This window comes from Neomegalonema sp. (genome assembly GCF_028688855.1).
In the GTDB taxonomy this organism is placed as follows: domain Bacteria; phylum Pseudomonadota; class Alphaproteobacteria; order Rhodobacterales; family Rhodobacteraceae; genus Neomegalonema.
Map to the genome: position 1 here is coordinate 1 of NZ_JAQTXI010000023.1, position 49,738 is coordinate 49,738.

Consider the following 49,738-nt stretch of genomic DNA (forward strand, 5'->3'; position numbering starts at 1 on the left):
GAGGCCTGGAGCGCTTTCCAGCGAGGCCGGTCAGGCTTCGCGTCGTGAAAGCGCGACCCAGCGAAAACTCAGAGCGCCTCATCCCCGAAATTCCGATACAGAAGGCGCTTCGCCATGACCGCTCCCAAGGTTCTCATCAGCGATTCCATGAGCAGCCAGGCCGTCGAGATCTTCCGCAACCGCGGCATCGACGTGACCGTCTCGCCCAAGCTCTCCCCGGACGAGCTCAAGGCCGAGATCGGCAAATACGACGGCCTCGCCATCCGCTCCTCGACCAAGGCCACCGCCGAACTGCTCGCCAACGCGACCAATCTGAAGGTGATCGGCCGCGCGGGCATCGGCGTCGACAACGTGGACGTCCCCGCCGCCACGGCGCGCGGCGTGGTGGTGATGAACACCCCCTTCGGCAACGCCATCACCACCGCCGAACACGCCATCGCGATGATCTTCGCCGTGGCGCGTCAGCTTCCGCTCGCCAACGCCTCGACCCAGGCGGGCAAGTGGGAGAAGACCCGCTTCATGGGAACCGAGATCACCGGCAAGACGCTGGGTCTGATCGGCGCGGGGAACATCGGCTCCATCGTGGCGAGCCGCGCGCTCGGCCTCAAGATGAAGGTCGTGGCCTACGACCCCTTCCTCTCGGAGGAGCGCGCCGAGCGCCTCGGCGTGACCAAGGCCGATCTCGACACCGTGCTGACTCAGGCCGACTTCCTGACGCTCCACGTGCCGATGAACGACCAGACCCGCAACATCGTCTCGGCGGAGGCGCTCGCGAAGATGAAGAAGGGCGCCTACGTCATCAACTGCGCCCGCGGCGGCCTGGTGGATGAAGCCGCCCTGCGCGAGGCCCTGCTGTCGGGCCATATCGCGGGCGCCGGCTTCGACGTCTTCTCGGTGGAGCCCGCCAGGGAGAACCCGCTCTTCGGCCTCGACAACGTGGTGGTGACGCCCCATCTCGGCGCCTCGACGACGGAGGCTCAGGAGAAGGTGGCCCTTCAGGTCGCCGAGCAGATGTCCGACTATCTGCTGGACGGCGCCATCACCAACGCGGTGAACGCCCCCTCGCTGACCGCCGAAGAGGCGCGCGTTCTGGCGCCCTATCTCGATCTGGCGCGTCGTCTGGGCTCCATGGCCGGACAGCTCACCGACGAGGAGGTCAAGGCCATCCGCGTGACCTACGAAGGCCACGCCGCCGAGGCGCCCGCCGCGCCGCTGACCCAGACCGTGGTCCAGGCGGTGCTCGGCGCCAAGATCGACTCGATCAACATGGTCAACGCCATGGAGGTCGCGAAGCAATATGGCGTGACCGTCGCCTCCACGAAATCCGAGGGCGACGGCGACTTCCAGACCCTGATCACCGTCGAGATCCAGACGCCCGAGCGCACGCGCAGCCTCAAGGGCACGCTGGCGGGGCGTCAGGCGCGCCTCGTCGAGGTGAAGGACATCGCGCTCGAATCCACCCTGCGCGGGAACATGCTCTACGTCACCAACAAGGATCAGCCGGGCCTCGTGGGGGCTCTGGGCAATCTGCTGGCGGACGCGAAGATCAACATCGCGAACTTCCACCTCGGACGCATCTCCGAGGGCGGCGACGCCGTGGTGCTGGTCGAGGTGGACGCGCCGATCTCGCCGGAGGTCATGGAGAAGATCCGCGGCCTCAAGCAGGTCACCCGCGCCACCGCCCTGCGGTTCGACGCGTGACCGGGGACATGAGCAGAATGCGGGTCCTGACGCTCGTCGGGGCGCCGCTCGCGCCGGAGGCCGCCCTTGAGGCGGCCTCTTTCCTGCGGGCGCAAGGCGCGGAGCTCGAAGCCCAGCGCGAATTGTCCGAGGGCGAGGCGGAGGACATCCTCTTTCAGGGCGGCCCCGAGGACGACCGCGCTCTGGCCGAGGCGATCCGCGCGCTCCTGCCGGGCGTGGACGTCGCGATCCAGCCCGTGGAGGGCCGCCGCAAGCGTCTCCTCGCCGCCGACATGGACAGCACCATGGTCACCGGCGAGACCATCGACGAACTCGCCGAAGCGGCGGGAGTCGGGCCTCAGGTGGCGGCGATCACCCAGGCCGCCATGCGCGGAGAACTCGATTTCGAACAGGCGCTGGATTCCCGTCTGGCGCAGATCAGGGGCCTGCCCGAAGCGATCCTCCAGCAGGTTTCGGATCGGCTGGTCCTGAGTCCGGGCGCGCGGGAGCTGGTCGCGACCATGCGTTGGGGCGGCGCCTTCACGATGCTGGTCTCGGGGGGCTTCCACGGCCCCGCCGATGATTGCGGGCGTCGGCTGGGCTTCGAGCTCGTGCGGGCGAATCGCCTGATCCGCGAAGAGGACAAGCTCACGGGCGCGGCCGAGCGCCCCCTCGTGACGGGCGACGTCAAGCTGGCGCTGCTCAGGGAGCGGGCGGAGGCTCTGGGGATCGGGCCGGAGGCCGCCATGGCCATCGGCGACGGCTCCAACGACATCCCCATGCTTCAGGCGGCCGGGCTTGGAATCGCCTACCACGCCAAACCGAAGACCCGCGCGGCGGCCCGCTTCGCCATCGACCACACCGATCTGCGCACGGCCCTGTTCTATCAGGGCTACGACGCCGAGGACCTGGCCGAGGCGCTCGGCGGCGCTGCCTGATGAAGAAGACGGCGATGGGCTGATCAGCCGATCGCCTTCCGCACCTCCGGCGCGACTCTGGTCCCGAAGATCTCGATGGCCTTCATGAGCTCGGCGTGGGTCAGCACGCCGATGGCCATCTGGAGCAGGAAGCGGTCGAAGCCGAAGATCTCGTGATGCTTGAGGATCTTGTCGGTCAGCTCCGCCGGGCCGCCGACGAATTGCGCGCCGGTCGGGCCGGATTCGGCGTCGAATTTCGCGCGCGAGGTCGGGGGCCAGCCGCGTTCGCGCCCGATGCGGTTCATCACCTCCGCCTGAGCCGGATAGAAGACGTCCGCCGCCTTCTGCGAGGTCTCCGCGACGAAGCCGTGGACGTTGATCGAGCGCTTGAGCTTGAAGGGGTCATGCCCCGCCTGAGCCGCCGCCCGCCGGTGCAGGTCGAAGAGCGGCGCGAATCGGGCGGGCTCTCCGCCGATGATCGCCAGAGCCATGGGCAGACCCAGCACTCCCGCGCGAATCACCGATTGCGGCGTGCCGCCCACCGCGATCCAGAGCGGCAGGCGCTCCTGCTGCGGGCGCGGATAGATCCCGAGCCCCTGGATCGCGGTGGTGTGGGCGCCGCCCGGCCAGTCCGCGCGCTCCGCTTCGTTCAGCCGCATGAGCAGCGCGAGCTTCTCTTCAAACAGCGCGTCGTAATCGTTCAGGTCGTAGCCGAAGAGCGGGAAGGACTCGATGAAGGAGCCCCGCCCCACCATGATCTCGGCGCGGCCGCCGCTGAGCCCGTCCAGGGTGGCGAACTGCTGATACGCCCGCACGGGGTCTTCCGAACTCAGCACGGTCACGGCGCTGGTCAGGCGGATGGTCTTCGTGAGCGTCGCCGCGCCCGCCAGAGCCGTCGCCGGAGCGGAGGAGGCGTAATCGGGGCGGTGATGCTCGCCGAGGCCGAAGACGTCGAGCCCCACCTCGTCGGCGAGCCGGATCTCCTCCATGAGGTTCCTCAGCCGCTGCGGATGGCCGACGATCTCGCCCGTGACGGGATTGGTCCCGACGTCGGCGAAGGTGTAGAGGCCAAGCTCCATCGGGGGGATCTCCTTGCAGATTGCGGCGCAGATTGGCGAGCTGGGGGGAAAAGACCATGATCCGGCGCCAAAGGACAGCTTCAAGGCGGCCCTTTCCGGAAACATCCTGTTGCTCTCCGGAGTCCGGATGAAGCCTCCAAAGGAAGCAAGCCGCCCCATGCGCAAGATCCTCTTCGCCGCCGCCCTTGCGGCTTCGGGCGCCTCGCCCGCCCTCGCCGAAACGCCCGCGCCTCAGGAGGCCGCTCCCGCCATGGCCGAAACGCCCGCCCCCGCCCCGAGCTCCACGCTTTCGGTCAAGCCGCCGCATCTGATCGCGCTCTCGGGCTTCGAGAAGGGCGCGAAGTCGGACCACATGATGGCCTGGCTCGGGCGCGGCCCGGAGACCGCCCGCTTCGTCGCCGCCGACGTCGAGGCCGAGATCTACCGCCAGACGCCGAAGGCTCAGGTGCTCTCCATCGAATGCGAGGCGGAGCCGAAGACCGAACTCGGCCTGCTGCTCGAAGGCGAGCCCGGCGCCGAGGAGGACGGGCGCGGCCTGGTCACCAGCATGGTCGCGAGCTTCCCCCTGATCGTCACGCTGCGCGACGAGGCGGGCGCGACCTGGCGTCTGCGAACCTCGCTCGCCTATGACGCGCAGAACCTGCGCAAGCCCTCCGAACGCAAGGTGAGCGCCAGCTTCACGGTTCTGGGGCATCGCAAGCTGTGAGGCCGCCCTCCGCGACTTGACGGGGCGAGGCTTTTTCTGTAGAGCCTCCCCGTTCAAGACGCGCCGCCCGCGAGGGCGGCCTCTTCAATTCAGCTCTTCACGTTCGCGCCCCAGGGGGGCGCCCCCCGCCGGACCGACCGCGACGGGCGGAAATTCTCGGAGGATCTCGCAATGTCCCGTCGCTGCGACTTGACCGGCCGCCGTCCCCAGGTGGGCCACAAGGTCAGCCATTCCAACATCAAGACCAAGCGCCGCTTCCTGCCCAATCTGGGCGTGGTCACGCTCTCCAGCGACACGCTGGGCCGCAGCTTCCGTCTGCGCATCACCCGCAACGCGATGCGCAGCGTGGACCACCGCGGCGGGCTCGACGCCTACCTCGCCAAGTCCCGCGACGAGGAGCTGTCGCCCGAAGCCCTGCGCATCAAGTACGAGATCGCCAAGGCCCAGGCCCTCGCGGCGGAAGCCGTCGCGGCCTGATCCGCGCCCTTCCGGCCTTCAGGATTCCAGACGCCGCTCCTCCGGGGGCGGCGTCTTGCGTTCCGCCTTCGCCCAAAAGACGCGCCCGGACGCGCGCCCTGCGGAAAACCGGCGAAAATGACGCAAAATTCACGCCTCTTCTCTTCCGCGCCTCTTGCGGCGAGCGCCGGACGCGGTCCATATCCATCAGCCGGAGGAGGCGCGAGCCTCCTTCCGGAGGCGTTCGCCCCGAGCGTGGACAGCCGCGCCGGACGAAGCGTCCGAGACGAGCAGACATGAAAATGGAGCCATCGGAGCACCCATGATCAGACAGTTTCTTATGGCGGGCTCGGTCCTCGCCCTCCTGAGCGGCCCGGGCTTCGCTCAGGACGCGGCCGCCCCGGCTGCGGCGCAGGCGGAGGCTCAGGCCGCCGTCGACGAGGCGCTGAAGACCTTCAACGGCGACAGCGTCGTCGCCACCGCCGACGGTCATGAGATCAGGCTCGGAGATCTGGCTCTGGCCTTCTCCGGTCTGAATCCGCAGCTTTCCGCCCTGGCCCCCGACGAGGTCTACGCGGGCCTCAAGGACCAGATCGTCACCGAGACGCTGCTGGCCGCCGCCGCCGACAAGGCGAAGCTCGCCGACGAGCCCGAGACGAAGCGCCGCCTCGAAGCCGTGCGCCGCGCGACCCTCGCCGAGACCTTCATCGCCCGCGAGATCGACAACCGCCTGACCGACGAGGCCGTCAAGGCCGAGTACGACAAGGAGATCGGCGCCGCCCCGGTTCAGGAGGAGGTGCGCGCCAGCCACATCCTCGTCGAGACCGAGGAGGAGGCCAAGGCCGTCGTCGAGCGCCTCGCCAAGGAGGACTTCGCCGAAGTCGCCAAGGCCGAATCCACCGACAAGGGCTCGGGCGCCGAGGGCGGAGATCTGGGCTGGTTCACCGCCGAGGTCATGGTCCCGGAATTCTCCGAGGCCGCCTTCAAGATGAAGAAGGGCGAGACCTCCGCGCCGGTGAAGTCTCAGTTCGGCTGGCACGTCATCCGCCTCGAGGATCGCCGCGAAGTCGAGAAGCCGAGCCTCGAGCAGGTCGGCGGACTGATCCGTCAGCGCCTCGCCCAGCGCTTCGCGGGCGAGATCATCGAGGAGCTGCGCGGCGCCGCCAAGGTCGAGGATGCGGCGATGCAGCCGCCCGCGGCCATCCTGCGCGCGCCGGAGCTCTTCCAGAAGTAAGCCGCGCGCGGCCCCGCTTCGTGAATCCCGAAAGCCCCGGCGAAAGCCGGGGCTTTTCCTTGCGCGTGGCGCCTCATCCTTGCGCGGGGCGTTTCCGGGCGCGGAGCGCTTGCGGGCGCTTTGACGCAAGCCCGGTTTCCCCTCAGACTGCGCCGCGATTCGCGCGCCCGCCCGGCTCCGGTGAGCCGGCCCGATCCGCGGCCGCCGAGGCAGGAAAACACCCCATGGGCGACATCGCCAAGCTCAAAGCGAAACTCAAGAAGCGCAAGGCCAGGCTGCTCAAGCTCAAGGCCAGGCTCGCGGCGCTGAAGGCTCATGAGGCCGAGCAGGCCCTGAAGGCCGACGAGGCCCTGAAGGCCGACGAGGCCCTGCAGGCCGATGGGGCCGGAGAGAATCCGCCCCAGGCCGACGCCAAGGCCGAAGCCGCCCCCGCGAAGAAGAAGGCTCCGGCTCCCGTCTCGCCCTTCGCGCCGGAAGGCGGCTTCCCCGCCCTGCCCCCCGTTCCGGGGATCACTCTGGCGGGCGCGGCGGCGGGCGTGAAATACAAGGGCCGCCTCGACGTGATGCTCGCGAAGATCGCGCCGGGCGGCGCGGCGGCGGGCGTCTACACGCGCTCGGCGACGCGCTCGGCGCCGGTGCTCTGGTGCGAGGCGATCACCAGAAGCCTCAACGAGGGCGGCGCGCTCAAGGGGCCCATCGGGATTCTCGTGAACTCCGGCAACTCCAACGCCTTCACCGGCTCGGTGGGCGCGGCGGCGGTCGAGGCCACCGCCACGGCGGCGGCGGAGGCTCTGGGCGGCGCGGGCGCGGTCTTCGTCGCCTCGACGGGCGTGATCGGCCAGCACATCGACTACCAGAAGATCCTCGACGTCCTGCCGGATCTGGCGGCGCGTCAGGCCCCCGAGGCCTGGGAGGACGGCGCCCGCGCCATCATGACCACCGACACCTTCCCCAAGGCCGCCAGCGCTCGGGTGGAGATCGAGGGCGTTCCCGTGACTCTGGTGGGCTTCGCCAAGGGCTCGGGCATGATCGCGCCGGACATGGCCACCATGCTCGGCTTCGTCTTCACCGACGCCGACATCGGACAGGCGGCGCTGCAACAGGCGCTCTCGGCGGCCACGGAGGCGAGCTTCAACTCCATCACCGTCGACAGCGACACCTCCACCTCCGACACCATCGTTCTGGCCTCCTCGCGCAAGGCGAAGCACGAGCGGATCGAGAGCGCCAAAGACCCGCGCGCGGCGGCTTTCGTCGGGGCGCTGAACGCGATCCTGCTGGAGCTGGCGCAGCTCGTGGTCAAGGACGGCGAAGGCGCGACGAAATTCGTGGAGCTCCACGTCACGGGCGCGAAGAGCGCCAGAGCCGCCAAGAAGATCGGCCTGGCCATCGCCAATTCGCCCCTCGTCAAGACCGCCCTCGCGGGGCAGGATCCCAACTGGGGGCGCATCGTCATGGCGGTGGGCAAATCCGGCGAGGCCGCCGACCGCGACAGGCTCGCGATCTGGTTCGGAGATGATCTGGTGGCTGAAAACGGCCTCGTCTCCCCCGACTACAAGGAGGAGACCGGCGCGGCCTATTTCAAGCGCAGCGAGCTGGTCGTCCGGGTGGACGTCGGGGTGGGCAAGGGCGAGGCCCGCGTCTGGACCTGCGATCTGACCAAACGCTACATCGAGATCAACGCCGATTACCGGAGCTGATTCTTCGTCCGGCGTTCCCTCCGGTCTGGCTGAAGGCGCAAGGCTCTCCTATCTGAAAGGAGAGCCTTTCGTTTTCACAGGGATCAGGGAGCCTCCCATGCACATCGACCATCTCGTCATCGGCGCCGCCACCCTGGAGCAGGGTCGGGACTGGCTGGAGGAGCGCCTCGGCGTTCCGGCCTCTCCGGGCGGCCGTCACGAGCTCATGGGCACGCATAACCTGCTCTGGAGCCTCGGGCCCCAGACCTATCTGGAGCTTCTGGCCGTCGATCCGGCGGCGGCGGCGCCTTCGCGTCCGCGCTGGTTCGGCCTGGACGACCCGCATCTTCAGGCGCGTCTGAAGGTCTCGCCCCGACTGCTCGGCTGGGGCCTGGCCACCGAGGACGTCGCGCGCGACGCCGCCCTGTCGCCTCTGGGGCTCGGGCCGGTGGAGCCCATGTCGCGCGGAGACCGCCGCTGGCGGCTGACCATCCCGGAGGGCGTCCATACGGGGCATCGGGCGCTTCTGCCCTTCCTGATCCAGTGGGAGGGCCCTTCGCCCGCGCGATCTCTGCCCGCCTCCGGCCTGAGCCTCTCGCGTCTGGTGCTCGAAACGCCGGAGACCGCCGCCATCGAGGCCGAGCTGAAGGCTCTGGGCGCGCTGGGCCTCGTGGATCTGCGCGAGACCGCCCTGGGCGAGAGCAAGCTCATGGCGGAGCTCAACACGCCCGAAGGCGCCTACAGCCTCGTAAGCTGACGCGCCTGATCCTCCTGCGGAAGGCGTAAGCTTATCCGCAGGAGGCCCCTTGCGCCGCCGCCCGCCGCGCGGGAGAACGGAGGCGAAGCTCAGGGAGGCGCTCACATGCTCTATGAACTCGGCGGCCATGCGCCGCGTCTGCCGAAGGACGGCTCGGCCTGGGTCGCGCCGGGAGCGCGGCTCATCGGGAAAGTCGTTCTGGAGGAAGGCGCGAACGTCTGGTTCGGGGCCGTGCTGCGCGGCGACAACGAAGAAATCCGCGTGGGGAGCGGCTCCAACATCCAGGAGAATTCGATCCTCCACACCGATCCCGGCTTTCCGCTGACCATCGGCGCCGATTGCACCGTGGGTCATGGCGCCATCCTGCACGGCTGCGCGCTGGAGGAAGGCGTGCTGATCGGCATGGCCGCCACGGTGCTCAACGGCGCGCGGATCGGGGCGGAGAGCCTCGTGGGCGCGGGGGCGCTCGTCACCGAGGGCAAGAGCTTTCCGCCGGGCTCGCTGATCGTGGGGTCTCCGGCGAAGGTGGTCCGGGCGCTCTCGCCCGAGGAGCGCAGGAAGCTGCGGGATTCGGCGGCGCGCTACGTCGCCAACGCCGCCCGCTTCCGCGACGGCCTCAAGCCGGTCGGCGATCCGGAGCTTCCGGCGTGAGGCTCGATCTCCTGCTCCTGCCGGGCTACGGCAACAGCAGTCCCGGCCATTGGCAAAGCCATTGGGCGGGGCTTTACGAAAACTCCAGCCGGGTGCTCCAGGAGGATTGGGAGACGCCCGAGCTCGAAGCCTGGCTGGAGCGTCTGGAAGGGGCTCTGGCCAACGGGCGTCATCCGGCGCTTCTGGTCGCCCATAGCCGGGGCTGCGCTCTGGCGGCGCATTGGGCGGCGCGGCGGCGGGCTTCGGGCGAGGGCTTCGGCCGGGTGCGGGGCCTGCTGCTGGTGGCGCCGCCCGATCTCGACGCCCCCGACTTCCCCGGCGCGATCAAGGGGGATTTCTCGCCCTTGCCGCGCGTGGCTCTGGGTCTGCGGACGATCCTCGTGGCGAGCCGCAACGATCCTTATTGCGGCTTCGCGCGGGCCGAGGAGATGGCGCGGCTCTGGGCGGCCGAATTCGTGGACGTCGGCGAAAGGGGCCATGTCAACGCCCTGAGCGGGCTGGGCGAATGGCTGGAGGGCCGCGCGCTGCTGGAGAAGCTGATGGTGCGGGCGCAGGCGCCTGCGCAAGAGGAGGGCGCGACGTGACGATCACCCGGCAAGACGAACTCGACGGGCTGAAGGAGATCGGCCGGATCGTCGCTCAGGTCCTGCAGGCCATGGCCCGGGCGATGGAGCCCGGCATGACCACCCGCGAACTGGACGACGTCGGCCGCGCCCTGCTGGAGCGCGAAGGGGCGCTCTCGGCGCCGCAATCGACCTACGGCTTTCCGGGCGCGACCTGCATCAGCGTGAACGAAGAGATCGCCCATGGAATCCCCGGAGACCGGCGGCTCCAGGCGGGGGATCTGGTCAACATCGACGTCTCGGCCTCGAAGAACGGCTATTTCGCCGACACCGGCGCGAGCTGGCCCGTGCTCGCCCTGCCGCCCGCTCTGGAGCGCCTGCGCCGCGACGGAAAACGCGCCATGGAGATCGGAATCGCGCAGGTCGGGAGCGGCAAGCCGCTGGCGGGAATCGGCAGGGCCGTCGGGCGCTTCGCCGAGGAACGCGGCTACACGCTGATCCGCAATCTCGCCAGCCATGGCGTCGGGCGGGCGCTGCATGAGGAGCCGGGCGAGATCCCCACATGGCCCACGCGCGGAGACAGGCGCCGGATTCAGAAGGGCCTCGTCCTGACCGTGGAGCCCTTTCTGTCGCTGGGCGGGCTCTGGGCGAGCGAGGACGCCGACGGATGGACGCTCCGGAGCGAGCCCCGCGCGCCCGTCGTGCAATACGAGCACACCGTCGTCGCGACGGAGCGCGGCCCGATCATCGTGACTTCGCCCTTCCAGGCCTGAAGGCCGCGCTCTGGCGCCGCGCCGCGAAATCCTTTATCAAGGGCGCTTCACGCAAGCAGAGCAAGATTCATGGACGCCCCGCCGGACCTCAAGGCGATTCCCGAACTGGTGACCTTCGGCTGCCGCCTCAACAGCGTCGAATCCGAGACGATCCGCGCTCAGGCCGAGGCCGCGGGCGTGACGGACGCCATCATCGTCAACACCTGCGCCGTCACGGCCGAGGCCGTGCGTCAGGGCAAGCAGGCGATCCGCAAGCTGCGCCGCGAGAATCCCGGCAAGCGCATCGTCGTGACCGGCTGCGCCGCCCAGATCGACCCTCAGGGCTTCGCCGAGATGGAGGCCGTGGACCTCGTTCTCGGCAACAAGGAGAAGACCGATCCCGCGCAATGGCGCCGCATCGCCGGAGACAACACGCCTCCGGGAGGCCTCGGCGGGCCGGATTTCGGCGTCGTCGCCAGCGAGAAGGTGCGCGTCGACGACATCATGTCGGTGCGCGAGACCGCGAATCACCTCATCGACGGCTTCCGCGACCGCGCCCGCGCCCGCGCCTTCGTGCAGGTGCAGAACGGCTGCGACCATCGGTGCACCTTCTGCATCATCCCCTATGGCCGCGGCGATTCCCGCTCGGCGCCGATGGGCCATGTGGTCGCGCAGATCGAGCGCCTGACCGGCGCGGGCTATCGCGAAATCGTGCTGACGGGGGTGGACCTCACCTCCTACGGCGCCGACCTGCCCGGCAAGCCGCGCCTCGGCGATCTCGTGCAGAAGATCCTGGGCCGCCCCGGCGCTCCGGAGCGCCTGCGCCTCTCCTCCATCGATTCCATCGAGGCCGATCCGGCGCTCATGGAGGCCATCACCGGCGACCGCCGCGTGATGCCGCATCTGCATCTCTCCCTGCAGGCGGGGGCGGACCTGATCCTCAAGCGCATGAAGCGGCGGCATCTGCGCGCCGACGCCGTACGCTTCTGCGAGGAGGTGCGCGCGAAGCGGCCCGACATGGTCTTCGGGGCGGATCTCATCGCGGGCTTCCCCACCGAAACCGAGGAGATGTTTCAGGACAGCCTGCGCCTCGTCGAGGAATGCGGCCTGACCTTCCTGCATGTCTTCCCCTTCTCCCCGCGCGCAGGGACTCCCGCCGCGCGGATGCCGCAGGTGGCCAGGGCCGTCGGCAAGGAGCGGGCGGCGCGTCTGCGGGCCTTGGGCGAGGCGCGGGAGGCGGCTTATCTCGCCTCCCAGATCGGCGTGGCGCAATCGGCGCTGATGGAGACCGAAAGCCTCGGGCGCTCCGAAGGCTACGCCCTGATCCGCTTCACGGAGCCCCGCCGCGCCGGAGAGGTGGTCCGCGTCACGCCTCACGCCATGGCCGACGGGGCCTTGCTGGCGGCCTGAATCCTTGATCCTTTGGTCGCGGCGGACAAATCGTCTCAGAGGCTTTATGTTGAGCCTTCTGGAATCCCGAGGAGGCGGAAGATGATGGCGGAGACCTCACCAGACGCGGAGACCTCGCGCAAGGGCGAAGGGCTCGCCTTTCTGATCGTGGACGACCACCCGCTCTTTTGCGAGGCCCTGAGTCTGGCTCTGGCCTCCGAGGTGGGCGCGGGCTCGACGCGCATGGCGAATTCTCTGGGCGAGGCTCTGGCGCTGCTGGATTCGGGATTCCGGCCCGACGCCGCCTTGCTGGACCTCAACCTCCCCGACGTCCAGGGCTTCGACGGACTTCTGCGGCTCAAGGCGCGTCATCCGAATCTTCCGGTGGCGGTGGTGTCGGCTCTGGATGATTCGCGGATCGTCTCGGGCGCCATCGAGGCGGGCGCGGCGGGCTTCATGCCCAAGAACGCCCCGCGCGATCAGATCATCTCCGGGCTGCGCAAGATCCTCGACGGCGGCGTGGCTCTGCCTCCGGGCTACGAAGGGCTCGCGGCCTCGGCGGGGAACGCCCGCGCCGAGCCCGGCAGCCTCGAAAAGCTGCGCGAACTCACGCCGCAGCAACTCCGGATTCTGGATCTCGTCTGCGCGGGCAAGCTGAACAAGCAGATCGCCTTCGACCTCTCCATCGCGGAGACGACCGTGAAGGCCCATATCACCGCGATCCTGCGCAAGCTCGGGGTGCATAGCCGGACTCAGGCCGCGCTCACCGCCCGCGAGGCGCTCTACAGCGAGATCCTGCGTCGCTAAGCGCTGTCCAGCGAAGCCTTTCCGGCTTCGCGTTGTGAAAACGCGACCAGATGAAAACCGAGAGCAGCGCTCGGCGAAGCCGTCGAACGATCCGCCCCCCGCCTGACAAGATCAGGCGGGGTTTTTCCGGAGTCTCAGGCCGCCGCCGCTTCGGGCGCGCGCCCGAGATGGGCGCAAAGCGCCTCGGTGGGGGCGGCGCGGTTCAGCGTGTAGATGTGGAAGGCCCGGAAGCCCGCCGCCTTCAGGCGGTCGACCTGCTCGGCCGCCAGCCGGTCGCCGAGTTCGCGCCGCGCGGGTTTGTCCTCCGGCGAGACTCTGGCGAAGGCCTCGTGCAGCCAGGCCGGAATCCGGGCGCCGCAGCGGGCCGCGAATTTGCAGAGCTGCTCGAAATCCACGATGGGCATGATCCCCGGCGTCACCCGAGCCGCAATCCCTTCGGCGACGCAGCGGTCGCGGAAACGGGCGATGGCCGCGTCGTCGAAGGCGAATTGGGTCAGCACGCGTTGCGCCCCCGCCGCCTTGCGCTTGAGATGCGCCCAGTCCGCCGCCTCGCCGAGGCTTTCCGGATGAGGCTCGGCGTAGCCCGCGACGTCATAGGCGAAGCCCTCGGCGGTGAGCGCCTCGGCCAGCTCCGCCGCCGAGGCGAAGCCTTCGGGATGGGGCGCGAAATGGGCCTCGCCCTTGACCGGATCGCCCCGCAGAGCCACCACGTGATCCACGCCCAGCTCCCGATAGCGCGCCGCCACGGCCATGGTCTGCGCCCGCGAGGCCCCCGAAACGGTGAGATGGCCCGCCACCGGAGGCGGCGCCGCGGCCCGCAGCTTCTCGATGACCGAGAGCGTGCGCTCGCGGGTGCCGCCGCCCGCGCCATAGGTCACGGAGACGAAGCTCGGGCGATAGCCCGCCAGACGACGGGCCAGAGCCTCGAAGGTCTCGGCCGCCTCCGTCGTGACGGGCGGGAAATATTCGAAGGAGATTTCGAGGGCTTCAGGCGCGGACATGACGATTCCTTGAGAACGGCGGGCGGGCGGCGAGCCCTCCCGACCATATAAACTTATCTTTATGTGTCAAGCCGGGCCCGGCGGCGGGCTCATGCGGATTCCGCAGATGCTTCTGCGGATTCCGCATCACGCCTCCAGCTTCTCCGCGACCAGCTCCGCCAGGGCGAGGGCGGAGGTCAGGCCTGGGGATTCGATCCCGAAGAGGTCGATCCAGCCGGGCAGGCCATGAGCCTCCGGGCCGTCGATGCGGAAATCCTCGCCCTGGGCCGAGAGCTTGGGCCGCGCGCCCGAGGAATCCGGATGCAGGGCGCCTTCGGGCAGGCCCGGCCACCAGCGCCGCACGGCGGCTTCGAAGACCGGCCCGAGCGCCGGATCCACGCGATAGTCCAGCGCTTCGGGATCTTGCAGCGCGGGCCCGACGTCCGGGCCGAATTTCGCGCGCCCCCCGAGATCGAGCGTCAGATGCACGCCCAGGCCTCCGACGGGCGGCACGGGATAGATCAGCCGGCTGAAGGGCGAGCGTCCGCCCAGAGCGAAATAACGCCCCATCCGCACCACCAGAGGCGGAACTTCTCCGCCCCGCCCCTCGATCCGCCGCGCCAGAGCCTGAGCCCCCAAGCCCGCCGCATTCACGACCTCCCGCGCGACGAGCCGCGTTTCGCCGCAATCGAGATCGAAGCGCCCGTCCGCGCGGACCGACCCGCCCCGCACCTCGCTCCGCAGGGCGAGGCTCGCGCCATGGGCCTCCGCCTCGGCGAGGAGAGACTCCATGAAGCCATGGGAATCGAGAATCCCCGTCTCCGGCGAGAACAGCGCCGCCCGCGCCTTCAGCCCCGGCGCGAGGGCCTGAGCCTGAGCCCCCGTCAGAGGCTCCAGAGCCACGCCGTTGGCGGCCGCCCGCCCGGCCAGAGCCTCCAGCGCGGCTTCTTCCTCGGGCTCGGCGGCGAGGATGAGCTTGCCGCATGTGCGATGGGCCACGCCCCGCGCCTCGGCCCAGGCGTAGAGCCTCCGCCTTCCCTCGACGCAGAGCCGCGTCTTGAGGCTGTCGGGCGGATTGTAGATTCCGGCGTGGATCACCTCGGAATTGCGCGAACTGGTTTCGGCGCCCCAGCGCGCGCCGCGCTCGAGAATCCAGACTTCGCGCCCGCGCCGGGCCAGCTCGGCCGCGACGGCCAGCCCCACGACTCCGGCGCCGATCACAAGCGTGTCGACTTCATGGCTCTCCATCCGCGCGCCCCCCTCGCAAAACGCCCCCCGAGGCGCTTATATCTCACGGCGAAGCCAAGGAGAAAAAACGGCATGAGCCTCGCGGACTGGACGGACGGCCTCCTGCGCAGCGTCGAGAACACTCAGCGGCGGATCGGCGAAAGCTTCGAGCCGAGCATCCGTCTGGGCGTCACGGGGCTGAGCCGCGCGGGCAAGACGGTGTTCATCACGGCTCTGGTGGCGAATCTGCTCCAGCGCGGACGCATGACCCTGCTCGACGCCGCCGCCGAAGGCCGCATCGAAGCCGCCATGCTGCGGCCTCAGCCCAACCCCGAGGCTCCGCGCTTCGATTACGAAGCCCATCGCGCCGCGCTCTACGCGCCCGAACCCCACTGGCCCGACTCCACCCGCCAGATCAGCCAGCTGCGGGTCTCCATCCGCTACAAGCCGACGGGGCTTCTGGCGGGCCTGACCCAGGCTCTGGCGGGGCCCTCGACGCTGCATCTCGACATCGTGGACTATCCCGGCGAATGGCTGCTGGATCTGCCCTTGCTGAACCAGAGCTACGCCCAATGGGCCCGCGCCAGCCTGATCGCCGCCCGACGCCCCGAACGGGCCGTCGCCGCCGCGCCCTGGCTCGCCTTCCTGGAGACCCTCGACCCCGCCGGGCCTCCTGACGAATCCCTCGCCAAGGAGGCCGCCGAGCGTTTCGCCGCCTATCTGCAGGCGAGTCGGAAACTGGGGCTTTCGGCGGTGGGTCCGGGACGCTTCCTCATGCCGGGCGATTTCGCAGGCTCTCCGGCGGTGACCTTCGCGCCTCTGCCGACGCCGGAGGAAGGTGGACGCCCCGCCCCCGAGAGCTTCGGACGGCTGATGGAGACCCGCTTCGACGCCTACAAGCGCCATGTGGTGAAGCCCTTCTTCCGCGATCACTTCGCCAAGCTGGATCGTCAGGTGGTGCTGGTGGACGCCCTCGCCGCCATCGACGCCGGGCCCGCCGCCGTGGCCGATCTTCAGGAGGCCATGGCCGAGATCCTCGCCTGTTTCCGTCCCGGCCCGAACAGCTGGCTGCTGGGCATGCTCGGGGCGAAGCGGGTCGAGAGGATCCTCTTCGCCGCCACCAAGGCCGATCACGTGCATCACACGCAGCATCCGCGCCTGACGGCCATCCTCAAGGCGCTGCTCGCGGAGAGTCTGGAGCGCGCGGCCTATCGCGGCGCCGAGGTGGAGTCGCTGGCTCTGGCTTCGCTGCGGGCCACCGTCGAGCAGGACGTCCGGCGCGAAGGCCGGATCCTCCATTGCGTGCGGGGCCGCCTGCTGGAGACCGGCGAGGAAGCCGCCCTCTATCCCGGCGAATTGCCCGACAACCCCGCCGAGATCGTCGAGGCGGCGCGTCGGGCGGCGCGCGATCCTCAGGCGGCGCCGGGCGCGGGCTGGCTCGGGACGGAATATCGCTTCATGCGCTTCGCGCCGCCCCGCCTCGAATGGCGCGAGGGCGAAGGTCCGCCGCATCTGCGGCTCGACAAGGCGCTGCAATTCCTCATCGGCGACAAGCTCGCCTGACCTCTTCACCCCTCGGCCGCAGGGAGCCTTCCTTCATGACCGCAGATTTCGACATCGGCGCGCCGGGCGTGGATCCCCGCGCCTTCCGCGACGCCTTCGGACGCTTCGCCACCGGAGTGGCCGTCGCCGCCTGCCGCGACGCCGAAGGGCGCATCCTCGCGGTGACGATCAACTCGCTGACTTCGGTGTCTCTGGACCCGCCCCTGGCGCTGTTCTGTCTGGAGAAGACCGCCCGCACCGCCGAGGCCTTCCTTGCGGCGGACCGCTTCGCCTTCAGCGTGCTTGCGGCGGATCAGCGCGAGGCCTCGCAGCGTTACGCCCGCGCGCCCGAGGCCCAGGAGGGCGATTTCGAGCTCTGGGAGGGCGCGCCCGTGCTGCCCGGCGCTCTGGCGAAGATGGTCTGCGCGCCTTACGACGTGGTCGGCGGCGGAGATCATCTGATCCTTCTGGGCCGGGTGCTGCATGTGGCGCAGGCCCCGGGCGATCCGCTGCTGTATTTCGGCGGCTATGCGGGGCTGACGAAAGGCTGATCAGCCTCTGAGATCATCCGGCAGGGCCTCCAGAGCCGCCTTCACCCGCGCCAGCGACTCGCCAGCCAGGGGAAGAACCGGACGCGGCGGCGCGGCGGAGGCGATCCCCAAAAGCTCCGCCATGGCGAAGACCACCCGCAGACTCCCCGCTTCGCGGAAGAGCGCCCAGATCTCCGCAAGCTCGGCGTCGAGACGGCGGGCCTCGGCGAGATCTCCGCGCCGGACCGCCGCGACGATCCTTCCGCAAGCGAGAGGCAGCGTCCCGCCGAGAACGCTGTGCCAGATGTCCGCGCCGGAGATCAGGGCCTCGGTGGTGGCCCAGTCGCCGCTGTAGCCGAGCGAGAAGCCCGCCTTCAGCCGGGGACGCAGCTCCGCGAGCTGTCCGGCGGCGAGCGCGGCGGGGCTCTTCGCCGCGACGATTCCCGGCTCCTGCGCCAGCCGCGCCAGAAGCTCCGGCGTGAAGGCGAAATGAGTCGCGGCGGGATTGTCGTAGACGCAGAGCGGCAAGCCGCCTTCCCGCGCGACCGTGACGTAATGTTCGCAGACCTCCGCCTCGGTCAGGGACGTGTAGCTCGCCATGGCCAGAAGCCCGAAATCGGCCCCGACGGCTTTGGCGTCCTGAGCCAGCTTCACCGCCTCGTCGGTGCGGAGCGCCCCGATCCCGACCAGCAAGGGCGCGCCGCCCGTTCCCTCTTCGAGGGCGGCCTCCATGGCGCGGCGGCGCTCTGCGCGGCTGAGATAAAGATAAGTCCCGGTGCTGCCGAGCAGCCCCACCGCATCGACCTTCGCCGCCCGCAGACGCCCCACCAGACGCCGCAGCGCAGGCGCGTCCACCCGCCCGGAGGCGTCGCAGGGCGTGACCGGGTAAGCGGCGAGTCCGCGCGGGAAATCCATGGCTTCAGACCTTGAATTCAGACCTTGAAACTGATTCCGGTGGAGCCGAAGCCCCCCTCTCCGCGCGCGGTCGCGTCGAGATCGGCGACCTCCTCGAAGCGCGCCTGAGGCGCCGGAGCGAGAATCAGTTGCGCGATGCGGTCGCCGCGCCGGAGGGTCACCGGGCTATTGTCGAGATTGATCAGCAGCACGAAGAGTTCGCCGCGATAATCCGAATCCAGAGTTCCGGGGGCGTTCAGCACCGTCACGCCCTGTTTCAGCGCCAGACCCGAACGCGGCCTGATCTGCATCTCCCAGCCCGGAGGGACTGCGAAGGCGAATCCCGTCGGCACGAGGCTGCGCGCCCCCGTGACCAGCGTCAGGGCCGCCCCCTCGGGCAGAGCCGCGCAGACGTCGGCGCCCGCCGCTCCGGCGCTGGCGTAGAAAGGCGCAGGCAAGCCTGCGCCATGCGGCAGGCGCTTCACCCGGACCAGAGGCCCCTCGAAAGGCGCGGTCATGCGAAGCCGTCCTTCTCCAGAGCGGCGGCGGCCTCGGCCCGCGCGGCGCCGATCAGCGCCGAGGTCATGCGCTCGGCGAGGCGGTCGCCCACCTCGCGCTTGGAGAGGCGCGGCCAGGGCTCTTCATCCTCGGCGGTGACCAGCACCACGGCGTTTTCATCGCCGCCCATGATTCCCGTCGCCGGAGAGACGTCGTTGGCGACGATCCAGTCGCAGCCCTTGCGGGCGCGCTTGGCGCGGGCGTAGTTCACGACGTCGGTGGTTTCGGCGGCGAAGCCCACGACCAGTTTCGGCCGCAGCGGCGGCCCCAGAGCCGAAACCCGCGCGAGGATGTCGGGATTCTCGACGAGCCGCAGCATCTGGGCGCCGCCCTGCCCGTCCTTCTTCATCTTGTTCTCGCCGGGGCGCTCCATGCGCCAGTCGGCGACGGCGGCGGCGGCCACCATGGCCTCGGCCGGGAGGGCGTCCATCACCGCGCGGAGCATCTCCTCCGCCGTGGTGACGCGCTCGACGTGGCAGCCTTCGGGCGAGTCGAATTCGGCGGGCCCGGTGACGAAGATCACCTCGGCGCCGCGCCGGGCCAGAGCCTCGGCCACCGCCACGCCCTGCTTGCCGGAGGAATGATTCGAGATGTAGCGCACGGGGTCGATGGACTCGCGGGTCGGGCCGGAGGTGACCACGATCCGCATGCCCTTGAGCCTCTGGGCCCGCGAGCGGCGCAGGAAATGCCCCACCACCGCCTTGGCGATCTCCTCGGGCTCGGAGAGCCGCCCGTAGCCATATTCGCCGCAGGCCATGTCTCCGGCGTTGGGGCCCACCACCTTGACGTTGTCGCGGCGGAGGATCTCCAGATTGCGCCGCGTTGCGGGATGCTCCCACATGCGGACGTTCATCGCGGGGGCGATCATCACGGGCTTGTCGGTGGCGAGGACCAGCGTCGAAGCGAGGTCGTCCGCGCGGCCCTGAGCCATCTTGGCCATGAAATCGGCGGTGGCCGGGACCACCAGCACCAGGTCGGACCAGCGCGACAGCTGGATATGGCCCATTTCGGCCTCGGCGGTGAGGTCGAACAGCTCCTGATGGACCTTGCTCCCCGAGAGCGCTCCCAGAGACAGAGGCGTGACGAATTCTCCGCCCGCTTTGGTCAGCACGCAACGGATCTCGGCGCCCCGCTCGCGGAGCAGCCGCAGGGTCTCGATCGCCTTGAAGGCGGCCACGCCGCCCCCGACGATCAGGAGAATGCGCTTTCCATAGATCATCCGGCCCTCTAGCTCCCGCCCAGTGTTTCCGGGGTCCCCGCTCCGGCGCGATTCGCGGGCAGAATAAAGCCTTTCCCCGTCGAACGGGAAAGGCTTTCGGCGAATAGGCGAGGGAAAACAGGCCGGACCGCCCGGATCTTGACCTGACGGGCGAATCCGCAGACGGCGGATCGCCTCAAGACGGCGCGCATCCCGGAATGAGACATCCGGTTTCCCGCAGGGCCCCGCCCCTCATGCGGAACTTCCGGATTGCGTCCGGAAGGCGATCTCGCCGCGCATGAGCGCCACCCCGGGCCCGCCGACCTTCACGCCGGAAATCGCCTCGCGCGGGCCTAGGACCTCGACTTCGGCGCGGCCCGGACGCCCCATCCAGTGGCCTTGCTCGGCGACGAAGCGCGGCGAGTCCAGATATCCGTTGCGCCAGAGCCAGCAGGCCATGGCCCCCGTGGCCGATCCGGTGAAGGGATCTTCAGGCGGATTGGGCGGCGCGAGCGGCAGACGCGCGAAGGTGCGGCCTTCGGGCGTCTCGCCCCCCAGAACGAAGAGGAAGGCGTCGCCGTAGGTCAGGCCCGGATGGGCGGCGTGCAGCCGCGCAGCCGCCTCGGGATCAAGCTTCGCGCGGCGCAGGGCCTCGCGGCTCCTCAGCGGGGCGAGAAGCTGCATGTTGCCCGTGCCCACCGCCTGAGGCGGCGCGAAGAAATCCTCCGCCGCAAGCCCGTAGATCGCGGCGACCTCGCCCGGATCGAAGCTTTCGCCGAATTTCGGGGCGAATTGCGTCATGGTCACGACCGGGGGACGTCCTCCCTCTCCGGCGCGGGTCTCGACGGGCATGACCCCCGCCCCGACCTCCAGCCTGAAGGAGTCGCCGGGCCTGACCATCCCCGCCTCGATCAGCGCGATTCCCGTCGCCACGGTGGGATGTCCGGCCATGGGGATCGGCCCCGAGGCGAGGTAGTAGCGCACGGCGAAATCGGCATCCGACGCCGGTTTCTGCAGGAAGGCGCATTCCGAAAGCCGCGACTCCCGCGTGATCTTCAGCCGCGTCTCCTCGTCGAGATCGTCGGCCTCGAAGAAGACCATGCAGGGATTGCCGCCGAAGGGATCCTCGGCGAAGGCGTTCACATAGATATAGCGATGGGCGGCCATGAAGGGGCTCCAGAGAGGGCGGGTCAGCTTCCCGAGGCGCGCGGCAGGCCTTCGGAGAGCGCGTCCTCCTCGCGCCAGCGCCCGGTGCGCTTGAGTTCGTCGGCGACTTCGCGGGGCATGTAGTTCTCGTCATGCTTGGCCAGCACGCTCGCCGCCTTGAAGACGCCGTCGCGCAGATAGCCTTCGGCCACCGCGCCCTGGCCCTCGCCGAAGAGATCCGGGAGGATCCCCTCGTAGACCACCGGAATGGCGCCGTTTCCATCCTCGATGACGAAGCGCGCGCCTGAAGACCCCCTCTCCACCGACCCGACCTCCACCAGCCCGCCGAGCCGCACCCGGCGATCCGGCGTGATCTCGCCCGAGGCGGCCCGCGCGGTCAGTTCGCCCGGCCCGAAGAAGAAGACCAGCGAATCGCGCATCGCCAGAGACACGAGCACGGTCGAGAGCGTCAGGGCCACGCCGCCCAGAACGAGCAGGATGATCCTTTGTTTCTTGCGGCTGGCCATGGGCTGGCGTCTCCTCGCGCTTCAGGTCTCGCCCCCTGGCGCGACGGCCTCGGGCGATCGGGTCTCCGGAGCCTTCTCCGGAGGGAGCTCCGCGGTCTGGGAGGCCTGACGGCGCGCGCTCTCCGGATCGCGCCGCAGGCCGCCGAGGGCCGCGTTCAGTTCGGCGCCGAGGATCACGATGGCCGCCGAGATGTAGAAGAAGAACAGGGAGACGATCACGCCGCCCAGAGTTCCATAGGTCAGACTATAACTCGGAATATAGGCGAGATAGACCGAAAACAGGGCGCCTCCCGCCAGCCATGAGAGGATCGTGAAGATCACGCCCGGCCAGATGGGCGCCTCCGGATCGCCGCTCGGGAGGATGCGGTGGGCCGCGTAGATCGCGATCCCCAGCACCAGAGCCGCCAGCCCGTAGCGCATGAGCGTCAGATAGGGCAGCGCCGCCAGATCCCGCACGGCGGCCTTGATCGGCAGCCCCTGGAGCATCTTGAGCGGCGCGGTCAGCAGCTCCACGAGGCTGGGCCAGAAGGGCACCAGGATCGCCAGGAACACGAAGGCCAGAGAAGCCGCGAAGACCAGCCCGAAGCTCTGGAGCCGCCGGTAGATCCAGGAACGGTTCTCCGTCTGGGCGTAGGCGCGGTTGAGCGCCGCGCGCAGGGCCTCGATTCCATTGGAGGCCACCCAGAGCGCCCCGAACAGCGAGAGCGTCAGGGGCGCGCCGCCGACGCGGGCGTGGATGGTGTCGGCGGCCACCGGCTCCAGCACGTTGGCCACGTCCGAGGGCAGGGCGTCGAACATGAAGTCCAGGGCGGCGTCGACGTCCTCCATGCCGATGGCCAGCGCCGCCATCGCCGTCACGAAGATCAGGAAGGGAAACAGCGACAGGAACATGGAGAAGGCCATGTAGCCCGCCAGAGCGTCGCCGTCGTCCGCGGAGAATCTGTCGTAGGTCTCCACGATCACGCGCCAGATCCGGCGCAGGCCGCGCAAAGCGCCCATCGGTCTTCCTTCCCTGCGTCCCTCCGGCCCCGGCCGCCCCTGCGGCGGAGCCCCGGGCCTTCAAGCCGCCCCATGAAGGAAGCCGAAGGCCCGAACGCAAGGGTCTTCTGCGCTCCGCCGTCACTCGACGCGGAAGACGCCCTTCAGCACCGCAGGCGGATCATCCTGATTCTTCACGGTGAATTCATATTCGCCCTTGCGCATGGGATGGAAGCTGAAACGGACGGCTCCGGGTTCGTCGCATTCGAGGGCGTGGAAGCTGAGGCCCTGCATGTGGATCTCGATGTCGTCGACGCTCAGCACCCGCAGATGCGCGTTGGAGAGCAGCTTCGGCGATTCGAAGCGGAATCCCGCCGTATCGTCGGCGGCGTCCGTGCAGATGAAGTTCAGGCGGTAATAGCCGCCCATCTTCAGGTCGATCGCGGTGGTCTCGGAGACCGGTTCGCCCTCGGGCCCGGTGGAGACGCGGAGCTCCACATCCTGCGGCGGCCCCACGGCGATCACGCCCGCCGGCGCCGAGGCCGCCCAGCCATGGCCCTCCGCCGCCGGCGCCTCCTGAGCCGCCGCGCCTCCGAAGGCGAGGCCGCAGCCCAGAGCCAGCGTCGCGACGCGCATTCCCGGAATCTTCCTCATCTCCGAATCCTTTCCTGACGGGAGTCCCCCCTCCATCAAGACAGGGATCGGCGCGCGCCGTCGATCCGCCGAAAGTCGCGCCCCGACTCAAGTCGGAGGGGCGGGCCGCGCTTTCGCGCCGCCTCCGGGCCTGTTATGTCGGGCGCTTCGCCCTCACGGCGGAGCCGGAGGGAGACGGGCATGGCGCGGATGCTGGAGGCGATGCGGGAGACGGAAGGCGCGATTCTCTGGATGGCGGGCGGCGCGGCGGCTCTGGTCCTGCTTCTGGCGATTCTGGCCTTCGCGGCCTTGCGGGCCGCGCGGCGGGCGGCGCGCGCGACCGAGCCCCTCACGGCGGAGATCGGGCGGCTCGGCGAGGCGCTCGGGCGCCTGAACGCCGCTCAGGAGCGCATGACCGGCGGCCTCGGCCAGATCGGCCAGGCCCAGAGCCAGACCCAGGCCGCCACTCTGGAGACCCTGGAGCGCCGTCTCGACGAGGTTTCGACCCGGCTCGGCGATTCGCTGTCGGGCTCGGCCCAGCGGACGGCCCAGGCCCTCGGCGACCTGCGCCAGCGTCTGGAGGTCATCGACCGCGCGCAAGGCAAGATCGAGCGGCTGTCCGGCGACATCCTCGGGCTTCAGAACATCCTCTCGAACAAGCAGGCGCGCGGCGCCATGGGCGAGATCCAGCTTCAGGAGATCGTGGCCCAGGCCCTGCCCGCCGGGAGCTACCGCTTTCAGGCCCAGCTCTCCAACGGGCGGCGCGTGGATTGCCTGCTGGAGACTCCGCCCCCGACGGGGCTTCTGCCGGTGGATTCGAAATTCCCGCTCGAAGCCTGGCGCCGCCTCGCGGAGGCGGAGTCTCCGGCGGCGAAGACCGAGGCCGCCAAGGCCTTCCGCGCCGACGTCGGGCGGCATCTGCGCGACGTGGCCGACCGCTACGTCGCGGCCGAGGAGACCGCCGATTCGGCCCTGATGTTCCTGCCCTCCGAAGCCATCTACGCCGAGATCCACGCCAATTTCCCCGATCTGGTCCGGCTGAGCTTCGAGAAGAAGGTCTGGATCGTCTCGCCCTCGACCTTCATGGCGACTCTCCACACCCTGCGGGCCGTGCTGCGCGACGCGCGGCTTCAGGAGCGTTCGGCGGCGCTGCGCCGTCAGATCGGGACGCTCCAGCTGGACGCCGAGAGGCTCGGGGTGCGGATCAAGGCTCTGGAGACCCATTTCGGCCAGGCGGAAGGCGATCTGCGCGAGGTGGGAATCTCGGCGACGAAGATCCTCCGCGCCGCCCGTCGGCTGGAGGAGGCCGAGTTCGACGCGGAGCCTCCTGCGGGCGCGGCGCCTCGGGAGCGCGCCGCCGATCTCCCTGAAATCGCCGGAATCCGGGAATAGTCTGCTCGGGGATCGGGCGGAGGTCCGGAAAAAAATCCGCTCGTCCTTCGCCGCGGAGACTTGAACGGAGGGCCGTCCCTCCTTCATCTGCGCATCCTGAAGCCGGACGATTCTCCCGCCGGATCTCTTCTGGCCGCGTTCCGTCGCCCGGCCTTGGCCGGAGGTTGACCCTTTTGGTCTCCTCTCCTTTCGCGTCGCCGACCGGAGGACGGTTTTTTGCGATTCTCCCGTGAAGGCTTTGCATTTCCTCCAGGGTTCGTGTCATAGAACTGTCACACAAGCGTCACATATCTTCCGATCTCCGGACGCCGTCGTCTCTTGCGGCGCGCGTCCCGCCGTTGGTTTGCGGAGAGCGCCCCCCATGACCACCCCCGCCGATTCCGACTCCTTCCTGAACGCCCTCCCTTGCGGCGGGCCTCCCGCGACCGCCCGGGCCGACGCCCGGCTCGTGCTTCTGACGCGCGCCTACGACTTCGCCGCCCGCGCCCATGTCTATCAGAAGCGCAAGGGCGCTCATCAGGGCCTGGATTATCCCTATCTGAACCATCTCTGCGAGGTGGCGGCTCTGGTGGCGGAGGTCTGCGCGGATCCCGACGTGATCGTGGCGGCGATCCTGCATGATTGCGTCGAGGACCGGCATGCGGCGCTCGCGGACGTGCGCGAGGCCTTCGGCGAGCGGACCGCCCTGCTCGTGGACGCCATGACCGACCGGCCCGAATGGGAGCTTCTGACCACCGCCGAGCGCAAGCGCCTTCAGGCGGAGTCTCTGGCTTCGAAGCCTCCGGAGGCGAAGATCATCAAGATGGCCGACCAGGTGAGCAACCTGCGGGCGCGGACGCGGGCTCTGGATCGCTGGACGCCCTTGCGCCTGCGGGCCTATCTGACCTCCTGCCAGGTGGTGGCGCGGGCCTGCGAGGGGGCTTCGCCGCATCTGGACGGGCTTTTCCGGGCGGCGGCCACGGAGCTCGGCGCCGCTCTGGACGCGTTGCCTCCGCTGTCGGCGGCCGAGACCCAGGCTCTGGACAAGCTCGGCGACGGGCCGTGAGGCCGCGCGGATGAGGATTGCGCGAGGCGAAGACAGGCGTTAACGCTCGCTCCGGTTCAGGGGCGAGCGGAGGATTGCGCCATGACGAATCCGGACGTCTCCGTCGAGAAGTGGATGGAGATCCTGCAAGACCCCGGCACGACGACGCCGGAGGCCCTGAGGCTCTTCCGGAAGCTTTACGCCCTGCCCGACCGCCGTTCGACCGTCTGGGAGCTGGGCGCGGAGATGGGCTTTCCCTTCTTCGGCGACAAGCGCAGTCTTTCCACGCCGACGATCAACCTCGTCATCGCCTTCGGGAAGCGGGTGGACCGCCATTTCGGCTTGCGGGTCTACGGGCGGGATCTCGATCAGAGCTTCTGGCTGCTGCCCTTCGATTCCCTGCGCAAACCGGACGGGGAATGGCTCGTGGGCAAGCGCGGCTTCATCTGGATCCTGCGGCCTGAGTTGGCCGAAGCCATGGAGCGGCTCGGCCTCGCCGAAGAGCCTCGGGAGGAGAGCCATGACTGAATCCGGGCTGCAGATCTCGACGGAACAGTGGATGGAGATCCTTCAGCATCCCGGGACGACCAAACCCAACATGCTGGAGATCCTGAAGGCGATTTACGCCCGCCCTCATCATGCAGCCGGCCCCGTCGCCCTCGGGAGGGAGCTGGGCTATCCGCGCGCTTCAGCAGGGCAAGGGAAAGCCGGGGCCCATCGGACAGACCGCCCCTCGGCCACGGACCAGCGCCGCGCCGCCGGAATCATCGGAGTCGTCAACGGCTTCGGCAAGGCGCTTGGAAAGAACCACGGCATTGAGCTGCTCACGTCGAGCGGGAAGCGCATTTATTGGGCGCTTCCCTTCTATTCCGCTCCCCTCCCGCCGGAAGGCGAATGGCCGCAGGGCGAGGAGCCGCCCGACGAACACGGCGTCGATGAAAACGGCCATTTCATCTGGATCCTCTGGCCCGAACTGGCCGAGGCCATGGAGCGGCTCGGGCTGGCCGGAGCCTCAGGCTCCATCGCGCAGGAGCTGGACGAGACGCCCGATCCGGAGGCTCCCGAATTCATCGAAGGCGGGCGCCTCCGCCGATGGGTGAACGCCTATGAGCGCAGCGAGAAGGCCCGCGCCGCCTGCGTCGCCCATCACCAGCCGATCTGTCAGGCCTGCCGGTTCGATTTCGGCGCGACATATGGCGCTCATGGGGAAGGCTTCATCCATGTGCATCATCTGAAACCGCTCTCCGAGATCGGCGAAGCCTATGAGGTGGACCCCGTCGAGGACCTGGTCCCCCTCTGCCCGAATTGCCACGCCATGATCCATCGCGGGCCGGAGGCGCCGCTCTCTCTGGAGCGGCTCAGGGAGATCCTCGCCGCAGCCAGAGCCTCCCGCTGATGCGGCCTCTCCGCTTCCCCTCTTCGCAAGCCGCGCGCGCGCGCTTATAAGCCCTCGCCATGAGCAGCACCCCGAATCTCCTCGGCCATAACGCGCCGCCCCTCCCGCCCGAGATCGCGCGACGGCGGACCTTCGCCATCATCGCCCATCCGGACGCGGGAAAGACCACGCTCACGGAGAAGCTTCTCGTCTACGGCGGCGCCGTCCAGACCGCAGGCGCCGTCCGCGCCCGCGGCGAGCAGAGGCGCGCCCGCTCCGACTGGATGAAGCTCGAACAGGACCGCGGAATCTCGGTCTCGGCCTCGGCCATGACCTTCGAATGGGACGGAAAGCTCTTCAACCTGCTCGACACGCCGGGCCATGAAGACTTCTCCGAAGACACCTACCGCACCCTGACCGCCGTGGACGCCGCCGTCATGGTCATCGACGCGGCCAAGGGCGTCGAGCCGCAGACGCTCAAGCTGTTTGAAGTCTGCCGCATGCGCGACGTGCCCATCCTGACCTTCGTCAACAAGATGGACCGCGAAGCCCGGGACACCTTCGAGATCCTCGACGAGCTTCAGCAGAAGCTCGCGCTCGACACCGCGCCCGCCTCCTGGCCCATCGGCATGGGGCGCGAGTTCCTCGGCGCCTATGACCTGCTTCATGACCGGCTCGGGATCATGGATCGCGCCGACCGCCACGTGAAGGCCGAGACCGTCGAGATGAAGGGCCTCGAAGACCCCGACCTCGAAAGACACATCCCCGCCGACCGCCTCGCCGAACTGCGCGAGGGCGTCGAGATGGCCCGCGAGCTCCTGCCCGCCTTCAACGAACAGAGCTTCCTCGAAGGCCACCTGACGCCCGTGTGGTTCGGCTCGGCGATCAACAGCTTCGGCGTCGCCGATCTGCTGAAGGGCCTTTCGGAATATGCTCCGGCGCCGCGCCCTCGCCCGGCCATGACCCGCAAGGTCGAGCCGCAGGAGCCGAAGGTCTCGGGCTTCGTCTTCAAGGTCCAGGCCAACATGGACCCCAGGCACCGCGACCGCGTGGCCTTCGTGCGGCTCTGCTCGGGGCGCTTCGACCGGGGCATGAAGCTGCATCACGTGCGCAGCGGCAAGCCCATGGCGATCTCGAACCCGATGTTCTTCCTCGCCCGCGAACGCGAGGTCGTCGAGGAGGCCTGGGCGGGCGACATCATCGGCGTGCCCAACCACGGACAGCTCCGCATCGGCGATTCCCTCACCGAGGGCGAGGAGCTGCGCTTCACGGGCATCCCCGCCTTCGCGCCGGAGCTTCTCCAGAACGTCCGGGCGGGCGATCCGATGAAGGCCAAGCACCTCGACAAGGCCCTGCTGCAATTCGCCGAGGAAGGCGCGGCCAAGCTCTTCAAGCCGCTTCAGGGCGTGGGCTGGATTCTCGGCGTGGTGGGCGCGCTGCAATTCGACGTGCTCGCCAGCCGCATCGAGGCCGAATACGGCCTGCCCGTGCGCTTCGAGCCGACGCAATATCGCGAAGCCCGCTGGATCAAGGGCGCTAAGGCCGACGTCGAGGCCTTCGCGGAGGCCAATAAAAGCCAGATCGCCGAGGATCACGACGGCGATCCGGTCTTCCTGATCCGCATTCCCTGGGACGTCCAGCGCGTGGAGCGCGATTATCCGAAGATCACGCTGTCGCGGGTCAAGGAGACGGTGGGCTGAAGCTCCGGAACGACACGCCCCCGACCGCAAGGCCGGGGGTTTCTTCGGAATCTCCGGGATCCGCGCTGGCGGCCTCCACGATTCATCCCTGTTCCCTTGCGCCCGTCCCGCGCCCTAGATTCAGGGGCGAGGCTCTCCCGAGGCCTCGCCCTTCAAGCTCGCACCGCTCGGGACCGGAGCTTCGTGACGCCTCTCGCGCCCCCCGAACAGACGGACGCCCCCCTTCAGCGCGAAGGAGGGCGTCACGGAAGGCTTCGGACGTCGTCGCGGATCAGTGCGGGCGGGCCAGCGTCGCGGCCGAGGAGATGATCCCCCTGGCCTGATCCTCGGTGATGGTCAGGGTGCCCACGCGGCGGATCTCGATCAGCCGCTCGGGAGTCAGGGAGGCCAGATCGGCGAAGCGGCGGACGCCCTGCTCCTGAAGACGGCGGGCCGTGGCCGGGCCGACGCCCTCGACGAGGGTCAGATCATCCGCGCCGAGCGCCTCGGGCTGGACGACCGGCGCGGCCTCGGGCGCGGCGGGAGCGGCCGCCTCGGCCTCGACGGGAGCCGCAGGCGCCGCTTCCGGAGCGGGCGCAGGCGCGGCCTCATGTCCGGCGGAGAAGGTTTCGGTCAGCGAGGGCTCGACCTTCGGCGGAACGGGCGCAGCGGCGGGCTCGTGATCCTCGAAGAGATCCTTGGCGGCCTTGGGCGGCTCCTTCTCCACGAGCTTCTTCGGCCTGGGCTCGGCCTTGACGGGCGCGGCTTCGGCCTTGACCTCGACCGGCGCGGCCTCCGCGGGGGCGGCCTCGACCGGCGCAGCCTCGGGCGCGGCTTCGGCCTTGGGAGCCCTGGGCGCCTTCGCCCGGGGCGCCGGCCTGGCCTCTTCGGCTCTGGCGGCTTCGGGCTCCTCGACCTGGGGGGCCTTGGGGCCGCTGAAGGCCATGCCCGGCGCATAGGCGTTGCGGCTCAGCACGCCGAAGGCGCGCAGCTGCGGGCCCCAGATGTCCAGCCAGGGGGATTTCAGACCGAGAAGGGGCGCGAAGGGCGTCCAGCTCCAGAACGCGCGCAGGCTCTGCTGAGCCAGGCGCGACGGATCCGCAGAGGCGCCGCAGGCGTTGGGAGGCGTGATGGGAGGCATGGCGTCGTCTCGCTCTCTGATCAGGCGGTTCAGGCGTCGGGGAGGGCGCGGCTGTTTATGCTGCGCCGCAACATCGCTGTCATGTGGGCCCCGCAAGGCCAAAAGTCAACCGACGCGCAGTCCCGCGCGCCGCGACTCGCGCGCGCAGGCGCCGTTTCCGGAAGCCGGAGATTCCCCCGGCTCCGGAGACCCGCAGCGCCCCTTGCGCCGAGCGCCCGTCGCCGCGCCCCGATCTCCTGCCGGTCAGCTCCGCCGCGCGGCGGGCTCCTCCCCGGCGTAATGGGCGACCAGCCGCTTGAGCGCCCATTTCACCGCCAGCTTGCCCGAACGCGCGGGCATGCCCAGATCGCGCTCCATGATCTCCAGCCCCTCCAGCTGGCAGCAGACCCGGAAGGCCGCGTCCGAGAGATCCGGACCCATCGCCTTCAGCGCCGCCATCACCCGGCCGCGGGCCGCCTCGGCCGAGAGGCTCAGGCTCTCGCGCCCGCCGCCCGGGCCTGCGGAGGTTCCGGCCGTCAGGAATCCGCGCCAGTCCTGGGTCACCCGCGCGCCCATGTGGCCGCGCTCGTAATCGACGCGCAGACGCTCGGCGGCCTCGACCTCGGCCGACGTGAGGAAGGGCGCGCCGTCCGGACCCTTGCGCCGCGCCAGCCAGCCCACCGGAGATTCCCCGAGATTGACCTTCAGCTTCTCGACCTTCTCGCCCGGCCCCGCCGGAAAGAGCTTCTCGGCCTCGATGCGGCGGGCCTCGCGGAAGCTGGCTCCGGGCTCTGCGCCCCTGCGGCCCTCGGCCTTCAGCCGCGCCGCCGCCGAGGCCCCCGCCGCCGTGACGAGCCAGGCGCGGCCCTCGGCCAGCCGGAGCCCCGGCGCGATCCAGTCGCGGCGGGCCATCTCCGCGATCCCCGCCGCCGAGATCCGGACGGGCCGGAAGCCCCGACCGGAGCGCCCGCGCTCGAAGATCCCGCCGGAACCCTCTGAATTCTGGCAGATCCATGCCCCAGGACGCGCCAGAAAGGGCAAACGCCCGCGCGCTTCGGCTTCGGCGGCCCCCGAGCGCAACTTGCGCGGATCAAAACTCATCATGGAAATCTTTTCCTTCACCCGACCTGACGAAACGCCCCGCGACGCCCCGAATCCAGGCGCGAAGGGTCGTTTCAGGACCGAATCGGCGGGCCTTTTCAGAAGGATGTGATTCGCTCATCCAGGCCCGGTTCTCCGGAGGCCTGCGAATCCATGAGAAAAAACGCACATCGTATAGGTCTGTATTTCATATCAGGGAAATCCGGGAGGGGCGGACCGTCTCTCGTTGTCCACATCCGGGAAAATTCATGGAAAAATTATCGCATTGAGAAGTTCTGATAAACTTTATCGGGATTGGAGTGTTACAATTTGGATTAATCAGCCAGACTAGCTTAAAGGATAGTCGATGATTCGAGCAGGTTCGACATTATGAAAAACAGGATACGCGTTTTCAGGCAGCGCAACGGCATGACCCTGCGCGAGCTGGCCGAGGCGGTGGGCACCACGCCCCAGAGCGTCTCGCGGCTCGAGACTGGAAACATGACTCTCTCCACCGACTGGCTGGAGCGCTTCGCCACCGTCCTGAAGGTGCATCCGGTCGATCTGCTCGAAGGTCCGGGCTCGCGCCTGATCCAGATGCTGGGCGACGTGGATTCCTCCGGCGACGTGACCCTGGGCCGCGAAACCGGCCTCAGCGTGGACGTGCCCGCCGAAGATCCGGTGGCCGCCCGCATCGAGGAGGCCTACGGGCCCTACTCCGCCGGCGACATCCTCATCGGAGACCGCATGCGCGGCGACATCGCCCGCGCCTACGGCCGCGACTGCCTCGTGATGGCCGACGACGAAGCCGTGATGCTCCGCCGGGTGCTGCCGCCTCCCAAGGGCGAGGAATCCGAGGGACAGGGCCTGCGCGCCGCTCTGGCGAGCCTGCGCCCCGCCCGCGATCCGAGCCAGGCCATCGTCTACGACGCGCCCCTGCTCTGGGTGGCGCCGCTGATCATGCGGGTCACGCATCTCTGAAGACGCGCCGCCGCCGCGGCGGCTTCGCGGATCGTTTTCCGGTCCCGCGCGGATCGGAGAACGCTCCATGGCCCTCGTCGGGGCCGGGAGGCTCCGAGCCTCCGGCGGCGTCCGCGACGCCGCCTCCCGGGAGGCCGGAGGCCTTGCGCCGCCCGCTTCCTCCCCCAAGGATCCCCCCTTCCGGACTCCCGCGCAGGACCGCGCCGCCGCCTGTCGAGGGGCGGGCGGATCAGGGCGGAGGCGCCTGCGCGCCCAGGCGGAGTCCCGCCTCTCTGCGCCAGAATGGCGCCTGACATGGTGAATCCTCGCCCGCCTCCGCAGGGATGATCCGGAGATGGAATTCTCGCCCTTTAACGCTACCCGCATATCGTCTCAATACAAATCGAATTTTCATTGATGCCCGGTTTCAATGTGTTATTTTGAAACAAATCCATGGACAGGGCTTCCGCGCTTTCCAGGAGCCGCCCCGACGTCCGGACGCGCCAGGCGCGCCGGAGGCCGGAGCCTCCTTGTCCGACGGAGCCGGGCGCGCGTCTTCGGGAGGGACGCGGCGTCCGGATCGTCCTCCGCCATGGAGCGGCCGCTCCGCAGCTCGTCCTTCAGGGCCGGAGCCGGACCGCCGGAGGCCTTCCCGGCGATCAGCTTCGGGCGAGGCTTCCGCAGGCCTTGGGATTGCGAAAGGACGACGAAGATGACCTTGATTTCCGGACTCAGACGGGCGAACGGCGCCGTCAACGCGAGTCGGGGCGGCGGCGCATGGAGCGCCTCGGCCCAGAACGCCGGTCATGCGGGCCATGGCGCGCAGCAGGGCGGACAGGCGGGATGGAGCCTCGGGGGCGGCTCTCGCCCCGGCGTCAGCCTCGGCGCGCAGGGCGCGGGCGCCCAGACGGGCGCTCAGGCGGGCGGCTACCGACCCGGCGGCGCCGTCGCCTGGAGCGGCGCGCAGGGCGGCTACCGACCCGGGGCGCAGATCGGCGGTCAGGCGGGCTGGAGATCTCTGGCCGGCTACAACGGCCGCATCTCCAGCGCCGGCGACATCCCCAATCTGCCGCGCGGCTGGAGCACCTACGGATTCCAGAGCCAGGGCCAGGCCCAGCGCTCCGGCCCGCAGCCCGGCGACGAGCGCGCGGCGGGAATCGGCGGTCGAATCAGCAACCTCCTTCCGCCGGGCAGCCTGCTGGGCCGAGTCCTCGGCGTGCCGATGGGCGCCTTCTCCTATCTCGTCGGCCATGACAGCGCCTTGCGCGCCGCCCAGAACGGCGACGTCGGCGGCTGGCTGGTCAACACCCAGAGCCACGAATCCCACACCCACGCCCTCGGCGGCAACGCCGGAGGCCGTCAGGCTCCGCTCGCCTTCCTCGGCACGCTGGGTCAGGAAGCGGGCTATCTGCTGGGTCTGGACGGAGTCTTCGGCAACTCCGCCGCCTATGACCGCGTCCACGGCACGAACTACAACCACGACGCGGGCCAGCCGACCCATGTCCTGCCCATCTGGGGCCAGCGCGGCGGCCTCACCGGCAGCGGCTATACGCCCGGCACCGGCGTCCCGACCGGCCAGGCTCAGGCTCAGGCTCAGGCGGGCGGCGGGGCTCACGCCGGACATTGAGTCCGGCCTTTCTCCACAGCTTCGGGCCCTCTCCGCCGCGCGGGGAGGGTTTTCGTCTTCAGAGGCTCAGCAGCAGAAACAGCACCGGCGCCGCCAGCAGCGTCTGCGCCGAGATCAGCGAGGCCATGAGCCGCGCGTCTCCGCCCATGCGCCGCGCGAGGACGTAGCTCGCGGTGGCGGTGGGCGCCGCCGCCGTCAGGACCGCGAGCTGACGGCCCTCGGGCCCCAGCCCCAGAGCCCAGGCCGCCGCGAAGGACGCCGCAGGCCAGACCAGGAATTTCGCCAGCCCCGTCCAGAAGATCGGCGGCAGATCCCGCAGGGTCTCGGCGCCGAGCCTCACCCCCGCCCCCACCGCCAGCAGCGCCAGAGGCAGACTCGCCCCGCCGAGCGCCTCCAGAACCTTCAGGACCAGCCCCGGAGGAGCCGCTCCGGCGAGGTTCAGCGTCAGCCCCAGCGCCGAGGCCAGAACCAGAGGATTGGTCGCCAGCTCCTTCAGCGCCTTCAGCCAGGGCGAAGAGGTCGGAGTCCCCCGCCCCGCTCCGTTCAAGGCCAGAACATGGGCGCCTACGGATAGAATGTTCGCCGCGATGATCAGCGGCGCCAGAGCGGGCGTCAGCCGCTCCAGCCCCGCCGGCCCCTGAGCCGCCAGAGCCGTCGCGAAGGCGATGTAGGTGTTGTAGCGGATCGCGCCCTGAACCACGCTCGGGAGGGCGGGCCCGGAGAGCCGCCGCCTCCCGAAGCCCCAGACCAGCGCGAAGACGAAGAGCTGCCCCCCCACCAGCGCCGCCCCCAGCTTCACCGCCTCCAGCCCCGCCGGAGGCGCCTTGACCAGCGAAGCCACCAGCAGCGCCGGAAAGAGCGCCCAATAGGCCAGCTTCTCCATTTCGGTCCAGCCCGCGGCCGAAACCACGCCCAGCCGCGCCAGACCCGCCCCGACGAGCATCAGCGCGAAACTCGCCGCCAGCGCCTCGATGGCCCCCATGGGACGCCTCCCTCTCCGCAAGGCGCCCTTATAGGGCCTCCTCCGGCGAAGGTCGCCCCCTCGCGCTTGCCGATTTCGCGTGTGAAAAGGTTGTCATGTGCGTCGATAGGCGACATGATCGCGCCATCAAGGCGGTCGCCTCTCGCACAGCTCCGAACAAGGCCGCCCTCAAGGGGGAAACCGCGCCCATGTCCGAGATCGAACCGCTAGCGATAGGCCCCGACAACTCCCTGCTGATCGTCGAGGACGACGACGCCCTGCGCTCGCGGCTCGCGCGGGCGATGGAGAAGCGCGGCTTCGTCGTCGCCACGGCCGCCAGCGTCGCCGAGGGCGTCGCCGCCGCCAGAAGCCACCCGCCCGCCTACGCCGTCACGGATCTGCGGCTCGGAGACGGCAGCGGACTCGACGTGGTGACCGCCATCCGCGAGGCCCGCCCCGAATCGAGGATCATCGTGCTGACCGGATACGGCGCCATCGCCACGGCGGTGGCGGCGGTCAAGGCGGGGGCGGTGGACTATCTCTCCAAGCCCGCCGACGCCGACGACGTCTGCGCCGCGCTGCTCAGCCCCGAAGGCGAGAGGCCCCCGCCGCCCGACAATCCCATGTCCGCCGACCGCGTCCGCTGGGAGCACATCCAGCGCGTCTACGAACTCTGCGAGCGCAACGTCTCGGAGACGGCCCGGCGGCTGAACATGCACCGGCGCACGCTCCAGCGGATCCTCGCCAAGCGCAGCCCGCGCTGAGCCTCCGGACAGCCGCGCCCGCATGACCCAGGACATGGATTTCGACGGCCCGCCCTCCGGACCTCAGGCCCAGGCGGGCGGCAACGAGCCGACCTTCTCCGTCTCGGAGATCTCCGGCGCGGTGAAGAAGACGCTCGAAACGCGCTTCGGACAGGTGCGCGTGCGCGGCGAGATCTCGGGCTATCGCGGGCCGCACAGCTCGGGACACGCCTATTTCACCCTCAAGGACGAAGGCGCGCGGCTCGATTCGGTGATCTGGCGCGGCGTGCTCCAGAAGCTCCAGATCCCCCCGGAGGAAGGCATGGAGGTGATCGCCTCGGGGCGGCTCTCCAGCTATCCGGGGACTTCGAAATATCAGCTGATCATCGAGCGGATCGTCCCGGCGGGCGAAGGCGCGCTCATGGCCATGCTCCAGGCCCGCAAGCGCAAGCTCGCCGCCGAGGGGCTCTTCGATCCGGCCCGCAAGAAGCCCCTCCCCTTCCTGCCCGAGGTGGTGGGCGTGGTGGCCTCGCCGACGGGCGCCGTGATCCGCGACATCCTGCACCGCATCATGGACCGCTTCCCGCGCCGGGTGATCCTCTGGCCCGCCGCCGCCCAGGGCGAGCGCTGCGCGCAGGAGGTCTCCGCCGGAATCCGGGGCTTCAACGCCCTGCCGCCCGGAGGCCCCGTTCCGCGTCCGGACGTGCTGATCGTGGCGCGCGGCGGCGGCTCCCTCGAAGACCTCTGGGGCTACAACGAGGAGATCGTCGCCCGCGCCGCCGCCGAAAGCCGGATTCCGCTGATCTCGGCGGTGGGCCATGAAACGGACGTCACGCTCATCGACTTCGCCGCCGACCGGCGCGCCCCCACCCCCACCGCCGCCGCCGAAATGGCGGTTCCGGTGCGCTCGGGCCTGGTCGCGGGGCTGGAGGATCTGGAGTCCCGCCGCCGGAGCGCCCTGCGGCGCGGCCTCGAAGACCGCCGCGCGCAGGTCCGCAATCTCGCCCGCGCCCTGCCCCGCCCGGAGAGCCTGCTCGATTCTCCGCGCCAGAGGCTCGACGCGGCTTCGGCGGGCCTGCCGCGGGCTCTGGCGCTCTGGCGGGCGGCCCAGGAGCGGCGCTTCGCCGAGGCCTCCGGGCGCCTGGAGGCCGCGCGCGGACGGCTCAGCGAAAGACGCAGGGGCGCGGCTCAGGCTCTGGCCGTGGCGGGCGAACGCCTGGAGCAGGGCCCCCGACGGCTCATCGCGCTCAAGGCCCGGGATCTGGCGGCGCGTCCCCTGCCGCCGCCGCCGCAGATGATCGCCCGGCGCCGCGAAAGGCTGGAGGCTCTGGCGGGCGAACGCCTGGAGCAGGCGCCGCGTCGGCTGATCGCGCTCAAGCGCCGCGAATGGGCGCGCGCCCTGCCCTCGGCCTCCGGACTGGCCTCCGCCCTCGCCCGGCGCCGCGAGCGGCTGGGCATGGCCTCGGGGCGCCAGGAGGCCGCCCTCCGCGCCGCGCGCGCCGGACGGAGCGACAGATTGCGCGGACTCGGGCAATTGCTGGAGTCCTATTCCTTCAAGGGGGTTCTGGCGCGCGGCTTCGCTCTGGCGCGGGACGCGGAGGGACGCCCCATCCGCAGCGCCGCCGCCCTGACTCCCGGCGAGATCCTCACCCTGACCCTCCAGGAGGGCGAGGCGAAGACCCGCGTCCTCGGGCCGGAGGAGGAGACGCCCCCGCTCCCCGCGCCGAAGCCGCGCCGCAAGGCCGCCCCGAAGCCGGACGCCGCCAGGACGGAGCCTGCGGCGGATCTCTTCGGCTTCGCCGCGCCTGAGGCTCAGCCGCCCCTGAGGAAGAAATAGAAGGCCGCCGCCGCGACCAGCGCCACCGGAAGCAGGATCCGCACGGCCCGCTTCAGCAGGAAGAAGGCCAGCACGAAGACTCCGACGATGATCGCCAGAGAGGTCGTGTCGTAAGTCGAAGGGTCCATGACGCGGCCGCCTCCCGGGGGATCCGTTGCGAAGGGCTCAGGAAGCCGCGCCCCTCTCCGAAAGGCAAGGGTTTTCGCCGGAGCCTCCGGAGGCGGGGCGCTTGACGAGCCGGGCCGCGCGGCGCAAGTAGACGCCGGGAGACGCTCAAGGGGGAGAGCTTGCGCAAGTGAAGATCGTCACGGATTGGCGCGCCGTCGCGCCGGATCTGCGCGGCGCCGCCGTCGCCATCGGGAATTTCGACGGCCTGCATCTCGGGCATCAGGCGCTGTTGTCAGCGACGCGGCGTCAGGCGCAGGCCTTGGGCGCGCCCTTCGGCGTCGTGACCTTCGAGCCCCATCCGCGCGCCTTCTTCGCGCCCGAGGCTCCCCCCTTCCGGCTGACGCCCGCCCGGGCCAAGGCGCATATCCTGCAAGAGTCCGGCGTCGAGATCCTGCATCAGGTCGATTTCGACGCCGAACTGGCCGCCATGACGCCCGAAGCCTTCGTGGACCAGGTGCTGGTCGAGGGGCTCGGAATCTCGCATCTGGCGGCGGGGGCGGATTTCCGCTTCGGCGCGGGCCGGGCCGGAGACATGGCCTTCCTCGCGCGGGTCGGGCCCGAGCGCGGCTTCTCGGTGCAGAGCGTGGCGCTGATCGAGGGGCCGCAGGGGGTGGAGCTCTCGTCCAGCGCGGCGCGTCGGGCTCTGGCGGAGGGGCGCCCCGAGGAGGCGGCGCGGATTCTCGGGCGTCCGCATCGCATCGAGGGCGTCGTGAGCAAGGGCGACCAGCGCGGACGCACCATCGGCTTTCCCACCGCCAACCTCGGCCTCGACGGGCTTCAGCCTCTGGCCTTCGGCGTCTACGCCGTGCGGGCGCGGCTGGCCAAGGACTCCGGCGAGATCGGCGCGGGCGTCGAGGAGGATCAGGGCGGACGCGGGCCGCTCTGGAAGGGGGTGGCGAATCTCGGGCTGCGGCCCACCTTCGCCGGAGCCGCGCCGCGTCTGGAGGTCCATCTCTTCGACGTGGACGAAGACCTCTACGGCCGCACGCTGATCGTCGAGATGATCGCCTTCCTGCGCCCCGAGCGCAGATTCGACGGCCTGGAGGCGCTCAAGGCCCAGATCCGGACGGATTCCCTGGAGGCCCGCCGCCTGCTCGCCGAGGGGTGAGCCGGAAACGATGAAGCCGCCTCGGAGGGAGGCGGCTTGAAACGGCTTGCGGGAAGGATCCCGCCTCTGCGGCGGCCGAGGCTCAGCGCGCGGCGGAGAGATTGGCGATCAGGGCGATCTGCGCGCCCGGCAGCATCACCTGCCGACGGGGAGAAGCCTGCGCCTCGCGCGAGGTCCGGGACGCGAAGGGGGCGGCGCTCTGGCCGATGTCCTTGCGGGGGAGGACCCAGGCGCCCATCATGGCGGTCAGGTAGTCGTACATTGCAAAATTCCAACAGTCGGTGTGTTTTTTCTGACGCGGAATATAAGCGATTCGCCGCCTTCCAGGCGCCCCGTTCCCTGCAACCCGGCCATGCGTCCGGCGCATGGCTCGGCCGGATTCTCCTTTAAGGTTTTACGACGCCAGATCTTTCCCCCGAAAGTTGACGCAGCGCACAAGATCCGGTATCTTGCTTTTCAGGTCTTCCTGCAAGTCGATCTGTTCTGCTTGCCCGGGCGGAGGCCTTTTCAGGCCCTGGTCGCTTAGCTCTCGCCGCCCTTGTCCGAAATCCTCCAGGAAGGCCGCTTTCGCGGGGAAGGCGGCCTTTCTCCTGTCCGCAGGCCGGAGATCTCCTGCGCGGCGCCTGCTCCGGATCCGGAGAAAGGCGAGGGCCTCCGGCGCGCCGGATCGCGCCGCCGACGCCTTTCCTCCTTGCGCCGCACAACGCCCCCGAGGCTCCCGCCGCGCGAGCGCGGCCTCCGGCGCCGCGGAGCGGCGACCCTCGTCCCGCATGCGTCTCTTTCGCGCCACAAGGCCCGCGTCTTCGCCGCGCTTCGCCTCGCGGGGGATCGGCTGTATAGAGGGGCCTCCCCCGCGCGATTCCCGAGGATCCTCCATGCCCCTTCCGGACCGGGCCCCGCCCGCCCGCCCCGAGACTTCAGAAGACTGGCGCTCGGGCGGCTTCGGACTTTACGTCCACTGGCCTTTCTGCAAGGCGAAATGCCCCTATTGCGACTTCAACAGCCATGTCTCTGCCCAGGTGGACCAGAGCCGCTGGCGGCGCGCCTTCCGCCGCGCGCTGGAGGTCGAGGCGGCCGCGACGCCGGGCCGTCGGCTGGAGTCGATCTTCTTCGGCGGCGGCACGCCCTCGCTCATGGAGCCCGAGACCGTCGCGCTGGTTCTGGACTCCGCCCGCGAGCTCTGGCCCCAGGTGCCGGATCTCGAAGTCACGCTGGAGGCCAATCCCACCAGCGTCGAGTCGGGCCGTTTCCGCGCCTACGCCGAAGCGGGAGTCAACCGGCTCTCCATGGGGGTCCAGGCCCTGAACGACGCCGATCTGAAGGCTCTGGGCCGTCAGCACGACGCCGCCGAGGCTCGGGCCGCCTTCGAGGTCGCGCGCGGGATCTTTCCCCGCGTCTCCTTCGATCTGATCTACGCCCGTCAGCGCCAGAGCCTCGAGGACTGGCGCAAGGAGCTGGCGCTCGCGCTGTCGATGGCGGTGGATCATTTCTCGCTCTATCAGCTCACCATCGAGGCGGGGACGGTCTTCGGACGCCTGCACGGGCTCGGGAAGCTGAAGGGCCTGCCGGGCCCCGATCTCGGCGCCGATTTCTACGACGCCACCCAGGAGATCTGCGAAGCCGCCGGGCTCCCCGCCTACGAGATCTCCAATCACGCCCGTCCCGGCGCGGAATGCCGCCACAACCTCGTCTACTGGCGTTACGGCGATTACGTGGGGGTTGGCCCCGGCGCCCATGGCCGGATCACCCGCGACGGCCGGCGCTTCGCCGTCGAGACCCATCGGGCGCCGGAGCTCTGGCTCGCGGCCGCCGAACGCGACGGAGCCGGGCGGCTCCATGAGGAGGAGATCGCGCCCGAGGATCAGGCGACCGAGCATCTGATCATGGGCCTGCGTCTGGCCGAGGGGCTGGACATGGCGCGTCATGCGCGGCTTTCGGGGCGGGCCTTCGATCCCGGACGCGTCCTGCGCCTGGAGGAGGAGGGGTTCCTCCGCCGCGAGGGCGGACGCCTGATCGCCACGGCGGCGGGCCGCCGGACGCTCGACGCCGTCATCCTGGAGCTCGCCCGCTGAACGCGAGCCCTCCGCCTTGATTGCGCCCAGATGGTGAACCGGACGTTAACGGTTCCTTGACCGTAACGACGTAGACTGTAAAAAGCACTGAATGGAGGCTCCCCCGCCATGCTCCGCTTCAAGGCCGCCCGCCTCGCCGTCTTCGTCTGCGCCTTGAGCGCCCCGGGATTCGGCTTCGCGCAAGGCGCGGGATCCGCGCCGGGTCCCGCCGAGGAATTCGCCGAAATGGGCCGCGCGGCCTATCTGACGGGGGATCTCTCCGGGGCGGAGGCCTATCTCCTCGCCGCCCGGGCGGCGGAGCCCGATGCGGGCTCGCCGCGCATGAGCCGCATCCTCAACGACCTGGGCGTGACGCTCAAGAGCCAGGGGCGCTATCGCGAGGCCGCCCGCGCGCTGGAGGAGGCTCTGGCGCTCGTCGAGGCCAGGGGCGAGGCTCCGCCCGACGCCCTCGCCGCGCGGTTGGTCAACCTCGCCGAGATCAAGGCCGCCGCCGGACGCGAAACCGAAGTCACGCCGCTTTACGGGCGGGCGCTCCGGGTTCTGGAGGAGGCCGGAGGCGAAGGCGGCGAGCTCTACGCCGGGACTCTCAACAATCTGGCGGCCTTCCACATGGACCAGGGCCGCCCCGCCGCCGCCGAGCCCCTCTTCCGCGAGGCTCTGGCCCTGCGCCGGGGGCTCTTCGGGGAGACCTCGCGGGAATACGCCGACACTCTGGTGAACCTCGCCGAGCTGGAGCGTCAGACCCAGCGTCCGCAGGAGGCCGCCGAACACGCCGAAGCCGCCCTGCGCGTCTACCGGAGCCTCGGTCTGGAGGAGCGTCCCACCGCCGCTTCGGCCATGAACACGCTGGCGCATCTGCGTCTGGCGGCGGGCGAACCCCAGCAGGCGGAGGTCCTCTTCCGCAAGGCGCTCCAGACCAGCGAGGCGGCGCTCGGGCCCTATCATCCGCAGACCGGCTACGCGCAATTGAATCTGGCGGCGCTCTACGAATCGCGGCGCCAGTACGCCGCCGCCCAGCCCCATTACGAACTCGCTCTGGAGACCCTGCGCGCCAGCCTCGGCGACGGCCATCCCCAGACGCGCCGCCTCGCCTGGAGCTACGGCGGCTTCGTCTCCCGCTACGCCCGCTTCATGCCGAACGCCGTGCGGGAGAAGGCCGCCCTCATCGCCGAAACCTTCGGCCCGCCCCAGGCGGAGCGCATCCTGCCCGCCAGCGAGCGCCGGATCGAATTCGCGCCCTGAACCGGATTCCGGCGCGGGAGGGGAACGCCCCCTCCCCGAGGCCCTCAGGCCTTCTGGAAGCCGTGCATGCGCAGAGCCCACTGCATGCCGACCACCGCGCCCTTCATGCGCGGCAGCAGCGCCAGCGAGATGATCACCGCCACCGCCGGCCAGACGGTGAAATGCACCCAGGAGGGCGTCTCCCAGGTCTGCTCCGTGGAGAGGATCAGCACGCCGAGGATGTGGCAGACCACCACCAGCGTCAGCCAGGGCGGCATGTCGTCGGCGCGATGGTGATGCAGCTCCTCTCCGCAGGCCGCGCAGTGATCCGCGACCTTCAGATATTTCGTGAAGAGCGTCGCCTCGCCGCAATTGGGGCAGCGGCAGCGCAGCCCACGGCGCACCGCCAGCCAGACGTCCCGCTTGGGCGTCTCCTGACCGGCTCCGCCCTTTTCGGCGCGCGTCGCTCCGAACTCGATTCCCTGTCCGGCGTCCATGACTGTTCTCCCGATCTTCTCTTTGGCCGCGCGCCCGGGCTTCGCCTCCGGCTCCGCGCCCGACGGGTCAGAGATTAGGCGATTTCTCCCCGGGGAACAGATGACCTTCCGCCATGCGGCGCCGTGTCGCTTGAACGGGCTGGAGAAATCCCTTCGAGCGCCAGACGCCGCGCCGCCCGCAGCCGCCCTTCGGCCGCGAGCCGCGTCAGGCCGTGGGCCGGCCCGTGGACTTCGCGGAACACGGCCTCGGCGGCGGAGAAGAGGTCCTCGGCCTCCATGTCCACGCCCATCTCCTCATAGAGCCCCGCCAGATTGGCCATGTCGATGGCCGTTCCCGGATGATGCGGCCCGAGGGCGTCGAGGTCGATCTTCACCGCCTCCTTGTAGAGGGTTTCGGCCTCGGCGAAGAAGCCCTGGGCCCGGCGCAGCCCCGCCAGATTGTTGAGCCGCAGGGCGAGGGTCGGATGCCGCCCCCCCACCGAGGCGCGCGCCACGCGGATGGCTTCGGCCAGCAGCTCGGCGGCCTCGTCGAGCCGCCCCTGGGCCCGCCGCAGCCCCCCGAGCGCCCCGAGCAGCGCGCCGAACTCCGGATGCTCCTCGCCGAGCGCCCCCCGCCCGATCTGGAGCGCCCGCGTCAGGGCGGCCTCCGCCTCGGCGATGCGGCCCTGATCGCGCAGCAGCCCCGCCAGAGCCGCCAGACGCGCCGCCACGTCCGGAGCTTCGGGGCCGAGCAGCTCCTCGTCCAGAGCGAGGGCGCGGCGATAGTTGCGTTCGGCCTCGGCCCAGTCGCCGCGGGCGTGCTCGCTGGCCGCCAGACGCCCCGCCGCTTCGGCGGCTTCGGCGGAATCGCGGCCGAATCCGGCTTCGGCGGCCTTGAGCGCCCTGGCCCTCATGCGGCGCGCTCCGGCCTCGTCGCCGCAGGCCGCGAGGATCTCGGCGCCGTCGCGCAGGAGGCTCCAGTTGTCGGGCTCCAGCCTCAGGGCGCGGTCCATGTGCGCGCGGGCGTCGGCGAGGCGCAGCGACTCCCAGGCGAGCAGACCCTGCTGATGCGCCGCCCAGGCCGCCCGCGAGATCGCGGGAAGCTGGCGCTCCTCCAGTTCGGCGAAGAGCACTTCGGCGGCGTCGCCCTCGCCCTGCTCCAGACCTTCGCGGGCGACCTTCAGATCCTCGACGTCGAACTGGTTGTGCAGGCGCTCCAGCATGCGCAGGCTGGAATCGCGGGCGCGCCGGGCCTCGAGGAAGCTTTCCTCGCCCAGCGCCAGACGCTCGCGCGCCAGAGTCGCGGCGCGCCGGGCGAGCAGGCTTTCCTTGCGTCCGCCCTTCTCGGCCTCGGCCGCCATGAGCCGCTCCGCCTCGCGCAGACGGCGCTGATGGCCCGCGAGGGTGAAGCCCGAAAGATCGCTCGTCTGCGTCATGCGCGTCGGTCCCCTGGTCTCAGGGCGCAGAAAGCCACGCCGCCCCTCTTTCAGGGCCCGCGGCGCTCGCCTCGCCTTTAGGATAGGATAATGAAATCCTCATGTTTTCGCCAGTCGTTTCCTCCGGAGGGCCGGGGCGGGGTCCTCCGGAGGGCGGAGGCGGAGCTTCCGGACGGGCTCCCGAGGGGGGCCTTGACGCGCCGCCGCCCAGGCCTCAGCTAGAGCGCCTCTCAGATTGGAAAGGCGCCCCCATGCCCGGACAGGATCAGGACATCCCGGTCGAGAAGCTGACCCCGCTCGAAGCCGCCGCCGAACTGGCGGGACTGGCCGGACGCCTCCTCGCCGCCGACAAGGCCTATCACGAGGAGGACGCGCCCATCCTCACGGACGCCGCCTATGACGCGCTCCGGCGGCGCAACGAAGCGATCGAGGCCGCCTTCCCCGAACTGGTCCGCGCGGACAGCCCCTCGAAGCGGGTGGGCGGGGCTCCGGCGGAGAAATTCGGCAAGATCGCCCATCGCGTTCCGATGCTCTCGCTGAACAACGGCTTCGCCGCGGAGGACGCCGCCGAATTCCTCGACCGGATGAAGCGCTTCCTCGGCATGAAGCCCGAAGAGGTCCTGGCCGTCACGGCCGAGCCCAAGATCGACGGGCTGTCGATCTCGCTGCGCTACGAGGGCGGCAGGCTCGTCGAGGCCGCCACCCGCGGCGACGGCGCCACGGGCGAGAACGTCACGGCCAACGTGCGCACCCTCCGCGAGATCCCCGCCCGGCTGAAGGGCGAGTCCCCGGAGGTCTTCGAGATCCGCGGCGAGATCTACATGAGCCACGCCGATTTCGCCGCGCTCAACGCCCGGCAGGCGGCGGAGGAGGAGAAGCTCTTCGCCAATCCGCGCAACGCCGCCGCGGGCTCTCTGCGGCAGCTGGACCCGAAGATCACCGCCGGACGCCCCTTGCGCTTCTTCGCCTATGGCTGGGGCGAGGCCAGCGCCCTTCCCGGCGCGACGCAGATGGAGATTCTGGCGGCCTTCGCGGCCTGGGGCCTGCCGGTCAATCCGCGCACGAAGCTCTGCCGCTCGCTGGAGGAGATGCTCGCCCATCACCAGAGCGTCGGCGCCGAACGGGCGAGCCTCGGCTACGACATCGACGGAGTGGTCTACAAGGTCGATGATCTCGCCCTGAGGGGGCGTCTGGGCTTCGTCTCGCGGGCGCCGCGCTGGGCTCTGGCGCATAAATTCTCCGCCGAGCGCGCCGAGACCGTGGTTCAGGCCATCGAGATCCAGGTCGGCCGCACCGGAACCCTGACCCCCGTGGCGCGCCTGACCCCGGTGACGGTCGGCGGGGTGGTGGTCTCCAACGCCACCCTCCATAACGAGGACGAGATCCGCCGCAAGGACGTCCGCATCGGCGACCGGGTGCGCATCCAGCGCGCGGGCGACGTCATCCCGCAGATCGTCGAGGTGGTCCTCGACGGCCGCCCCCCCGACTCGACGCCCTACGTCTTTCCCGAAACCTGCCCCGAATGCGGCTCTCCGGCGATCCGCCCCGAAGGCGAGGCCGCAAGGCGCTGCACGGGCGGCCTGACCTGCCCGGCCCAGGCCGTGGAGGGGCTGAAGCATTTCGTCTCGCGCAACGCCTTCGACATCGAGGGTCTGGGCGCCAAGCAGGTCGAGGCCTTCCACGCCGAGGGCTGGGTCAGGGAGCCGGCGGACATCTTCACCCTGCGGGCGCGCTACGGCGATCCGGCGGGGCTCCAGCAGCTGAAGAACCGCGAGGGCTGGGGCGAGAAATCCGCCGAGAACCTCTTCAAGGCCATCGAGGAGCGCCGAGACATCGCGCTCGAACGCCTGATCTTCGGGCTGGGGATGCGCCATGCGGGATCGAGCACGGCGCGTCTTCTGGCCTCGCGCTACGTCTCCTGGGCGGCCTTCTCCGCCGCCATGGAGGCCGCCGCCGACCCCGAATCCGAAGCCCGCCGCGAGCTGGAGGCCATCGACGGCGTGGGCCCGGCTCTGGCGGAATCGGCGGTCGCCTTCTTCGCGGCCCCGGCCAACCGCGCGAGCCTCGCGCGGCTGCTCGCGGAGATTCGCCCACGGGATACGGAGAAAATTAATCGCGACGGGATATTGAATGGCAAGACCGTGGTCTTCACCGGAACGCTCGAACGCCAGACCCGCGCCGAAGCCAAGACTCGCGCGGAAGCTCTCGGCGCGAAGGTCTCCGGCTCGCTGTCGCGCGCGACGGACCTGCTCGTGGCGGGGCCGGGCGCCGGCTCGAAGCTCAAGGCCGCCCAGGACCTGGGCGTGAAGGTCGTCGACGAAGAAGCCTGGCTCGATCTCGTGGAGGGCCGCGCGACGCTGGAGTGAGGGACGGAATGGCGGAGGAAGCGCGGCGGCGGAGCGGCAGGAAACGCAAGCCTCAGGGCTTCGGCGCAGGCGTGCTTGCGGCGGCGGCTCTGGGGGCTCTGGCTCTGGGCGCAGGCGGCATGTGGCTGATCGCGGGCGGCGGCGCGAAGAGCGCCTCGGCCGCGCGCGGCGACGCCGCAGGCGTGTTTTCGGCTTCGGCGGTGCGCCATTTCCCCGAAGCCTACGCCGAATTCTCCCGGATCTCCTTCGAGCGCCAGGCCTCGGGCGAGCTCTGGCCGGTGGAGGCGCGCTTCTTCGTGCCCGCCGCGCGCTTCGCCGCGGACCTCGCCGATTCCGCCCTGAGCGGCGCCGCCGACATCCGCAGTCTGGAAAGCACCTTCGCCACGGCGCCGCCGCTCGGCGCGCAGGAGATGCGCCGCCGTCTGGAGGCTCTGGCGGGCGAGTTCTCCGGCCCCGACCGCCCCCGCTGCCAGGACTACACCATCGGCCGCGAGCGCAACCTCCCCTGGCCGAACTGGCCCGATCCGCGGGTGCGCGAGCTGGTGGTGGAGTTCAACACCGCCTGCTGAGGCTCCGCCTGCGCCCCGTTCGGCGGAGATCCTCCGCGCACGGGATGCGCACGGTTTCGTGACGCTCCGCGCGATTGCGGCGGCGCGGCCCGCGCCTATATCGCCCCTTGCAAGGTCCGGATCCTGTCTCCGGAGCGCCCCACCCCCTCGCTCCCTCGGTCTCCGGGGCGGGATCCGGACTTGCGCGCGGCGAGGCTTCAGGCGATAAGCTCGCCTCAGGCGCGCCGCGCGGCGCTTGCGGCGGAGAACCTCCGCAAGAGGCCCGTCCGGCGCCGGATCCATCTCTTGGCGCCAGCAGGTTCGACCATGTTCGCACGCATCTATCAGCCGGCCAGAAACGCCATGCAGTCGGGCTACGGCAAGACGCATCTCTGGATTCTGGAGTTCGCCCCGCAGGAGAAGCGCCGCATCGATCCGCTCATGGGCTGGACGGGCTCGGGCGAGACCGCCGCGCAGATCCGCCTCAACTTCGAGACCCGCGAGGAAGCCGAGGCCTACGCCCGCGAACAGGGCTGGCCCTATGTGCTGACCGAGCCCAATCCGCGCAAGCATCGTCCGCGGGCCTACGGCGACAACTTCGCCACCCGCCGCCGCGCGCCCTGGACCCACTGATCCGCCTTCCGCCTCCGGCCTGAAGCTCTCCGCCCCGGCGCGACGCCCGGGGCCTGCGCTCCGTCCGCCCGATGATTCCGGGACGGGGCGCGTTTCGTCGTCTCCGCATTCCACGACGGACCGAAGCCTCCCGGGGAGATCCTCCGGGAGGCGCGGCGCATGGGACCGATGCATGAGGTCGGGGCCGGATTCCGCCCTGGCCCGCAGATCCGGCGGCCCTCGCGCCCGCAACCTCCAGAACCCTCCCGGATGCAGGGGCGGCCTCGGGTCGAGGCCCGCGTCCGGCGTCCAGACGTATACGTCGTATTGCGAATCGTCAGCGCGCATTGCTCCTCAAATGCGAAGTCGACGCGGGATTCCACCAACTCCAGGAGAAGCCGCCGAATCGCCGGACGAAAGATAACTTCCAGACGCCTCGCCCATCCAAATGCGTTCACCCAAGGTCAATGCTTATTTTTGGTTGATATTCATTAAAAAACTGCTAACTTTCCTCTGCGCGCCTCCAGTCGGAACGCATTCGCATCCCTTCGCATCCTTGAAGCTCCTGAAGGATCATTCATCATGAAGAAGTTTCTCTTCGCCGCCTCCGTCGCGGCCCTGGCCTCCCCGGCCTTCGCCGACACGCTCGACGTCACGGTCACGGGCACCGTGCCGGTCTATTGCGGCCTGAACTTCAGCTACGTCGTGGGCGCCGCCTCCACCACCGACGCCGTCCACTTCGACTTCGCCGACGTCAAGACCTCGGCGACCACCAACCAGAACACCTACATCCAGGCCAAGCAGGCGGGCGGCGGCAGCTCCTTCCGCCCGATCGTGGCCTATTGCAACGCCGTGGGCGGCGTCGACTTCGCCTGGACGGTCAACCCGCTCGTCCATGAGGATGGCGTCATCACCAATCCGGCCGACGTGATCGACTACAAGGTCGACGGCTCCTTCCACAGCCCCTACGGCGCCGTGCCCAACCGGATCAACACCGGCTTCACCGCCGGCGCGCAGCTGACGGGCGCCAACACGGAGGCCTTCGCCTCCGCCGGTCCCTTCGTCGCGACGGGCGGCATCGTCTTCCGCGCCAAGGGCGTCCAGAACGACGACGGCACCTACGCCAAGCATGCGGGCCTTTACGAGGGCTCCTTCGCGCTGACGCTCACCGCGAACTGATCCGCGTGACGATCCTGCGGCGGCCCGGAAGGGCCGTCGCTCCTCTCCAGAGCGGCGTGAGGTCGGATGATGGGCAAGACGTTGCGCGCGGTCATGGGAGCCGCGCTTTTATTCTGGGGGGCCCCGCTCCCTGCGGCCGAAGCCTTCGAGGTTTCGCCCATGTCGCATCATCTGGATCTTTCCAGCGGCGCGGCCGGACGCGTGACGCTCCGCAATCCGCGCGTCGAGCCCCTGCCCATCGAAGTCCGGGCGGTGCGTCGCAGCATCTCCGAAGACGGGACCAGCAGCTTCACGCCCGCCGACGCGGATTTCCTGATCTTTCCGCCTCAGGCCCTCGTGCCCGCCGGAGGCGCCCAGGCCTTCCAGTTCCAGTACGTCGGCCCGACCGCCCTCGACCGCACCGCCGCCTATGTGCTCTATCTGAGCGAAGTGCCCGTCTCGCAAGCTGGCGGGATCACCGTCCAGATCATCTTCGAACTGGGAGTCGCGGTCTATCTCCACCCGCAGGGCGCCCGCGCCGACCTGCGTCTGGAGGGCGTGCGGCCGCTGGCGGACGGCAGCGCCGAAGTCATGGTGCGCAACCATGGCGGACGACTCGTCGTGCTGGGCCCCCAGGGCCTCAACGAGGTGGCCGGAGCCGCCGGAGGCCTCTCCGCCTATGGCGCCGCCGCGACGCGCAATTTCGGAAGCCCGATCATCCCCGCCTATTCCCTGCGCCGCTTCCTCATCAATCGGCCCGTCCAGCCCGGCGAATCCGCGCCGCTCGAGGAGGGATTGTGAGTCATGGCCAGACGTGTTCTGTTCTGCGCTTGTCTGGCCGCCGTCTCCGCTCCTCCCGTCCTCGCCCAGATCCCCGGCACGCCGCCGCAGCGGTCGGGCGACGCCGCCCCACAGAGAAGAACTTTTCAGCAACCTCAGGCGCGGCAGATCGAGCTGCCCCTGCCCGTCCTGTTGTGGAGCCAGCCGGTCGGCAATGCGCCCGCGCGCCTTCTCGGCGAGACGCTGCAGGGCGTGGACGCCTCCCGTCTCGCGGATGCGCTGCAGGACGCGCTCAAGGAAGAGACGACCAGCCGCCTGCGGAGCCTGGGCCGGGATTACGTCTCCCCCGAAACCCTCGCCTCGACGGGCGTGCGGGTCGTCTATGACCCTCAGGCCCTGGCGCTCGTGCTGGAGGTGGAGACCTCGGCCTTCAAGGATCTCGACGTCTTCCTGTCCCAGACCAGAGACACCGGACATTACGAGGTTCTGGAGCCCGCGCGCTTCGCCGCGGGCGTGGACGGCAGCTTCCTGCTCACGCAGCAGCTCACCGGGGGAGGAGGCGCCGACGCGCAGATCTATCTGGACGGCTTCGCCAATTTCGGCGGCGTCGACGGAGTCTATGCGGATTTCAGAGGCTGGGCGAACCTGACTCCCGACAACGACGAGGAAGCCCTCAACCGCGAGCAGTTCACCCTGTTCAAGGACGACCGGACCCGCGCGATCCGCTATTCGGCCGTGGACGTGCGTCCGCAGGCGCTGCCCCTGATGGATGCGCCGAATCTGCTGGGCGTCGGCCTGGAGCGCCGCTACGGCGACATCCGTCCGGATCAGATCATCCGTTCGCTCGGTCAGCGCTCCATCACGCTGGAGCGCCCCGCCACCATCGAGATCGAGGTGAACGGCGCGCTGATCCGCCGCTTCCAGGCGAACGCCGGGCGGGTCAACATCAACGACATCCCCTTCGTGGAGCTCGGCAACGATGTGCGGATCTACATCGAGGACGAACTGGGGCGACGCGAAATCGACTCCTTCTCCTTTTCGGCCCAGGAAAGCCTGCTCGCGCCGGGAGTGTCGGAATTCGGGCTGGCGGGCGGCGCGCTCCAGAAAAGCTTCGC

Annotated in this window: 48 protein-coding genes and 1 pseudogene; 32 read left to right on the plus strand and 17 right to left on the minus strand. The window is 69.8% G+C overall.

Features of this window, described 5'->3' with window-relative positions; all coding sequences use genetic code 11:
• The first annotated feature begins 114 nt into the window (after nucleotides 1-114).
• Both serA and serB read left to right on the plus strand, forming a co-directional pair.
• Nucleotides 115-1,701, plus strand: a complete 1,587-nt coding sequence (serA, locus tag PHN62_RS14540; protein ID WP_300151881.1) for a phosphoglycerate dehydrogenase — start codon at nucleotides 115-117, stop codon at nucleotides 1,699-1,701.
• An 8-nt stretch (nucleotides 1,702-1,709) separates the two neighbouring features.
• Complete coding sequence (serB, locus tag PHN62_RS14545; RefSeq protein WP_300151882.1) at nucleotides 1,710-2,618, plus strand: phosphoserine phosphatase SerB; 909 nt, start codon at nucleotides 1,710-1,712, stop codon at nucleotides 2,616-2,618.
• Nucleotides 2,619-2,641: 23 nt separating this feature from the next.
• Here the strand turns inward: serB and PHN62_RS14550 are convergent, their stop codons facing one another.
• Nucleotides 2,642-3,676 (minus strand): LLM class flavin-dependent oxidoreductase, encoded by a 1,035-nt coding sequence (locus tag PHN62_RS14550; protein ID WP_300151883.1) that lies wholly within the window; start codon nucleotides 3,674-3,676, stop codon nucleotides 2,642-2,644.
• A gap of 157 nt (nucleotides 3,677-3,833) precedes the next feature.
• Here PHN62_RS14550 and PHN62_RS14555 point away from each other — a divergent pair, with 157 nt between their 5' ends.
• From PHN62_RS14555 to PHN62_RS14600, 10 genes are all read left to right on the plus strand, one after another.
• A complete protein-coding gene (locus PHN62_RS14555; protein WP_300151884.1) occupies nucleotides 3,834-4,382 on the plus strand; it encodes a hypothetical protein in 549 nt (182 codons plus the stop codon).
• 171 nt (nucleotides 4,383-4,553) lie between these two features.
• The gene (rpmB, locus tag PHN62_RS14560; protein WP_300151885.1) at nucleotides 4,554-4,859 is read left to right on the plus strand and encodes a 50S ribosomal protein L28; all 306 of its coding nucleotides are present in this window, start codon (nucleotides 4,554-4,556) and stop codon (nucleotides 4,857-4,859) included.
• A gap of 301 nt (nucleotides 4,860-5,160) precedes the next feature.
• The gene (locus PHN62_RS14565; protein WP_300151886.1) at nucleotides 5,161-6,072 is read left to right on the plus strand and encodes a peptidylprolyl isomerase; all 912 of its coding nucleotides are present in this window, start codon (nucleotides 5,161-5,163) and stop codon (nucleotides 6,070-6,072) included.
• Between the two features lie 224 nt (nucleotides 6,073-6,296).
• Nucleotides 6,297-7,769, plus strand: coding sequence for a bifunctional glutamate N-acetyltransferase/amino-acid acetyltransferase ArgJ (gene argJ, locus PHN62_RS14570; RefSeq protein WP_300151888.1), 1,473 nt, complete (start codon nucleotides 6,297-6,299; stop codon nucleotides 7,767-7,769).
• A 97-nt stretch (nucleotides 7,770-7,866) separates the two neighbouring features.
• Nucleotides 7,867-8,505, plus strand: coding sequence for a VOC family protein (locus tag PHN62_RS14575; protein WP_300151890.1), 639 nt, complete (start codon nucleotides 7,867-7,869; stop codon nucleotides 8,503-8,505).
• A 105-nt stretch (nucleotides 8,506-8,610) separates the two neighbouring features.
• Nucleotides 8,611-9,156, plus strand: coding sequence for a gamma carbonic anhydrase family protein (locus tag PHN62_RS14580; RefSeq protein ID WP_300151892.1), 546 nt, complete (start codon nucleotides 8,611-8,613; stop codon nucleotides 9,154-9,156).
• Complete coding sequence (locus PHN62_RS14585) at nucleotides 9,153-9,740, plus strand: alpha/beta hydrolase (protein ID WP_300151894.1); 588 nt, start codon at nucleotides 9,153-9,155, stop codon at nucleotides 9,738-9,740. Before PHN62_RS14580 ends, PHN62_RS14585 begins: the two co-directional genes overlap by 4 nt.
• The gene (gene map, locus PHN62_RS14590; RefSeq protein ID WP_300151896.1) at nucleotides 9,737-10,492 is read left to right on the plus strand and encodes a type I methionyl aminopeptidase; all 756 of its coding nucleotides are present in this window, start codon (nucleotides 9,737-9,739) and stop codon (nucleotides 10,490-10,492) included. Before PHN62_RS14585 ends, map begins: the two co-directional genes overlap by 4 nt.
• 69 nt (nucleotides 10,493-10,561) lie before the next feature.
• Nucleotides 10,562-11,881 carry a tRNA (N(6)-L-threonylcarbamoyladenosine(37)-C(2))-methylthiotransferase MtaB gene (gene mtaB / locus PHN62_RS14595; protein WP_300151898.1) on the plus strand — a complete coding sequence of 440 codons (1,320 nt, stop codon included), beginning with the start codon at nucleotides 10,562-10,564 and terminating at the stop codon, nucleotides 11,879-11,881.
• 81 nt (nucleotides 11,882-11,962) lie between these two features.
• Nucleotides 11,963-12,667, plus strand: a complete 705-nt coding sequence (locus tag PHN62_RS14600; protein ID WP_300151901.1) for a response regulator transcription factor — start codon at nucleotides 11,963-11,965, stop codon at nucleotides 12,665-12,667.
• A gap of 134 nt (nucleotides 12,668-12,801) precedes the next feature.
• Here the strand turns inward: PHN62_RS14600 and PHN62_RS14605 are convergent, their stop codons facing one another.
• Both PHN62_RS14605 and PHN62_RS14610 read right to left on the minus strand, forming a co-directional pair.
• Nucleotides 12,802-13,668, minus strand: a complete 867-nt coding sequence (locus PHN62_RS14605; RefSeq protein WP_300151903.1) for a methylenetetrahydrofolate reductase — start codon at nucleotides 13,666-13,668, stop codon at nucleotides 12,802-12,804.
• A 126-nt stretch (nucleotides 13,669-13,794) separates the two neighbouring features.
• Entirely contained in the window at nucleotides 13,795-14,895 is a 1,101-nt protein-coding gene (locus PHN62_RS14610; protein ID WP_300151905.1) for an NAD(P)/FAD-dependent oxidoreductase, read from the minus strand.
• Between the two features lie 72 nt (nucleotides 14,896-14,967).
• Here PHN62_RS14610 and PHN62_RS14615 point away from each other — a divergent pair, with 72 nt between their 5' ends.
• Both PHN62_RS14615 and PHN62_RS14620 read left to right on the plus strand, forming a co-directional pair.
• Nucleotides 14,968-16,437, plus strand: a complete 1,470-nt coding sequence (locus tag PHN62_RS14615; RefSeq protein WP_300151907.1) for a YcjX family protein — start codon at nucleotides 14,968-14,970, stop codon at nucleotides 16,435-16,437.
• 35 nt (nucleotides 16,438-16,472) lie between these two features.
• A complete protein-coding gene (locus tag PHN62_RS14620) occupies nucleotides 16,473-16,967 on the plus strand; it encodes a flavin reductase family protein (RefSeq protein ID WP_300151909.1) in 495 nt (164 codons plus the stop codon).
• Here the strand turns inward: PHN62_RS14620 and PHN62_RS14625 are convergent, their stop codons facing one another.
• The 7 genes from PHN62_RS14625 to PHN62_RS14655 all read right to left on the minus strand — a co-directional run bounded on the left by PHN62_RS14625 (nucleotide 16,968) and on the right by PHN62_RS14655 (nucleotide 22,883).
• Nucleotides 16,968-17,861, minus strand: a complete 894-nt coding sequence (locus tag PHN62_RS14625; RefSeq protein WP_300151911.1) for a dihydrodipicolinate synthase family protein — start codon at nucleotides 17,859-17,861, stop codon at nucleotides 16,968-16,970.
• A 17-nt stretch (nucleotides 17,862-17,878) separates the two neighbouring features.
• The gene (dut, locus tag PHN62_RS14630) at nucleotides 17,879-18,358 is read right to left on the minus strand and encodes a dUTP diphosphatase (RefSeq protein ID WP_300151913.1); all 480 of its coding nucleotides are present in this window, start codon (nucleotides 18,356-18,358) and stop codon (nucleotides 17,879-17,881) included.
• On the minus strand, nucleotides 18,355-19,617 hold the full coding sequence (gene coaBC, locus PHN62_RS14635; RefSeq protein ID WP_300151915.1) for a bifunctional phosphopantothenoylcysteine decarboxylase/phosphopantothenate--cysteine ligase CoaBC: 1,263 nt from the start codon (nucleotides 19,615-19,617) through the stop codon (nucleotides 18,355-18,357). Before coaBC ends, dut begins: the two co-directional genes overlap by 4 nt.
• Nucleotides 19,618-19,848: 231 nt before the next feature.
• Complete coding sequence (locus PHN62_RS14640) at nucleotides 19,849-20,763, minus strand: PhzF family phenazine biosynthesis protein (protein WP_300151917.1); 915 nt, start codon at nucleotides 20,761-20,763, stop codon at nucleotides 19,849-19,851.
• Nucleotides 20,764-20,786: 23 nt separating this feature from the next.
• Entirely contained in the window at nucleotides 20,787-21,269 is a 483-nt protein-coding gene (ccmE, locus tag PHN62_RS14645; RefSeq protein ID WP_300151919.1) for a cytochrome c maturation protein CcmE, read from the minus strand.
• A 21-nt stretch (nucleotides 21,270-21,290) separates the two neighbouring features.
• On the minus strand, nucleotides 21,291-22,268 hold the full coding sequence (locus PHN62_RS14650) for a YihY/virulence factor BrkB family protein (RefSeq protein ID WP_300151921.1): 978 nt from the start codon (nucleotides 22,266-22,268) through the stop codon (nucleotides 21,291-21,293).
• 120 nt (nucleotides 22,269-22,388) lie between these two features.
• Complete coding sequence (locus tag PHN62_RS14655; protein WP_300151923.1) at nucleotides 22,389-22,883, minus strand: hypothetical protein; 495 nt, start codon at nucleotides 22,881-22,883, stop codon at nucleotides 22,389-22,391.
• A gap of 198 nt (nucleotides 22,884-23,081) precedes the next feature.
• Here PHN62_RS14655 and PHN62_RS14660 point away from each other — a divergent pair, with 198 nt between their 5' ends.
• From PHN62_RS14660 to PHN62_RS14680, 5 genes are all read left to right on the plus strand, one after another.
• Entirely contained in the window at nucleotides 23,082-24,272 is a 1,191-nt protein-coding gene (locus tag PHN62_RS14660) for a DNA recombination protein RmuC (protein WP_300151924.1), read from the plus strand.
• Between the two features lie 361 nt (nucleotides 24,273-24,633).
• A complete protein-coding gene (locus tag PHN62_RS14665) occupies nucleotides 24,634-25,317 on the plus strand; it encodes an HD domain-containing protein (protein WP_300151925.1) in 684 nt (227 codons plus the stop codon).
• Between the two features lie 81 nt (nucleotides 25,318-25,398).
• Nucleotides 25,399-25,824, plus strand: coding sequence for a hypothetical protein (locus PHN62_RS14670; protein WP_300151926.1), 426 nt, complete (start codon nucleotides 25,399-25,401; stop codon nucleotides 25,822-25,824).
• On the plus strand, nucleotides 25,817-26,692 hold the full coding sequence (locus PHN62_RS14675) for an HNH endonuclease (protein ID WP_300151927.1): 876 nt from the start codon (nucleotides 25,817-25,819) through the stop codon (nucleotides 26,690-26,692). The genes PHN62_RS14670 and PHN62_RS14675 overlap by 8 nt, the downstream gene beginning before the upstream one ends.
• Nucleotides 26,693-26,751: 59 nt before the next feature.
• On the plus strand, nucleotides 26,752-28,371 hold the full coding sequence (locus PHN62_RS14680) for a peptide chain release factor 3 (RefSeq protein WP_300151928.1): 1,620 nt from the start codon (nucleotides 26,752-26,754) through the stop codon (nucleotides 28,369-28,371).
• 271 nt (nucleotides 28,372-28,642) lie between these two features.
• On the opposite strand, the gene PHN62_RS14685 is transcribed toward PHN62_RS14680, so the two are convergent.
• Nucleotides 28,643-29,491, minus strand: a complete 849-nt coding sequence (locus PHN62_RS14685) for a helix-hairpin-helix domain-containing protein (RefSeq protein ID WP_300151929.1) — start codon at nucleotides 29,489-29,491, stop codon at nucleotides 28,643-28,645.
• 243 nt (nucleotides 29,492-29,734) lie between these two features.
• A complete protein-coding gene (locus PHN62_RS14690) occupies nucleotides 29,735-30,574 on the minus strand; it encodes a DUF6456 domain-containing protein (protein WP_300151930.1) in 840 nt (279 codons plus the stop codon).
• 366 nt (nucleotides 30,575-30,940) lie between these two features.
• Between PHN62_RS14690 and PHN62_RS14695 the strand changes: the two genes are divergently transcribed.
• The gene (locus PHN62_RS14695) at nucleotides 30,941-31,531 is read left to right on the plus strand and encodes a helix-turn-helix transcriptional regulator (RefSeq protein ID WP_300151931.1); all 591 of its coding nucleotides are present in this window, start codon (nucleotides 30,941-30,943) and stop codon (nucleotides 31,529-31,531) included.
• A gap of 691 nt (nucleotides 31,532-32,222) precedes the next feature.
• Entirely contained in the window at nucleotides 32,223-33,137 is a 915-nt protein-coding gene (locus PHN62_RS14700; protein WP_300151932.1) for a hypothetical protein, read from the plus strand.
• 58 nt (nucleotides 33,138-33,195) lie between these two features.
• On the opposite strand, the gene PHN62_RS14705 is transcribed toward PHN62_RS14700, so the two are convergent.
• The gene (locus PHN62_RS14705) at nucleotides 33,196-34,119 is read right to left on the minus strand and encodes an AEC family transporter (RefSeq protein WP_300151933.1); all 924 of its coding nucleotides are present in this window, start codon (nucleotides 34,117-34,119) and stop codon (nucleotides 33,196-33,198) included.
• Between the two features lie 188 nt (nucleotides 34,120-34,307).
• Between PHN62_RS14705 and PHN62_RS14710 the strand changes: the two genes are divergently transcribed.
• Both PHN62_RS14710 and xseA read left to right on the plus strand, forming a co-directional pair.
• Complete coding sequence (locus PHN62_RS14710) at nucleotides 34,308-34,862, plus strand: ActR/PrrA/RegA family redox response regulator transcription factor (protein WP_300151934.1); 555 nt, start codon at nucleotides 34,308-34,310, stop codon at nucleotides 34,860-34,862.
• Nucleotides 34,863-34,884: 22 nt separating this feature from the next.
• Nucleotides 34,885-36,678 (plus strand): exodeoxyribonuclease VII large subunit, encoded by a 1,794-nt coding sequence (xseA, locus tag PHN62_RS14715; RefSeq protein ID WP_300151935.1) that lies wholly within the window; start codon nucleotides 34,885-34,887, stop codon nucleotides 36,676-36,678.
• On the opposite strand, the gene PHN62_RS14720 is transcribed toward xseA, so the two are convergent.
• Nucleotides 36,654-36,806 carry a hypothetical protein gene (locus tag PHN62_RS14720; protein WP_300151937.1) on the minus strand — a complete coding sequence of 51 codons (153 nt, stop codon included), beginning with the start codon at nucleotides 36,804-36,806 and terminating at the stop codon, nucleotides 36,654-36,656. The two genes, xseA and PHN62_RS14720, sit on opposite strands and share 25 nt — an antisense overlap.
• A gap of 167 nt (nucleotides 36,807-36,973) precedes the next feature.
• Between PHN62_RS14720 and PHN62_RS14725 the strand changes: the two genes are divergently transcribed.
• Nucleotides 36,974-37,954 carry a bifunctional riboflavin kinase/FAD synthetase gene (locus tag PHN62_RS14725; protein ID WP_300151939.1) on the plus strand — a complete coding sequence of 327 codons (981 nt, stop codon included), beginning with the start codon at nucleotides 36,974-36,976 and terminating at the stop codon, nucleotides 37,952-37,954.
• Nucleotides 37,955-38,036: 82 nt separating this feature from the next.
• On the opposite strand, the gene PHN62_RS14730 is transcribed toward PHN62_RS14725, so the two are convergent.
• Nucleotides 38,037-38,216, minus strand: a complete 180-nt coding sequence (locus PHN62_RS14730; RefSeq protein ID WP_300151941.1) for a hypothetical protein — start codon at nucleotides 38,214-38,216, stop codon at nucleotides 38,037-38,039.
• A gap of 613 nt (nucleotides 38,217-38,829) precedes the next feature.
• Between PHN62_RS14730 and hemW the strand changes: the two genes are divergently transcribed.
• Complete coding sequence (gene hemW / locus PHN62_RS14735; RefSeq protein WP_300151943.1) at nucleotides 38,830-40,026, plus strand: radical SAM family heme chaperone HemW; 1,197 nt, start codon at nucleotides 38,830-38,832, stop codon at nucleotides 40,024-40,026.
• A gap of 108 nt (nucleotides 40,027-40,134) precedes the next feature.
• Nucleotides 40,135-41,268 (plus strand): tetratricopeptide repeat protein, encoded by a 1,134-nt coding sequence (locus tag PHN62_RS14740; RefSeq protein ID WP_300151945.1) that lies wholly within the window; start codon nucleotides 40,135-40,137, stop codon nucleotides 41,266-41,268.
• Nucleotides 41,269-41,312: 44 nt separating this feature from the next.
• Here the strand turns inward: PHN62_RS14740 and PHN62_RS14745 are convergent, their stop codons facing one another.
• On the minus strand, nucleotides 41,313-41,744 hold the full coding sequence (locus PHN62_RS14745; RefSeq protein WP_300151948.1) for a DUF983 domain-containing protein: 432 nt from the start codon (nucleotides 41,742-41,744) through the stop codon (nucleotides 41,313-41,315).
• 74 nt (nucleotides 41,745-41,818) lie between these two features.
• Nucleotides 41,819-43,159 (minus strand): tetratricopeptide repeat protein, encoded by a 1,341-nt coding sequence (locus PHN62_RS14750; protein ID WP_300151950.1) that lies wholly within the window; start codon nucleotides 43,157-43,159, stop codon nucleotides 41,819-41,821.
• Nucleotides 43,160-43,410: 251 nt separating this feature from the next.
• On the opposite strand from PHN62_RS14750, the gene ligA reads away from it, so the two are divergent.
• From ligA to PHN62_RS14780, 6 genes and pseudogenes are all read left to right on the plus strand, one after another.
• Nucleotides 43,411-45,525: an NAD-dependent DNA ligase LigA gene (ligA, locus tag PHN62_RS14755; protein WP_300151952.1), complete on the plus strand. Its 2,115-nt coding sequence runs from the start codon at nucleotides 43,411-43,413 to the stop codon at nucleotides 45,523-45,525.
• Between the two features lie 8 nt (nucleotides 45,526-45,533).
• Nucleotides 45,534-46,094, plus strand: a complete 561-nt coding sequence (locus PHN62_RS14760; protein WP_300151954.1) for a hypothetical protein — start codon at nucleotides 45,534-45,536, stop codon at nucleotides 46,092-46,094.
• Between the two features lie 306 nt (nucleotides 46,095-46,400).
• Nucleotides 46,401-46,706, plus strand: a complete 306-nt coding sequence (locus tag PHN62_RS14765) for an ETC complex I subunit (RefSeq protein WP_300151956.1) — start codon at nucleotides 46,401-46,403, stop codon at nucleotides 46,704-46,706.
• 561 nt (nucleotides 46,707-47,267) lie between these two features.
• Nucleotides 47,268-47,864 (plus strand): hypothetical protein, encoded by a 597-nt coding sequence (locus tag PHN62_RS14770; RefSeq protein WP_300151958.1) that lies wholly within the window; start codon nucleotides 47,268-47,270, stop codon nucleotides 47,862-47,864.
• A gap of 159 nt (nucleotides 47,865-48,023) precedes the next feature.
• Nucleotides 48,024-48,644, plus strand: coding sequence for a fimbria/pilus periplasmic chaperone (locus tag PHN62_RS14775; RefSeq protein WP_300151960.1), 621 nt, complete (start codon nucleotides 48,024-48,026; stop codon nucleotides 48,642-48,644).
• A 3-nt stretch (nucleotides 48,645-48,647) separates the two neighbouring features.
• A pseudogene (locus tag PHN62_RS14780) lies at nucleotides 48,648-49,738 on the plus strand (hypothetical protein); the annotation flags it as partial.

Bases quoted from the DNA above. Each gene is read 5' to 3' on its own strand.
- serA (WP_300151881.1), top strand. From the start codon at position 115: ATGACCGCTCCCAAGGTTCTCATCAGCGATTCCATGAGCAGCCAGGCC.
- serB (WP_300151882.1), top strand. From the start codon at position 1,710: ATGAGCAGAATGCGGGTCCTGACGCTCGTCGGGGCGCCGCTCGCGCCG.
- PHN62_RS14550 (WP_300151883.1), bottom strand. From the start codon at position 3,676: ATGGAGCTTGGCCTCTACACCTTCGCCGACGTCGGGACCAATCCCGTC.
- PHN62_RS14555 (WP_300151884.1), top strand. From the start codon at position 3,834: ATGCGCAAGATCCTCTTCGCCGCCGCCCTTGCGGCTTCGGGCGCCTCG.
- rpmB (WP_300151885.1), top strand. From the start codon at position 4,554: ATGTCCCGTCGCTGCGACTTGACCGGCCGCCGTCCCCAGGTGGGCCAC.
- PHN62_RS14565 (WP_300151886.1), top strand. From the start codon at position 5,161: ATGATCAGACAGTTTCTTATGGCGGGCTCGGTCCTCGCCCTCCTGAGC.
- argJ (WP_300151888.1), top strand. From the start codon at position 6,297: ATGGGCGACATCGCCAAGCTCAAAGCGAAACTCAAGAAGCGCAAGGCC.
- PHN62_RS14575 (WP_300151890.1), top strand. From the start codon at position 7,867: ATGCACATCGACCATCTCGTCATCGGCGCCGCCACCCTGGAGCAGGGT.
- PHN62_RS14580 (WP_300151892.1), top strand. From the start codon at position 8,611: ATGCTCTATGAACTCGGCGGCCATGCGCCGCGTCTGCCGAAGGACGGC.
- mtaB (WP_300151898.1), top strand. From the start codon at position 10,562: ATGGACGCCCCGCCGGACCTCAAGGCGATTCCCGAACTGGTGACCTTC.
- PHN62_RS14600 (WP_300151901.1), top strand. From the start codon at position 11,963: ATGATGGCGGAGACCTCACCAGACGCGGAGACCTCGCGCAAGGGCGAA.
- PHN62_RS14605 (WP_300151903.1), bottom strand. From the start codon at position 13,668: ATGTCCGCGCCTGAAGCCCTCGAAATCTCCTTCGAATATTTCCCGCCC.
- PHN62_RS14610 (WP_300151905.1), bottom strand. From the start codon at position 14,895: ATGGAGAGCCATGAAGTCGACACGCTTGTGATCGGCGCCGGAGTCGTG.
- PHN62_RS14615 (WP_300151907.1), top strand. From the start codon at position 14,968: ATGAGCCTCGCGGACTGGACGGACGGCCTCCTGCGCAGCGTCGAGAAC.
- PHN62_RS14620 (WP_300151909.1), top strand. From the start codon at position 16,473: ATGACCGCAGATTTCGACATCGGCGCGCCGGGCGTGGATCCCCGCGCC.
- PHN62_RS14625 (WP_300151911.1), bottom strand. From the start codon at position 17,861: ATGGATTTCCCGCGCGGACTCGCCGCTTACCCGGTCACGCCCTGCGAC.
- dut (WP_300151913.1), bottom strand. From the start codon at position 18,358: ATGACCGCGCCTTTCGAGGGGCCTCTGGTCCGGGTGAAGCGCCTGCCG.
- coaBC (WP_300151915.1), bottom strand. From the start codon at position 19,617: ATGATCTATGGAAAGCGCATTCTCCTGATCGTCGGGGGCGGCGTGGCC.
- PHN62_RS14640 (WP_300151917.1), bottom strand. From the start codon at position 20,763: ATGGCCGCCCATCGCTATATCTATGTGAACGCCTTCGCCGAGGATCCC.
- ccmE (WP_300151919.1), bottom strand. From the start codon at position 21,269: ATGGCCAGCCGCAAGAAACAAAGGATCATCCTGCTCGTTCTGGGCGGC.
- PHN62_RS14650 (WP_300151921.1), bottom strand. From the start codon at position 22,268: ATGGGCGCTTTGCGCGGCCTGCGCCGGATCTGGCGCGTGATCGTGGAG.
- PHN62_RS14655 (WP_300151923.1), bottom strand. From the start codon at position 22,883: ATGCGCGTCGCGACGCTGGCTCTGGGCTGCGGCCTCGCCTTCGGAGGC.
- PHN62_RS14660 (WP_300151924.1), top strand. From the start codon at position 23,082: ATGGCGCGGATGCTGGAGGCGATGCGGGAGACGGAAGGCGCGATTCTC.
- PHN62_RS14665 (WP_300151925.1), top strand. From the start codon at position 24,634: ATGACCACCCCCGCCGATTCCGACTCCTTCCTGAACGCCCTCCCTTGC.
- PHN62_RS14670 (WP_300151926.1), top strand. From the start codon at position 25,399: ATGACGAATCCGGACGTCTCCGTCGAGAAGTGGATGGAGATCCTGCAA.
- PHN62_RS14675 (WP_300151927.1), top strand. From the start codon at position 25,817: ATGACTGAATCCGGGCTGCAGATCTCGACGGAACAGTGGATGGAGATC.
- PHN62_RS14680 (WP_300151928.1), top strand. From the start codon at position 26,752: ATGAGCAGCACCCCGAATCTCCTCGGCCATAACGCGCCGCCCCTCCCG.
- PHN62_RS14685 (WP_300151929.1), bottom strand. From the start codon at position 29,491: ATGCCTCCCATCACGCCTCCCAACGCCTGCGGCGCCTCTGCGGATCCG.
- PHN62_RS14690 (WP_300151930.1), bottom strand. From the start codon at position 30,574: ATGATGAGTTTTGATCCGCGCAAGTTGCGCTCGGGGGCCGCCGAAGCC.
- PHN62_RS14695 (WP_300151931.1), top strand. From the start codon at position 30,941: ATGAAAAACAGGATACGCGTTTTCAGGCAGCGCAACGGCATGACCCTG.
- PHN62_RS14700 (WP_300151932.1), top strand. From the start codon at position 32,223: ATGACCTTGATTTCCGGACTCAGACGGGCGAACGGCGCCGTCAACGCG.
- PHN62_RS14705 (WP_300151933.1), bottom strand. From the start codon at position 34,119: ATGGGGGCCATCGAGGCGCTGGCGGCGAGTTTCGCGCTGATGCTCGTC.
- PHN62_RS14710 (WP_300151934.1), top strand. From the start codon at position 34,308: ATGTCCGAGATCGAACCGCTAGCGATAGGCCCCGACAACTCCCTGCTG.
- xseA (WP_300151935.1), top strand. From the start codon at position 34,885: ATGACCCAGGACATGGATTTCGACGGCCCGCCCTCCGGACCTCAGGCC.
- PHN62_RS14720 (WP_300151937.1), bottom strand. From the start codon at position 36,806: ATGGACCCTTCGACTTACGACACGACCTCTCTGGCGATCATCGTCGGA.
- PHN62_RS14730 (WP_300151941.1), bottom strand. From the start codon at position 38,216: ATGTACGACTACCTGACCGCCATGATGGGCGCCTGGGTCCTCCCCCGC.
- hemW (WP_300151943.1), top strand. From the start codon at position 38,830: ATGCCCCTTCCGGACCGGGCCCCGCCCGCCCGCCCCGAGACTTCAGAA.
- PHN62_RS14740 (WP_300151945.1), top strand. From the start codon at position 40,135: ATGCTCCGCTTCAAGGCCGCCCGCCTCGCCGTCTTCGTCTGCGCCTTG.
- PHN62_RS14745 (WP_300151948.1), bottom strand. From the start codon at position 41,744: ATGGACGCCGGACAGGGAATCGAGTTCGGAGCGACGCGCGCCGAAAAG.
- PHN62_RS14750 (WP_300151950.1), bottom strand. From the start codon at position 43,159: ATGACGCAGACGAGCGATCTTTCGGGCTTCACCCTCGCGGGCCATCAG.
- ligA (WP_300151952.1), top strand. From the start codon at position 43,411: ATGCCCGGACAGGATCAGGACATCCCGGTCGAGAAGCTGACCCCGCTC.
- PHN62_RS14760 (WP_300151954.1), top strand. From the start codon at position 45,534: ATGGCGGAGGAAGCGCGGCGGCGGAGCGGCAGGAAACGCAAGCCTCAG.
- PHN62_RS14765 (WP_300151956.1), top strand. From the start codon at position 46,401: ATGTTCGCACGCATCTATCAGCCGGCCAGAAACGCCATGCAGTCGGGC.
- PHN62_RS14770 (WP_300151958.1), top strand. From the start codon at position 47,268: ATGAAGAAGTTTCTCTTCGCCGCCTCCGTCGCGGCCCTGGCCTCCCCG.
- PHN62_RS14775 (WP_300151960.1), top strand. From the start codon at position 48,024: ATGTCGCATCATCTGGATCTTTCCAGCGGCGCGGCCGGACGCGTGACG.